Here is a 57,671-nt window from a genome sequence, read left to right as displayed (position 1 = left end):
CAGCCTCATTACCATCCTCCTGATCCTCTATTTCCAGTTCAAGACGGTAACGGCATCGCTGATCCATTTCTCAGGGGTGTTCGTCGCCCTGGCGGGAGGATTCATCTTACTGTGGTTGTACGGCGAACCCTGGTTTATGAACTTCTCTGTGGCCGGCACAAATATCCGGGATATGTTCCAGATGCATCCTATCAACCTGAGTATTGCCGTATGGGTCGGATTTATCGCGCTTTTCGGTATTGCCACTGATGATGGCGTACTGATGGGGACATATATTCACGATACTTTTCTGGAAAGGGATCCGCAGACCAAAGAAGAGATCAGGGAAGCAGTTGTCTATGCCGGACTGAAAAGAGTCCGCCCGGCAGTGATGACCACTGCCTCCACCCTGATAGCTTTCCTGCCGGTACTTACCTCTACGGGCAAGGGTGCCGATATCATGGTGCCGATGGCCATTCCTACATTCGGCGGTATGCTGATCCAGTCGATGACCATGTTCGTGGTGCCTATCCTGCAATGCTGGTGGCGGGAAAGCGCTATCAAAAAACAACATAAGAATAGTATAAAACAAAGAGATTATGAAACGATATAAAAACCTATATTGCATTCTCCTGTTGATTGCAGACCTTACGGCCATTTCTGCGGCTGCACAGACAACCAGTCCGTTTACTGCCGCTCCTGATACCGGGCTCATAGCCGATTCTCTTATCGTCGCCCCTATCCCCCGGCAGGCATCCGATTCTCTCGCCCATTACCTGGAAACGGCTGCACGTAATAATCCGGGTGTGAAAGCCTATTTTCTGGCATATAAGGCATCGCTGGAGAAGATGCCGCAGGCAGGCGCTTATCCCGATCCTGAACTGGAAATCGGTTTCTTCCTGCAACCCATGGAAATACTGGACGGACGGCAGATCGCCGATTTCACATTGATGCAGATGTTCCCCTGGTTCGGAACACGCAAGGCGGCACGCACCGAAGCCGAACACATGGCCAACATGGCTTTTGAGCAATTCCGGGAAACCCGCGACAATCTTTATCTGCAGGTATATACCCAGTGGTTCCTCCTTTGCAGTTTGCAACAGCAGTTGAACAACAGCCGCGAAAACAGGGATTATCTGAAGCAATTGGAGACACTGGCCTTGCGCAAGTTTTCCGCTTCTTCGGCAGGAAACGCAGGTTCCGGGGGACGTACGCAAACAGCACCGGTTACGAGTCCCGCATCGACTGGTACAAGTAGTATGGGGACATCAGGAAATATGGGCAGTATGGGTTCGCCTATGGGGGGAAGCGCTACCCAGTCTTCAACCTCGGGCAGTTCCATGTCTTCCATGGGATCCGGGGCAGGTATGCAAAGTATGAGCGCTTCCACCGGTATGTCGGATGTGTTGCGTATTCAATTGGAAATTGCTGAACTGGAGAACAGTATCGAAAGCATTTTGTCTCAAATCGACGCTGAAACAGCTGCCTTCAACGCGTTATTGAACAGGCCGTCCGGCAATAAAGTACATCTTCCCGACTCGATCACTCCGATACCTTTTTCATTAGACGTAGCGCTAACGGCAGAGCAGATCAGTCTGAACAATCCGATGCTGGCTATGATCGATGAAGAAGGGGCAGCCTACAGAGCCAAAGCAGAGATGGATAAAAAGATGAGTTATCCGATGTTAGGTATAGGCCTCCAGTATTCAGTAATCGGTAAACGTATGGATATGGGGCACGCTGGCCTGCCCGTGACAGAGATGAACGGGATGGATATGATTATGCCGATGGTCTCCATCAGCCTGCCTCTTTATCGTAGTAAATACAAGGCACAACAAAGGGAGAGCAGTATCCGGTGGCAGGCAAGCCGTCAGCAATATGCCGACACCCAGAATGCCCTGCAGACTGAACTCTACCGCACCAGGCACTCACTGGATGACGCCTCAAGAAAGATCACCCTGTATGAAAAGCAATCTCAACTCGCCCAAACAACATATCACTTGCTGGTACAGGAGTTTGTCTCGGGAAAAAGCGACCTGACCGATGTCATACAAGTACAACGTCAGTTGCTCGATTACCGTTTAAAAAAAGCCGAAGCTGTCGCCGAATACAATACGATGGTGGCTTCGATACAAAAACTCGTCTCATTTAATGCTTCGCACGATAATGTGCTGCGCATGATAAAATGATAGATGCTTCGCGCGATAAGTTTTCAATTTTCAACTTTCAATTTTCAATTAAAAAAACATGGACTCCAAAATAAAAAAAGCAGTGAACAATAAATATGTCACGTACGGATTAATTCTGCTGGCAGGATTATTCCTGGGTTGGTTGATCTTTTCCGGCGGTCCGTCGTCAGGTGAGCAAACGACAGCGGCGGAACACGACCACGATCATGACCATGGTGAAGAGGTATGGACTTGTTCCATGCACCCGCAGATACGGATGGATAAGCCGGGAAAATGCCCTCTTTGTGCAATGGATCTGATTCCATTGAAAACAACCGGTTCGGGTGATGCCGCCATCGATCCCGACGCTATTCAATTAAGCGCAGAAGCGGTTGCGCTGGCTAATATCCAAACGACGGTCGTCAGCCGGCAGAATCCGGTAAAGAATGTCCGTCTTTACGGGACTATCCAGGTGGATGAACGGCTTTCGCAATCACAAACATCACACGTAAGCGGTCGCATCGAGAAACTCATGGTCAGCTTTACCGGAGAAAGCGTACGGCAGGGACAGACCATTGCAACTATCTACTCTCCCGAGCTGCTAAGCGCGCAACAGGAATTATTGGAAGCGGTAAAGATGAAAGATATCCAGCCGGCATTGCTACAGGCGGTAAGAGAGAAACTATCGCTCTGGAAATTATCGGACGAACAGATAGCCGCAATTGAACAATCGGGGGAAGTATCACCGTTGACAGACATAACGGCAAATACCGGTGGTATTGTCGTTTCCAAGAATGTTAACCAGGGAGATTATATCAGTACCGGAACCGTTCTGTTCGATATTGCCGATCTCTCCCGGGTATGGGCGGTATTCGACGCCTATGAGTCGGATCTCCCCTTTCTGAAGGTAGGTGATAAGTTGGATTACACTCTTCAATCACTTCCCGGAAAAACATTCTCAGGGAGGATATCTTTTATCAATCCGATTCTCGATCCGACGACGCGTACTGCCAAAGTCAGGGTTGAGACAACCAATACGCGTGCAGAACTGATGCCGGGGATGTATGCCAACGCTCTTGTGAATGCTCCACTGAAGCAGTACAACAACCAAATTGTCATCCCAAAATCAGCCGTTCTATGGACAGGCAAACGTTCCATTGTCTATGTGAAACAACCTGATACCGAAACACCGGCATACCTGCTTCGGGAAGTAGAACTCGGCCCTTCGCTCGGAGATGCCTATCTGGTTCTTTCGGGGATAGAGGATGGTGATGAGATCGTGACGAACGGTGCCTTTACCATTGATGCGAGCGCTCAACTTGCCGGAAAGCGTAGTATGATGAATGATGAAGCCGGCCGCGCCGTTACCGGACACGAAAGTCACTCCATGCCGGGAAGCGGCAGTCATACGCACGATCATGCTTCCGCCGGACATGAGCATGCAATGATGACGGTACAGGGACTGTGTGAAATGTGTAAAGAGCGTATCGAAAAAGCCGCCATGAGTGTGAAAGGTGTATCTTCCGCCTCATGGGATGGAACTGCAAAGCAATTGCACCTGAATTATGATCCCGCACAGACCGATCTCGACAAGATCTCTCAGGCTGTCGCCAAAGCGGGTCACGATACAGACAAGCACAAGGCAGATCAGAAGGTCTATGATGCGCTGCCCGGATGCTGCAAGTACAGGGAGTAAACGGGCAGTAACGAACAAAAACATCCTTTTTCCGTTAAACAAAAGGAAATTCAGATTTAAATAAACAATTAGAAAGAAGTTATTATGAAGAAGTATGCATTATCAGTAATGATTGCCGCGGCCCTATTGTTCGCCGCATGTAATTCGAGTGGTTCCAAAAGTGGTGCCGAAACATCACAAACAGAAATGGAAGCATCTGCCGGAACAGAACAACACGATGAGCATGCCGTACTTGGTGTGCAGGGACTTTGTGATATGTGTAAAAAGAATATCGAAACTGCGGCAAAAAGCGTCGAAGGTGTATCGACGGCCGAATGGGATGCGGAGAAAAAAGAACTCCATTTTCATTTCAATCCGCAACAGACTGATATCGATGCTATCAGTAAAGCAATTGCCGGAGTGGGATATGATACCGACAGGGACAAAGCCGACCAGGCTACCTATGATGCATTACCCGCCTGCTGCAAATACAGAGGTTAATTTTTCGGATTCCATTCATAATATCGGAGGCTGTCTCAGAATAATTCCTGAGACGGCCTTTTTTATGTCTCAATCTTTGAGGTGAGATTGTTCATCTTTTCCCATAGTCCCAAAACTCTATCGTACTTCTGCCGCGTATCCAATTATTGATTATTGAAAAAGGGTTCCTGGTATCTCTGTAACGAGCTGTTTATATGGTTTCCGCCAACTGCACTCGCTTGACTCGTGAGTTCGCCGCTTTTCTCTTTCTCCATGTTTTGCTTTGCATCAGCGATTTCATTTGTATGATTGCTGTTTTATTCGGAAAAATTCAAGTGAACTTGATTTTTTTCCCGGCTTTCACTATATTTAGAGAATATAGGAGGCGCCTCGGAAAAGCTCAAACAAGTTTGGCTTTTCTCTCGGCTTTCACTATATTTGCAGGAATTTGAAATCATGAATAACAATTCGATTATATCATTTCGTGAAATCACATTATCGTTCCACAAGGATAAAATCGCAATTGCACATAAGTCCATTTAAGTTCCAAGCATATAAAAACTAAAAGCAAATGAAACGATTTTTTCTATTACCGGTACTTCTTACTCTCGGTCTGGTTTTATACGGAAAACCGGTACTGCCTGAAATCCTGAGCGACGGGATGGTGCTGCAACAAAATAGCAGGGTGAATATATGGGGAAAAGCTGAACGGGGCAAAACAGTGGAAGTCAAGCCTTGTTGGAGCAAAACCGCAGTACGTGTCACAGCCGACAATACAGGTAACTGGATCGCCGTGATCGAGACACCCGAAGCAAGTTTCACCCCTCGTACTATCACGATTTCCGATGGTGAAGAGGTGGTGCTTAAGGATATCCTGATCGGTGAAGTATGGCTGGCATCGGGGCAAAGCAATATGGAGATGCCCCTTCAAGGGTTCAATAACAATCCTATTCTGGATGCCAATGAAACCATTGCCCTCTCCGGTCAATACCCGGCCATCCGGTTTGTCACAATCCCCAAGACACCGTCATTTGAACCTCTCGAAAGCGTGAAGGGACGCTGGCAGGTATGTAATCCGGCTAACTCACCGGGTTTCAGTGCTACGGCATTTTTCTTTGCCGAGACACTTCACAAATCGATGAATGTACCCGTAGGGATTATCGTTTCTTCATGGGGTGGTACAAGAGTAGAGGGGTGGACTAACAGGGAAATCCTCAAAACCTATCCCGATGTGGATTTGAACGAAGAAGCAGTCAACAAACTACATCCAATGGCCCGTCCGCTATTGATGTACAACGGCATGATACACCCGATTACTAATTACGTGATAAAAGGTTTTATCTGGTATCAGGGCGAATCGAATGTCGGCGCCCATCAGGTTTATCCCGAGCGTCTTCACAATATGGTGACTCTCTGGCGCACGCAATGGAATAATCCCGAACTTCCTTTCTACTATGTGGAAATCGCCCCCTTTGAATATGGGAATGCCAATGATACCGGTGCTGCCTATCTCCGTGAAGCACAGTTTAAGGCACAGAAACTAATCCCTCACAGCGGAATGATCTCCACCAACGATCTGGTGGAACCTTATGAACTGCGTAATATCCACCCACGCAATAAGACTGATGTAGGAAAGCGGCTCGCATTTATGGCGCTCAACAAAACCTATGGATATGAGCGGGTAGCTGCCCACGGACCCGAGTACAATTCAATGGAAATCCATGACGGAAAAGTAATTGTCTCTTTCGATCATGCAAATGAAGGCTTCAACCGGACAGACGGTATAGAAGGGTTCGAAATTGCTGCGGCAGACGGTCAATTCCTTCCCGCACAAGCAATAGTACGCGATGGCAAAGTGGAAGTATACCGCGAAGGGGTTGACCAACCCGTAGCTGTCCGTTATTGCTTCAAAAACTTCCAGACAGGGAACCTTGCCGGAACGCGCGAATTACCGGTAGTTCCGTTCAGGACAGATTCATTTGAGAAATAACAGGTCAATCAGGATATCCGACCGATTGCGTCAATAAAACCTGTTGATTGGAATTCAACTTGAGCAGTTCGCTTAATTTGTCCTTATCAAACGAGCCGCGGACAACGGCCCCTAACCCCTCGGATGCGCAATACAAATAAACGTTTTGCGCTACAAATCCACAGTTGGTATAGGCATATTCCCTGCTTGATGCTTTTTCCATATCGGAAACAAAGATCAGATTGAGTGCTGCCCGGGCGACAAAATCCTGAGTGCCTGCCTGGGCACGCTGATCGCCTTTTTTCACCTCTTTCAGGAGATGGTTACGGGCATCATAAAAATAGACTCCATTCTTTGTTGTTACGTACAACTCCAGTTCCTGACGGTTATTTGCTGTCGGTGCCGTTCGTTTGTCGTCACGGTTGAATCCGTTGGCGGCCCATAACAGATCAGACAGTTGCTGAGAGGTCAACTCCTTATCCTGATAAGACCGGGTAGATTTTCTCTCGTTCAACGCCTGCATCAGGGGTTTTCCTCCTGTCTTGTTGGGTGCAGGCAAATTGATATCCTGGGCTGATATCGAACAGCACATGATAAAAATTAATGATAAAATACTAAATCGGGTCATAATGTACATCTTTTTTAATTCAAAATCTTGTTATTCGACTTATATAATACAATATTGTGACTATGACATCCTGTGACTAACCATCGTACGGTTCCTTTGTTATAAAAATGTGGGCACCAGTCGTGTCACCCAAAACTCACACCATAAAGTGTTGTCACTTCTCCATATTGGTAATTATACACATAAAGCGCCTGCTCCGAGAATGCCGATATTATGCAGATCGGAAGTCAGGATCTGAATTTTATCTACCGATTTTGGATAAGGAAAATCTTTGAGATTCTCATACATTGAGTCTTTAAAGAGGTCAAATGATTTAGATATGGAACCTCCGAAAATAATGGCCTGTGGGTCAAGGATCAAGAGTATCACCTTCACCAGCATAGAGATATGTTTTCCGTATTGGCTATATATTGCGATTGAGTCTCTGTCGCCTTCGCGTGCTTTTAATGCAATTTCGTATCCTGAACGGCCTGCCGTCCGGGTAAAAAAACGACTTCCGCAATATTCTTCAAGGATCGAATCAAGGTAGGGTATTTCTCCAAACTCTCCGGAACCGCAGTTGGAGTCAAATAACAGATGATTATCCTGAATGATGCCACCTCCTACACCTGTCCCTAACGTAATACCCACAAAATTTTGAAAATCCTTGCCTTTACCATAGATTTTCTCTCCATAAGCAAAACAGTTGGCATCATTGTCAATATGAACAGGTAATTCAAATTCTGCCTCAAGCAGTGATTTCAGATGTACTTCATCCCAATTTTTTATATTCTGTACATTGTAAACGATTCCCTTCTCTCTGTCCACCACGCTCGGAACACCTATTCCAATCGCCCTGGTATCGGTAGTCTTTAGCTGCCGGATGAGTTCTTTCAGTATATTCAACGTTTTATCGCCCCCCTCCTGGGCGCAAGTGTCCACGGTAATCTGTTCAATTATAATATCACCTTCAATCCGGCCTCCTACAATGGAAGTACCTCCAATATCAATACCAAGAATGCTTTCCATATATTTGCTTTATTTTAATTTTATATACAAATATAGCGAAAGCCGAGAGAAAAATCAAGTACACTTGAACTATTCCGTATATTTAATCGTCCATTAATAATGAGACAGGATCGGAAAGGTAGTCCATCACCCTCTTGACAAAGCGTGTGGTTTCCCCACCGTCTACAATGCGGTGGTCGACCGTAAGCGATACCGGCATGATATTGCCTATGACAATTTCATCATCTTTCACGATAGGCGTCTTCAGGATACGCCCGATACCCAGTATACCGGCTTGCGGGTAATTGATCACCGGGGTAGCAAAGATACCACCTATGGACCCAAAACTGGTAATAGTGAAAGAGCCCTCTTTCATATCCTCCAGTGCCAGTTTTCTCTCCCGCGCCTTTTGAGCCAGTTCTCCTATCTTTTTCGCTATCTCGAAAATAGATAAACGATCAGCATCCCGGATTACAGGTGCCACCAATCCGTCGGGCGCATCCACTGCAATCGCAATATGGTAACGGTTGCGGAAGATCATCCGGTTATTTTCGGTATCAATCTGGGAATTGAGTTGGGGATGCTGCTTCAATGCCTGCGCTACAGCTTTCACGACAAAGGAAAGATAGGTTAGTTTTACATCTTTGCCGGCAAATTTTGGTTTGTATTTCGTGACTACCTCCTTCAATACGGATATCTCCACTTCTTCAAAAACCGACATATGTGCCGCGTTATGTTTGGAGTGAAGCATATTCTTTGCAATGGTTTTCCTGATTTGAGTAAGCGGTTTGTAAGTTACATCCTCTATTCCGGTTGTAAAAGCATCTGTTCTGCCACTTGTCTCTGCTGATGGTGATTTGAAATTCAGGATATCCTCTTTCTTTACTCTTCCGGAGGGGCCGCTGCCCGGCACTTCATTGATATTAATACCCATCTCTTTCGCCATGGCGCGTGCAACCGGCGTCGCAAGCACTTTTCGCACCCCTGCGTCCGATCTTCCCGTTTCGGAAGATCCTTCATCGCTTGCAGCCAACAAAGATCCTTCACCCGCCAATTCCATAGTGCCTACCACCGCTGCGCCATCTTCCGATTCCGAAATGGCCTGGACTGGCACTCCTGCTTCCACGACTGCCTGTTTTTCTGTAACAGCACTTTCCTGAACCTTCTCATTACTTTCCGCACTTTCTCCTGTACCCTCTATTTCAATCTCTACTAACGGGGAACCGACCTGGATTACATCTCCCACATTACCATAACGTGCGGCAATAGTTCCACTTCTCGGCGAAGGGATATCAGCTACCACCTTGTCTGTCTCCATCTGCACGAGAGAATCGCCTACTTTCACACTATCACCTTCAGATACAAACCATTCCAGGATGGTTCCTTCTTCCAGTCCTTCGCCTAAATCGGGGAAATTAAATATAAACCTCATACGATTAAAAATTTAAAATTCAAGATTCAAGATTCAAGATTTGACTTCGTCGATATTCAATTCTAAATTTCTTGACTTCTCAACTTCTTGATTTCTTTTAGAATTTAACGCTTTTCTCGATTTCATAAAAAATACGGTCAGGTGAAATAATATAATATTTTTCTCCCTGGGCCAGAGGCACAATTGTATCGAATCCCATTACTCTTCTGGGTGGTGCTTCCAAATAGAGGAAAGCTTCTTCGTTGGCTATGGCGATTAATTCCGATCCCACACTGAAAGATTCGTGCGCTTCCGCCACCACGATCATTCTTCCGGTTTTTCTTACGGAATTGCCGACGGTTTCCCGGTCGATAGGATAAATGGAACGCAAATCGATCAGTTCGACCGAAATGCCGGCTTCGCGTGCCATCGTAATTGCTTTCTGACACTCACGGATCATGGCGCCAAAAGCCACCACTGTAATATCCGTTCCTTCCTGCACTACTCTGGCCTTGCCGAGAGGAAGGACAAATTTCTCTTCCGACACCTCTTGCTTGATGGCACGGTAAACCCGTTTCGGTTCCATAAAGATAACGGGGTCATTGCTCTCAATAGCCGAGATCATCAATCCTTTCGCATCATGCGGAGTGGATGGGATCACCACTTTGAGTCCCGGTATATGCGCAAAGAGGGCCTCGGGGCTGTCGGAGTGATGTTCCAGTGCATTCACACCGCCCCCGTAGGGAAAACGGATCACCAAAGGAACTGCATATTTTCCGCGGGAACGGTTCTGCATACGGGATACGTTAGACAGTATCTGGTTAAACGCAGGAAAGGTAAAACCTTCGAATTGCAGTTCCACAACCGGTCTGAGTCCCGACACAGCCATACCTAATGCTGTACCTACGATACCCGACTCCGCCAGCGGGGAATCGAACACCCGATCGACGCCGTATTTCTGCTGCAACCCTTCGGTCACACGAAAGACGCCACCTTCCACTCCTACGTCTTCACCGTAGATGACAATACTCTTATCTTCATTCAGTTTTATATCGAGCGCATTGTTTATCGCTTTCACCATTGTCATTACGCTCATCTTCTGTTCTCCTTCCAGCTTAAGAATTGTTCGTACTCCATCTTTTGTCTCTTTAATTCGTCCGGCATATCGGTGTACATATGTCCGAATATATCCTCCCATGGATAGGATTTATTATTCTCCGCTTCCACAAACTGGGCATCGATCTCCGACTTATATTCTTCAATGAGCTTTTCTTCATCGATATTCCATATCCCTTTACTTTGCATATAACGCTGCAGACGGATCAATGGATCGGTCAGTCCCCACCTCGTTTCCTCATCCTTCCCCCGGTATTTCGAGGGATCATCGGAGGTGGTATGTGCACCGCGACGGTAAGTGAATGCTTCGATCAGCACGGCGCCCTTCCCCGCACGGGCATATTCGGAAGCTGTTTTATAGGCGAGGTACATGGCAAAAAAATCGTTGCCGTCCACCTTGATACCCGGAATACCAAAAGCGACCGACTTCACGGCCAGGTTGATCGAATTGGTCTGTAACTTCACCGGCACGGAGATAGCATACTGATTGTTCTGTATGGTGAAAACCACCGGAACCTGCCATACCCCGGCAAAATTCAAACCTTCACTGAAATCACCTTCCGAAGTGCCTCCATCACCGATAAAAGTATACACCACCTCATCCTTTTTCTGGTATTTCACGGAATAGCCAATACCGGTAGCATGGTGAAACTGTGTCCCGATAGAGATGGCTATAGGCAACACATGGCGGACATTTTTGAAACTGCCGCCATGTTCATTCCCGAGGTAAAACAGGAACATCTCTTTCATGGTCACCCCTTTTGCCAACAGGGTGCCCATTTCACGAAAGGCGGGTACCAGCCAGTCCTCCTCACGGATATTCATTCCGGCAGCAATATGGATGGCCTCCTGCCCTATATTGGGGGTATAGGTATACATCCGTCCCTGACGTTGATAGGAAACAGCCATCTCGTCGGCTATCCGCTCATATAACATCTGTTTATACGCCTCTATGACCGTCTCGTCATCCAACACAGGCATCAACTTTTCATTCACCACATTGCCCTCATTGTCGATGACTTGCAACATTTTATCTTCTATTGGATTGAAGTCACGAAAAATCGCAGGTAAATCATTTTGGATCATTTATCTGTCTATTTTGAACGTTTTTGTTAAGCTAAATGAGTATAGATCGAACTTGTTCGGGCTATATCATAGCGAGAATTATTTCGATAAGCGAATACCTAGTCAAAACAAGTTTTGCCTTTGTTGAGCTCAGAAATAATGCAATAAAATTGAAAACGACTAATTTTAATGAACATATTTAAATAACACTTCGCTGTGAATTTTAAATAACCCTCTGCTGTGAATATAACAGTCCGATCAATAAATAGTTCTTAAAAGAGGCTCAAACGGGTCTAAAAAATACTTACAAACGAATAAAAAGACATGTAGGTGAGTCAAAGCCTGTAGCTCATCCGGTAAACCATAAATCGTAGAAATAAAAACGACTAAACAATAACGGGGCAAATACGTTCTTTCCATAATAAATAAGTATTATGGAAGAGAGATTACAACAGCAAATCAATTTTATCCTTGAAACGGACAAACTCAAAAACGTAATTCGCAGAAATTTTTTATCCGACGATTCACGCCGGGAAAATACGGCAGAACATTCATGGCACAGCATATTGCTCGCACAGATCTTTTTTGAGTATGCGGAAAACAAGTCGGAACTCGATTTACTGCATATTATAAAAATGATTACCGTCCACGATCTGGTAGAGATCTATGCCGGGGATACATTCATTTTCGACGAGACAGGATATGAAGACAAATTTGAACGGGAAAACGCAGCTGCCAAAAAACTTTTTTCCCTTCTCCCCGGGAACCAGGCGGAAGAGTATTATGCCCTCTGGTTGGAATTTGAACGCGAAGAGACTCCCGATGCCATTTATGCGTGCAGTATCGACAAAATCATGCCGGTTATGTTAAATACATACAGTAAAGGTACCAGTTGGCGGGAAGCCAACATAACATCGGAGCAGGTTTTCAGAACGTTGAAAGTTCTCGAAAAAGGGCCTACTACTGTCTGGAACCTCCTTCATCAACTCGTTAAGATCTCGGAAAAGAAACAAAACCTGATGTAGTCACAATCCACTAATATTATTAATTTTGCACCCTCATTCCGGATTCTTATAAAACAGGTAGAAGATCAGGTGAAAAGAATTGGAATGCAACGGAAGAAATAACATCTCAATGGATTCATACACTAAAACGGAAGAAGAACCACAGCAAAAAAACAGAGTGCAGTCAAAAGTGATCGATCAAAAAACGATTTATACAATCTTATTCACGATCAGCTTTGCCCACTTACTCAATGATATGATGCAGTCGGTCATTCCTGCCGTATATCCCATTATTAAAGAGAAATTTAATTTTTCATTCACACAGATAGGCATAATAACCCTTACATTTCAATTTGCTTCCTCAGTATTACAACCCTTTATCGGTTTTTATACGGACAAGCATCCAAAGCCATTCTCCCTTTCCATCGGAATGAGTTTTACATTGACAGGACTTATCGTCTTGTCGGTCGCCTCGGATTTTTACGCCTTTCTTCTGGCAGTTACTCTTGTAGGTATAGGTTCTTCGGTATTTCATCCGGAATCTTCGAAAGTGGCACAATTAGCGTCAGGCGGAAGGAAAGGGCTCGCTCAGTCTATTTTTCAGGTAGGAGGAAATTTCGGAAGTGCTATGGGGCCGCTTTTAGCGGCATTGATTGTCATACCTTTCGGACAACCTGCTATTATATGGTTTACCCTGGCGGCTCTACTGGCTATCCTTATTCTCTTCAGGGTTGGGAGATGGTATCAGGCGCACTTGCATATAAAACTGACAGCTCATGGCAGGATACAGGCAGAAAAAGCCAATACATTACCGCGAAAAAAGGTAATTGGCTCATTAATCATACTACTTTTCCTCATTTTTTCCAAGTACTTTTATATGGCAAGTATGACGAGTTATTTCACATTTTTCCTGATTGAAAAATTTAATGTTTCCGTTCAGCACTCGCAGTTATACTTATTTACCTTCCTTGCTGCAGTGGCTGCCGGAACAATTGCGGGGGGACCTTTAGGAGACCGATTCGGCAGAAAGTATATCATCTGGTTTTCCATACTCGGAGCCGCTCCTTTTGCCCTTTTCATGCCTCATGTCGGTCTTTGGGCTACCATCGTCCTGGCCGTGTTTGTAGGCTTAATCCTTTCCTCTGCATTTTCTGCCATACTGGTATATGCGACCGATCTTGTTCCGGGAAAAGTGGGTATGATTGCCGGCCTGTTTTTTGGCTTTGCCTTCGGCATAGCAGGTATCGCCTCCGCCTTCTTTGGTTGGCTTGCAGATAAAACAAGCATTGAATTTGTATTCAATATTTGTGCTTATTTACCCTTAATCGGAATAATAACGGCTTTTCTTCCAAATATTGAAACCAGAAGAAAGAAAGAGATATAAATTCTGAGATATCTTATTTTCGTAATTCACATTGCAAATTCAGCAGCGTTGATATTCTTTATCGTTCACTTATTGACCTCACGATATGATTAGACACCAGACTGTCATACAGGGCATTATAATATGAGTTACTTATGGGCAACGATAAATTTTCTCCAATAATGACTTTTTTATATTCTATGGCTCTTATTCGTGATATGGCCACTATATAGGAACGATGTATCCGTTTAAAAAAGTCGTCAGGCAGTGTTTTTTCCAAATACTTCAAGCTATCCATAATCACAATAGATTTGGAGTTTTCAAGGTAAATTTTCACATAATCACCGATAGATTCAATGTAAAGAATTTCAGTATAGTTTATTTTAAGTAATTTACCTTTCGATTTTATGAAGATATAATCTTTTGACGATTCCGTTAATGGCATTTGTTCTTCAGTGCCTGTATCTATATCTTTCGAATTTTGATCCTTTAAATAGTCCAGTATTTTTTGTGTAGATTTTAGAAATCTGGCAAAAGATACCGGTTTTAGTAAATAATCGATAGCATTGATGTCAAACCCATCAATCGCATATTTGGCATGAGCCGAGATTATAACCACCAGAGTATTTTTATTCCGGTCTAAACAAAGGGATTCAAGCAACTGAAGCCCGTTAATGTCAGGCATTTCCACATCACAAAAAATCACATCCACTTTTTTACCCCTTAGTCCTTCCAAAGCTTTTATCGGATCATAATATATTTCTGTTACTTCAAAATTCGGAGTCTTATCTATATAGTATTTTAAAATATCAGAAGCCGGGGGTTCATCATCGATGATAACACAATTTATTTTCCTCATCATTATTTCTGTTTATAAGATGTATTAAAGATAATTAAATCGAGATAAAAAGAATCATTTGTTTCTTTTATGGACAGTTTATGCTTTTCGGGATAGATGAGGTTTAATTTTCTTTTTGTGTTTTTTATTCCAATATTCCTTCCTATATATTGAAAATCATTTTTTTTGTATTTCCTGTTTTTTGTGGTGAAGTGTATACTGTCATCCAATGCTTCAATATGAATGGATATGGTAGAAGGATAATGATTACTTATCCCATATTGAAAACTATTTTCGATAAAAGAAATAAATGTAAGAGGGGCAATCTTATGATCCCCAACATTGCCTTTGATTTCAAATTCAATATTTAAAGTATCCGTAAATCTCAAAATCTGCAAGTCGATATAATTATTTATATAATCAATCTCTTCCTGTAAGGGTACAAAGTTTGTTTCTATTTTATCGAAAATATAACGGATAACCTGGGAATACAATAATATTGCGTCAGAGGCTTTCTCACTCCCTTTAAGAATGAACGAATAGATTGTATTGAGTGTATTGAGAATGAAATGAGGATTTATCTGGGCTTTCAGATAAGCAAGTTCAATGATGGATTTTTCAGCCAGCAGAGTCAAGCAGCAAGTGCAATTTACATTAATTGTTTGTAAAACTCAACTTTTGGTGTGCTGAAGCTTAATTTTTCTCTTGGTCGATTGTTCAATTTATGCTGTATTTGCTTTAATCTCCCCGGGGGATAGTCCTTGAATGATGCCCCCTTGGGGATGTATTGCCGGATGAGTTTATTAGCATTTTCAATCGCTCCTTTTTGCCACGATGAATAGGGGTCTGTAAAATATACGGGGACTCCCAGTCTTTTAGTTATCATTTCATGGGCGGCGAACTCCGTGCCGTTATCCGTGGTGATGGTCTTTATTATATCCTTGTAGGGTAGCAGCATGTTAGCAAGCACTTTTGCCACCTCCTTGGAGTCCTTGCCCCGGGGCAGTCCCCTGGTCATTACAAGGTTCGTTTTCCTTTCCGTTACCGTCAAGATCACCTCCGATTGATTGGCTCCTATTATCGTGTCCATTTCAAAGTCACCGAACCGGCTCCCGTCGGCCTCCACGGGCCTTTCCCGGATGCTTCTCCGGTTGGGGATGCCCTTGACTGACCCCACCGGCCTCTTGCGGTGCTTGAGCTTGTGGCGGCAATGCGTGTAAAGGTCACCCCCGGCTATTTTGTCCTCCCGGATCCACTTGTAAATGGTCTCGTGGGAAACCCGGATTTGCTTGTATTTCTCCAAATATCCGCTGATCTGCTTGGGAGACCATTCATCACGGACAAGCCGGAACACCTTCTGTTTAATCCACTCCGGGGTGTCCCTGTTCCCGGGCAAACGCTCCTTTCTCTCTTGTGCCATCTCGTGAGCCAAGCGCCAGGAGTAACCTCCATGTTTCTTCTTGTTACGACCCAGTTCCCTGGACACCGTTGAAGGACTGACCCCTATGGACTCTGCGATGGTTCGCTGGCTGTCACCATTTTTTATACCTAAATAAATCGCGTACCTTTGTTCTGAAGTTAACTGTTTGTATTTTTTTCTCATAAGCAACATAATAGTTAATTTTAGGGAGACTTCGGTCTCCTTTTTCTTTTATGTTGCCGCTTGACTCTCCTCGGGGGCTTCGCGCCCCCGGCCGTTAGGCAAACCCCCGCGGTGTTTTTCATGATTGTTTTGAAGAAATCATTTCAAAAAACAACACCCGGGTGTTGCACTTCTAAGTTGAACTTAGGGCCTCTATTTCTTTATTTTTTTTATTTAATGACATCCATTCGTATATTAGCCTGTAGCATAGGCTAAGTGCCCAGAACAAGAGAAACTGCGTCAAAGGCAATATAATCCGTCTGATAGGGATCATCCTTCTCCTTTCCGGCATAAAGTGATGTGCTTCTAAAGGAGGGGGACCTTTTGGAGGAATATTGTGCCCATGAAAAGAATCCAATTGAAAAAACAGGGAAAAAATATAATGATGAAAATAGATGTACAACAAAAGAATGACTCCCACAATAAGAATGTAAAGCAAGTATTTTTTATTGGGAATTAATTTAATGAATAAATAATCGGCATTCAGGTAAAAAAAGCCAACTAAAGACAAATAAGTAATTATAAACGGGAGGTTTCTTGCCAAAGAAAATGTATTGTCCGGGTGTAGGGACATTAAAGTTATTGTAGCCAGAACAATCGCCCACAAAAGAACGTGCAATAATATCCTTATTAATTTCCTATACATTATCAACAGTCCGTTTAAAAGTCAAATACACTATAGCAAATAATACTAATCGAATTTTCTTAGCCTGAACCATTGGTCGATGACGGAACAATTGAATGTCAGCATGAAATAAGATTCTTTTATATAATTCGAGGGTGCCGATAAAGCATTGCCGTATTCCAGTGTAACATTTAATAAGTTCCAACTGACCGGAAAACTGTATCCTGCTGAAACAGAATAGTTATAAGCATTTGCTCCTCCTACCTGTATATAAGATTTAGAAAAAGATGCTCCGACTTGTATTTGTCCCCGATTCCTGATTCCCTGATTCCCGATCCTGTAATATCTGTTCCCATTCGGCGTATACCCTATTCCGGTATTGATCCTGTATGAATCAACAATTTTGGCGCTACTCACGCCGGATTCAATTCCTTTCCACTTTTGATATCGGAAGTCCATACCCCAGATAACTTTTTTACCGTCATGGGAGAATCCTGCTCCAAAAGTTTCAGGAATAAATTGTTCCCTGGACCTGTCATCTTGTTCCTGGATCAGATTGTATGCGTTATCATATATAATGGTTTTGTTATTCATCGTTATATTTTGTTTATAACCATAGGTCGCCCCCAATGTCAGTCCCTGTTTATGATACTGCATCCCGAATGTATTATAAAATTGGAAGACCCGGGACTCCTTTTCAAAAAGATACTCTGATTGATTTTCTGTTTGTTTCAATGTACCACTGATATATTTTGTATTAATACCTACGGAAAAGTGGTCTGTCACTTTAAACCCATTCGACAGATATAATTCGTATAATCCTCCGCTTCCCTCAAGATATACGGCTTTAGTATCAGTCGACCCTTCAACAGGTTCCTCGCTATATATCCGATAACCTGTATCACTGAAAGGCTTTGTTCCTAAAGAGATTCCCCATCCGGGCATAAGCCTGAACCCTAAGGAAATTTTTCTCAGATTTCCGTTGATGGTATTATCTGTTTTTCCTCTCTCTGTAAAAAAGGAATATTTTCCTGCTGCCGATATGTCAAGTATAAATTTTAAACTATCCAGGCCACTGATGCCTGCAGGATTAATCACATTCAGATAATCAAACTCTCTGACTCCTATTCCGATATCAGACATTCCGGCAGTCCTTCCGTAGTCTTTATTTTCTATTTCACCCAACCCCAGCATAGAGTAAGGAGAGTGAGTGGACTGGCCCTGTATACTCAAAATAAAACATATCGGACATAGAATTGCCAGAAGAGACCGTTTCTCAATCATTATCATAAACTATAACGTATATAATTAATTTAACCCTGTTTTCCTCAGTCGAAAATGATGAATCGCCCAATACCAGGCTTTTTAAAGTATTGTTCTTCTCTGTATCGTCCAGAAATAATTGTAAGGATGATTTATACATTCCTACCAAGCCTAATTCATATTGCAGATAACTGGTCACATCGAATGCATAGTAGGTGTTCCTGCCATAGATCTTATCCTCGACCAGGGTTCCGGACTGTACCGTTACTGTACTCGGATCCACATATATATCTATCGCCTTACCGTTTTCATCCAGATAATTCAATACAAGATTGGCAGGCAGGGGAGTAAAATCGTTATATGTCCCTGATACGGGGTAAACATAGAGGATGGCCGAAGAGATAATGACCTGGTCTCCCAGTTTTAGTATTTCATTCAGATCCGGGAAACTCAGTTTTGTATATAACCCCGTCAATCCCTGTAAATGGACTTTATTATCCGTCTCCGCAGACGGTATCGGATTGTCATAGCCCAGCGAATGCAATAAGGTGTTGTTTCTGTCTGCCTCTATCTGGGAAAAGGCCGTACTTGTATTTACGGTCATGTCTATTTTGTTTTCTTCGGTAGAGACAGCCCCTATAGTTGTATAGTGAATCCTGATAGCCGGATATTCCTCATCGAGCACAAAACTGTTGACGGCGGCATTATCGTCGGTTCCCGGAGAAATTTTGATCCCTTTGAAATACGTCCGGAAATTTGCATACGCATCCAACAGATCAGATCGGGCGTGCATAAGGTCAACCAATTCTAATCCGAATTCATCGGGCAACCTCACTTCTAAAGTGCTGTCATTGTCCCAATGTTCTTCCGGCCTGTGGAATTGACAGGTTACCCACGGCTCTGTTTCGGCAGGAACAGATGAGGTAGTGTACAATTGGCTTTTATCATCTAATTCAATGATTTGTCTTAGCCTGTATATGTTCAATGTCTGGATCCGGGTTGTATCCCCATAACTAAAGTCGTCATATTTCAGGATCAGTGAAATGGAATCAAATTGAACCGTGACAGTGGCATCGGAACCAAATTCCGAACTGCTGTAGCTGGGCGGGTTAAAGTCGAAATAAGAATGGGCCGTTATAATTCCAAAATCCGATGAATTGTATCTGCCTTCGAAGATCCGGGACAATCCTGTTGTGACGGATGAATCACCCAGATGGGTTTCCAACGCCACCGTACAGTCTTCTATCAGCATACTTCTTCCGTTTACCGAGACTAAATTATCTCCCACGGAAAAATCATCACTGATACATGATCCGAAAAAGAGAGAACATAATACAAAACACGGTAAGAATTTCATATTTATATGATGATGTATGATTGTTGCATAAATAGCTTTAATTGACCCAACAAAGGAAGAGGAAGAAAATATAATGAAAAAATATTATCGACAAACTGAATTATTTCATCCTTGAATTGTTCATTATATTCCATAAATAGCAATTTGTCAGGAAAAATCGCCAGATAATCATTGACCGGTGATTTTTAGCCATTCACCGTAATTCAAACGGCATTCATCGATATTTTTTTTCCGGGAAAGAGAGCTTGTTTACTTTTGCAGGTACCTGATTAAAATAGTAACGTATTAAAAAATCCATATTGTTATGAATGATCGAACTAAATTATTAATGGGACTCTCCCTTAGCTTATTCAGTTTATTTTGTTTTTTCTCCTGTTCTGATGACAGCGACAGCGACCTGGTGGGTAACTGGATCAAACGTTCGGACTTCGGGGGGCCGATCCGGGGATTTGCTTCCAGTTTTGTAATAGGCCGAAAAGCATATGTAGTGGGAGGTTATACCTCCAAGAAGCGAAGATTAAATGATATCTGGGAGTATAATATTGATCAGGGTTATTGGACGCAAAAAGCCGATTTTCCGGGCACGGCCAGAAATGCCGCGTTTGCTTTCGCCTCTGAAGACAAAGGTTATTATGGAACCGGAACGGATGCGACAAATAATTATGGCGATTTCTGGGAGTTTGATCCGGACAATAATCAATGGACGCAAAAAGCCGATTTTCCCGGTGGTGCCCGTTATGGCGTTACCGCATTTTATCTGAACGGGATCGGCTATGCAGGTACCGGTTTGGGTACCAATTATTATATGGATTTTTATAAATATGATCCCGCCACCGATACATGGGAAACCGGGGTAAGTATTCAAGGGTCAAAACGCGCGAATGCCACCAACTTCATTATAGACAATAAAGCGTATGTTGTGGGAGGTGGGAATAGCAGTGGTTATGTTACCGATTTCTGGATGTTCGATCCCGATACCCAGACATGGGAAGAAAAAGCGCAGATAGGGGATAAAACCGATGATGATTTTGATGACGATTATACGACCATTACCCGTCTGAATACGGTTTCTTTTGTCATTAACGGACTGGGGTATTTAGCCACAGGTGAAACAGGTAGCCTTAACAGCTATACATGGGAATACAACCCGGTTACCGACAGATGGACGGAAAGAACATCCTTTGAAGGAACAGCGCGAACCGGAGCTGTTGGTTTTTCGATTGACAACAGGGGGTTTGTTTTAACCGGCGTGGGCTCTACATCATCCACCGATCTTTATTTTGATGATATGTGGGAATTTAAACCGAGGGACGAGTATAATGAATATGACTAAAAGAATTTTAGCCCTCCTGTTATTATTCGTAACCAGCATTATTTTGTTGATATATTTTTTATTCACTCTTTCAGGTGAAAATAAAAATGCGGATATCTATAGTGTAAGGACATTTAAATCAGGTGATGGTTGGGGATATCAGATAAACAAAAAAGAGAAAGTGATCATATTACAACCCTACATGCCATGCATCAAATGGAATCAACCCTTCCCTGATGAAAAATCAGCGCAGGAAATCGGGGAACTCGTTTTATCAAAAATAAGGAATAATGAAGACCCTTCGATTACGAGGGAAGAACTTAATGAAAAATTACAACGGTTGCTATGAACTCCCATAAGCTGCAATTTCTTTTCGCTAATAAAATAGTGTAACAATGAAAAATAAGAACAGATGTAATTTATCAGGAATCTCTAAGGCAATCTAATTTACTCATGTTTCGCACTTCCCTCAAACCATTGACAAAGAAATAGAAGGGAAATACATTATTATCTATATATCTGGACTGTAACACTTTATATTTTACAATTTCTCAATCGTCCTTAACCATCACCGAACAACACAGTGCAATGATCATGGATTCTGCTTTTGGATTGGCCAACATTTTTTCAAGTAAATCATCGGCATCCATCTCCAATACCTCGCATACTGAGCAGACTAACTCGATGAACAGCCCCCATAGCCGTCTGTCGAGTGTTTCCCTGAGCACATCGGCGTTCATTGACCGATAGAGTGCCCCTTTCGACTCGTAGTTATCGTACCGGAAACGCAGTGTCAATAACAGGTAGGCTATCATGCTGATGGTCGTTTCTGCTACCTGGGCGTCAAAGTTACTGGATTGACATCTTCCCAGGTTCAACAATTGCTTCGATTCTCGATTGAACACCTCCACAACCCATCTTACCTGGTAATGCCCGATCAATCTCTTGAACGTCAGTTTTGTGTCCGTGGTCAACAAAACCTTCCATTTGTCACTTTTGCCCCGACGACTAAAGAAAAGACAGATCTCAACACCTTGGTACAGCACTTTGGCCTGTTTGTACTGGTAACCCAGGGAACGGCAGCGCCTGGCTTTGCCCAGCATGTTATTGATCTGGGCGTGGGTCAGGCTCTTACCCTGGTACTCAAACTTAGTCTTTGCAAACTTGTACATCCCGATCAGGTGAACTTCCTTGTCCTTCACACCCCGGATAGCCTGTATCAACGCATCGCAAGTAAACCAGCTGTCTACCAGGACGTAATCAACACGAAGCCCGCGATAGATGGCCGTGAAAAACATCCGCAGGACCATCTGGATCTTGTTCGTGTCCACTTCTTCCACACGTTTAGCGGTATACGAGTCCTTGATACGCTTGCAACTGTATTGCTTGCGGATCTGCTTTTTGCTCATCCCAAAGGGGCGTTCCTGATTCTTCCCTTTCTCCCGGTGAAGACTGAAATCCAGTGGTATGGAGGACTTACCGTCCCAGTACATCATCACCAACAGCTTGAATCCAAGCACGTAGCTGTTTGTTACATGATCCCATACCTTCCCGATCTTCTCTATACGCTTCCCGGTTTTAGACAGGGTGGTGTCATCGAAGATCAGGTAACGGGATGAGGTATCATCTACATCACTATCTTTGGACGTCACCGTCAGAAAACGATGCACAAGATGCCACATAAGCATCCGCCAGCATATAAAGGGACTGTTCTTCAGGCGATAGAACACATCCTTGCCCATGGTGGAACCTTCACCTGTGGGGCTGTTCAGATAGGAGTTGACCGTCTTGTCTGAACTGACCACCATGGAGACCAGCAGGGCCAGGACCATTTTAAAATCATATCCCCGGGTCTTGAACCATTTGAACTCAGAAAGACCTTCGCTTAGCTTCAACGCCTTGAAGCGGCTAAAAATATCTTCCGCGGAAACCCTGCCGGGGGTAAAGTCCGCTTTCAACTCTTGAATCTTTTTAATATCTTTGTCCTGCAGCATATTTTAATGGTTTGGTTTCCATCGCTAAGATAATCATTTTCAATGATATATTAGCTAAAATATGCTGCTTTTTTTATCTCTTATCCTCTGATTATCAACTTCATTTTTAACTGCGAAACATCAGTAATTTATAATAAGCCAATTTAATGGATAATTATTATTTAAGAAATCCCGAAGCAGCAGGTATTCTCCCCAGACCCGCTGATTAATGGAGGCCAGTCCAGATTAAGTTGTTTAGATTTATCTTTTTCGTTTGACAGGCAATTGCCGATCTCGTGAATTAGTGGTCTGCTCAGAATTTCGGATGGAGGATGTGATCCTCCATCCGGGACCTTATCCGATACCACAATGTTATGGATGAATCGATACGCCCTGCATCCTATACGGTATCCATACAACCATTGATTTATCACCCCTATGGTTCCATGCATAATAAGGAATCGCTTTCACAGGACGGGACATACCCGACACCTTGTTTTCATTCAACGTGATGATTGTAGCGTCTCCTTCCAACACAGTGACCCCTCCTAAGATATCCGACTGGAAATGAGCTTTAAAGTTCGCATTTTTATCCAACAAAATATGATCTACAGGGCCATTGTCAGGCTCTTCAAGACAATAGACCAGTGGTCCGTATTCCAAGGCAATGCGTCCGTTATCGGCTTCAACATTTTCATTTGCTACAACTTTTTTGACTTCCATCAGGAATTCCAATTCAACGATATCCCCCTTCTTCCACTCGCGGTCAATTTTTGCATATCCTTTTTCAACAGCGACATCTGCCTGTACTCCGTTAATCGTGATAACCGGTTTAGCCGGAGTATTGTTGGTATAAGTGTATAAATCGCCGGGAACAGGGGATCCCTGCGTCCAACCGGGAATACGAAAGTTCACTGTGAACCGGGTTTTGCGTGAAGGAGAAATAATAGTACGGACAGTCCCATTCCAGGGATAATCCGTTTGCTGTTCAATCCGGATATCCGTTTTCTTTAGTTCGATATTTACAGTGTTATCCATATAAAGATTCACATAAATTTGGTCCCCGCAGGTAGCATAAAGATAGCCGGGAACGGAAGAGACGAAACGGACAATATTTGTGGGGCAACAGGAACAGGTAAACCATTCCGAACGCCCTGGCTTACCTTGATTAAAATCAAGTTTACCGTCAGCATACAACACATTGGGATAGAAAAATTTTGTGCCGTCGAGGGAGACACCCGAAATTAATCCGTTATACATAATCCGTTCCATCACATCAATATATTTAGCGTCGCCATGGAGCAGGAACATGCGATGGTTCCAATAAACTCCGGCAATGGAGGCACAGGTTTCTGCATAAGAAATATTCGGAAGTTCATAATTCTTCCCATATGCCTCCCCATGATAAAGCGCCCCCATACCTCCGGTCAGGTACATCTTTTTGTTCACTACATTTTCCCAGAGTTTATCGATTGCCCGGACATACTCCTGGTCTCCCGTCAAAGCAGCAATATCCGTCATGGCGGTATACATATAATTAGCCCGTACAGCGTGCCCGACTGCCTCTTCCTGCTCCGTGACCGGTTTATGATCCTGGCTGTAGGGCGCTCCGGCACCTAATCCCTTTCCCCTGCGGTCGAGGAACAATTTAGCCATCTCAAGATATTTTGGATTACGGGTTACGCGATAGAGTTTTACCAACCCTATCTCTATCTCCTGGTGTCCCGGCACAGCTTCTCTTTTCCCGGGACCAAACAGATCATAGATATGATCGGCATTTTTCGTGGCAATATCCAGGAAGTTAGTTTGACCGGTTGCCTGATAATGGGCGACGGCCGCTTCATACATATGTCCGGCATTATACAATTCATGGCTGTCTTTCAAATTGTCGTACCGGTCTTTCTCATACAGGCAATAAGCATCCGAATAATCTTTTGCCCTGAGGTTCCATGCGGTGTACAGGTATCCGTCAGGAAGCTGTGCCCCGGCTATGTAAGAAATCAACGTATCCATATATAAGCGTAGATGCCGGTCTTTGGTCAACTGGTATGTGTAAGATGCTCCTTCCAGTATCTTATAGATATCGCTGTCGTCAAAGCCAAAACCGCCACGCCATTTACCTTCTTTTAGCCCGGCGGCAAAAATAAAATTATCGACCCTGTATTAGCCCGTAATAACCGAGCACATTAATTGTATTTAATCTTTTTTATTACTTTTATATCGGACAAGCTGATCCGATGGTGATATATTATACCGAAGGATTTATAGAAGGGGTGTTACTGTAAGTAATTGCCCCTTTTACCATTGCCTGAAGAGCTATTTCATTTCTTCGTGGCATTGAGCCACTTGAAATGAGGACAAGCTGAACCTCAGGATCCTTATTGCCCGATGGTATGTCATCATTTTCTTTTCGCTGGTTTTCAGCGTACTTTTCCCTGTATTCTACAGGTGAACAGTATTCCAGTCTATGAAGTATCCAATCCGTGTTGTAATCATTAATAAATTGATTAATACTGTTATAAGCTTCCTCAAAAGAAGAAAATGTTTCTGTTTGCAACACCTGTTCTTCCAGGGTGCGGTGAAACCGCTCTATTATCCCGTTGCATTGCGGTGACCGTACAAACGCTTTGGACATCTCCAATCCCAGGAATTTCATTTCATTCATAAAATCAGCAGAGTCATACTGCGAGCCATGGTCGCTTCTTAATTGCAACTTCATTCCTTTACACACATCCTTACCTACCGAACCGAAAGTCTTCCGTACAGCGGCCCTAACAGGCTCCATGGCGGCAAAACGGTTGCCTTTCCTTGCAATATGCCATGAGATAATCTCATCGTTAAAGTGATCGATCACACCAAAGAACCAATGCCAACCTGACCCATCAATCCAGAACTTCTTCCCATCAGTGGCCCACATGACATTGGGTGCATCCGTGATTATAGTACCATCATGTTCGCGCTTATTCGTCTCCCCGGGCCTTCTGTAGGGGCTCAGCAGGTTGTTTTCCCGCATGATGCGGTTCACACGTGCCTTGCCGGCTACCAGAGCGTTTATCTTCCTTTTACCCATGCGGTTTTTCACTTTCAGATAACCTTCAGCGTTGAATGTACTCTTCTTAATTTCTTCCTTAATCTCCTGTAAAACCTCTTCATCGCTATGCTTGGGTTTTCTGCCCCGTTTCCCTGTTTTGGGAGTAGGGTTTTCATACCAGGTGCTGCTGCTGTAGCCGACTACCTTGAATATCAAACGCTTCGGATATGGTTTCCCGGTTAATGGATAATGTTCCTCTATCAGCATGGAGATTATTTCCTTTTTAGTTTTGCTGCCAATTCGTTCTTTTTTTTTGTGAGTTCGAGCTCCATCTGCAGTTGCCCGATCTTACGCTCGGCAGCACCCAGCCTCGAATCGTCGGGTTTACGCTTGAACCCGTCGGTACCACTCTCGATAAATTGATCCCGCCAAAGGTTGATATCAGCCAGAGTAACTCCGTATTCACGGCTAAGCAGCTCCGGATCCTCTCCACGCAACAAGGATAAAACTATTTCAGCCTTGATTTTCGATGTAAAATTCTTCCTCTTTTCCATAGCAGTTGTAAAAATAACTTTTATTTTTTACTGCTCGGTTTTTTTGAGGGCTAATATAAGTTGCTGCATATACATCATTAAAACACATGCACGAACCACATGCTATTTCGGCTTGGCTTCGACAAGGTGAGTTACAGGCAAAACAAATTAAAGCCCCGGCTTTTAATGTAAAGAAGCTAAAAAATAATATACCTGCCATACGCAAGTTAATGGTAGAACAGCCTGTGGACTTCTTTAAGCAATTGCAAAAACTTTGTCTACAGGCGGGAGTGGTTTTATTATTTACACCTAAACTTCCTAAAGTACCTTTGAGCGGTTCTACACGATGGATTAATGACAATCCGTTAATTCAACTGACGGCGCGTTATAAACAGAACGACAGGTTCTGGTTTACCTTTTTTCATGAGTTAGGCCATATTGTTTTACATGGCAAAAAATACATTTCACTCGAGAATGTTGACTTTGCCGCTGCCGACCCGGAGAAAGAACAGAAAGCACATGATTTCGCAGTGAAACATACAGGGTCAACGCATAAAAAAATCAGAAAAGACAGTGTTATCAACAATTTATCCGTCTGGTTGTTAATAACTTGTGTTGTTTTGAGGCAATGTAAATGCGTATCTTTGCCTCAAAAAAGACATGACAAGTCCAGCCACTTCTTTGCACCGGTATTTTGAGTGCATTCCCGACCACCGAATCAACAGGAACAAGAAACACCTGCTATCCGACATCATAATCCTGTCGATACTCGCCGTTATTTGTGGGGCGGAATCGTGGGATTCAATTGAACTTTTCGGCAAGACAAAACTTTCATTCCTGAAAACGTTCCTCAAACTGCCCAACGGTATCCCCTCACACGATACGATTAACAGGGTGTTTTCCAGTTTACGTCCACGTCTTTTTGAAGAAGCTTTCATCAAATGGGTTGATTCTTTAAAGGATGAGCATATCACAAAAGAGGTTATCAGCTTGGACGGCAAGTGTATAAAAGGGTCCAAAGACAGCTTTCATGAAAAGAACCCCATCTACATGGTCAGCGCCTGGGCATCAGAAAACCAATTGGTCCTGGGCCAACTCAAGGTGGATGAGAAAAGCAATGAGATCACGGCCATCCCGTTATTGCTGGACCTGCTTGACATAGAAGGAAGCATTATTACCATAGATGCCATTGGTACCCAAACGAAGATTGCTGAAAAAATCATAGAAAATAAAGCGGATTATATCCTTTCGGTCAAGGGTAACCAGAAAGAGCTTTTGTCCCAGGTGGAGGACAGTTTCAACCGGCATAATCCGGACTCGGTCGATCAGGTGACGGAAAAAGGGCACGGACGGATTGAAACACGTACCTGTGAAATTATCTCGAACCTGGGTTTCATCGACAACAGGGAACACTGGAAAGGACTCAAGACGATTGTCAGGATTACTGCCCACAGGGACACGGGTAAAAAACAGGAGACCGAAACCCGTTTCTACATTAGCAGTGTCATTGACCAAGCAGCAAACTTCAACACTTTTATACGTCAGCACTGGGGCATTGAAAACAAACTCCACTGGACATTGGACATGGTTTTTGACGAAGACCGGCAAAGGAAAAGGGCGAAGAACTCCGCCCAAAACTTTTCCTTCATCAGAAAAATAGCACTCAACCTTCTAAAACAAGACACATCGAAGGGTTCTTTGGTTTCAAAACGTCTCAAGGCCGGGTGGGATGACAACTTTTTGCTACAGTTGTTGAAAATTTAAATGCGTTGACCCTGGTGAAACATACCTTCTCCAAAGAACAGGAAGAAAAATTGTTACGTGCACACCCTACTTCAATTACAGCCGACCAAATTGCAGCTTATGCACAAGAATTTAATACGCACCCAGCTATGATCATTGGACGGTTGCAACATCAGGGTCTTATTCATTACAGTGTAGGGCGTGAATTTATTCTACCTGTTAATTTATCTTCAGAGAACTATGATTGAAAGTTTTCAAAATAAGTACCAGCCCCAAATCGTTGTTCTTCATGCTGAAAATCCAACTACCGACAAAAAGCAAAAATGCCAAGAAAAGTATAAGAGAGATTGGATATAGGCAAAAATTCATGTATTTTTGTACCGCCTAAGCCGAAACAGGTGCGAGTCTGGTAATAGTGCAAACAATGAGTCACTTTCAAATGGTATTCAGGCTCGTTTCTCACCATACTGATTATCTGAATTGAATTGGTATATTGCTTACAATAAAGGCAAAATAAAAACAGTATAAGGATATTATGTTTGAAAATTTAAGTGAAAGACTGGAGAGGTCATTCAAGATACTGAAAGGTCAGGGTAAGATCACCGAGATCAACGTGGCCGAAACATTAAAAGAGGTGCGTCGTGCGCTGTTGGATGCCGACGTGAACTATAAAACCGCCAAGGAATTCACCGAAACGGTAAAGGAGAAAGCACTGGGACAAGACGTGCTCAACGCAGTGAAACCCGAGCAGATGATGGTGAAGATCGTCCACGATGAACTTGCCACGCTGATGGGTGGAAGTGCTGCCGAATTCAATATCAAGGGAAATCCCGCCATTATCCTTATGTCCGGTCTGCAGGGATCGGGTAAAACCACCTTCTCAGGCAAACTGGCCAACATGCTTAAAAGCAAGCGGGGAAAAAATCCTTTGTTGGTCGCCGGCGACGTCTACCGTCCCGCCGCTATTGAACAGTTAAAAGTATTGGGCGAACAGATTGGAGTATCGGTTTATGCCGAAGAAGACAACAAGAATCCTGTCAAAATTGCCCAAAACGCTATTCAATATGCCCGCCAGCACGGAAAAGACCTGATCATCATCGACACCGCGGGACGTCTTGCCATCGACGAGAAGATGATGAACGAGATTGAGTCGATCAAGAAAGCGGTCAATCCGCAGGAAATCCTCTTCGTGGTGGATTCTATGACCGGACAGGACGCAGTGAATACCGCCAAAGAGTTCAACCAACGGCTCGATTTCAACGGCGTGGTGCTGACCAAACTCGACGGGGATACCCGGGGCGGTGCTGCATTATCTATCCGCTCGGTAGTAGATAAACCGATTAAATTCGTCGGAACCGGCGAAAAACTGGATGCTATCGACGTATTCCATCCCGAACGTATGGCAGACCGTATCCTCGGCATGGGTGATATTGTCTCGCTCGTAGAGAAGGCACAGGAGCAATACGACGAAGAAGAAGCGCGCCGCCTGCAAAAGAAAATCGCCAAGAACCAGTTTGATTTCAACGATTTCATTGCCCAGATCCAGCAGATCAAGAAGATGGGTAACCTGAAAGATCTGGCATCAATGATCCCGGGAGTAGGCAAACAAATCAAGGACCTGGATATCGACGACGATGCATTCAAGGGTATCGAAGCGATCATCCGTTCCATGACTCCCCAGGAGCGTACCAATCCGGAGATACTGAACGGAAGCCGCCGTGCCCGTATTGCCAAGGGTAGTGGGACCAACGTACAGGAAGTAAACAAACTTCTCAAACAGTTCGATGAGACCCGTAAGATGATGCGTATGATGACCACCGGTGGAGGCCGTCAGGCAATGCGCAATATGGGAAGAAGATAATTCGATGTGATGATCCCGACAAATCGGGACGACTTGTTCAGATTTATCGGGAAGTAATGATGATTTAACGATTTAATAATTAATAATCGTCAAATCAATGAATCAACAAATCAGCAAATCAACCAAGGATATGCAATTAATTGACGGAAAAGCGGTAGCCGCACAGATAAAGAAAGAGATCGCCGAAGAGGTGGCGAATATAAAAGCTGCCGGAGGCAAAACACCTCATCTGGCAGCGGTATTGGTCGGCCACGACGGAGGAAGTGAGACCTACGTAGCCAACAAGGTAAAAGCCTGTGAAGAGGTTGGATTCAACTCCACGCTGATCCGTTATGAAGATGATGTCACCGAAGAAGAATTACTTGCCTGTGTAGAGCGGCTGAATAACGATCCCGATATAGATGGATTTATCGTACAATTACCTCTCCCAAAACATATCTCTGAAACAAAAGTCACAGAAGCAATCGATTATCGCAAAGACGTAGATGGGTTCCACCCCGTAAACGTGGGCCGTATGTCACTCGGTATGCCCTGTTTTTTCTCCGCAACCCCTTCCGGTATCGTAGAATTACTAAAGAGATATAAAATAGAGACCAAAGGGAAACATTGCGTGGTATTGGGGCGTAGTAATATTGTCGGTAAGCCGGTATCCATGCTGATGGTGCAGAAAGCTTATCCCGGCGACTGCACCGTCACTGTCTGCCATAGCCGTACTCCCAATATCAAAGAGATCACATTGCAGGCAGATATCATTATCGCGGCATTGGGTGTGCCCGAGTTCCTGAAAGGCGACATGGTAAAAGAAGGTGCCGTGGTGATCGATGTGGGTACTACCCGTGTGCCTAGTGACAGAACCAAATCGGGTTTCAAACTCACCGGTGATGTGCTGTTCGATGAGGTAGCACCCAAGTGCTCCTATATCACTCCCGTTCCCGGCGGCGTGGGCCCTATGACTATCGTGTCACTGTTAAAAAACACCCTTCTGGCGGGAAAGAAAGGGATTTACGGGTAATTATCATTTTTACAAACACTATCGATTCTCGGTTAACAGGTATCATCTATCTATTTACCCCGTTTTACCTGTATCAACAGCAGTCCGGCTAAAGTCCAGAAGAGTTCTCGGATACGCTTGCATAAGCTGGTAAAAATACCCAATGCTACCGGTATTGCGAGAATACGGTATACTAAAGCAAATCCACCTTCTCTCGCCCCCATTTGCATCGGCATAAAGAAAAATAAGTTGGAGAACAACGACTGAATGGATTCGATCAATATACTCTGACTGAAAGAAACCGGCCATCTGATAGCCTGCATAATCAGTATTATCTCCACACAAATAAAAAAACGGGAGAAAATTTCCAATGCAAGAGACAGGACAAAATCTCCCTTACGATTCTTATAGAGATCGGCGATCAAACCATCCATTTGACTGAGTTTCTCCTGATTCTCTCTATAGAAAGCCCTTATCCTTCTCCCTACAAAAGGGAGTTTACCTCCTATCAGCACTGCTCTTTCCACCCCTCCCCGTGTATATATCCTGAATGCCCAGAAAAGGAATAGTAATGATGCTACACTGACCAGGAATATCAACCATTCCAACAAACCGGAAAGCACAGGTACCAGAAAAAGCAGCAACGGAATAGAAATCATCCAAAAGATGAAGTGTGAAACAAGATGCATCATTGTGGAGAGCAGTACCGTAGAGGTAGCTTTCTGTATTCCCAATGTACTCTTCAGTTCAATGATCTTGTATGGTTCTCCCCCCATCAATCCAAAAGGAGTGATATAGTTAACGGCAAAACCACTGACAACCAGCTTAAAGAGTCGAAGGAATCCTATCTCCCGGGCTTCTTTACTTCCATCATTGATAATGACATAAAAGGAGTAGGTATTTACAAGATATACAATAATCCACATTCCGATAATTGGCACGAACCACCAACCGGTCTGCTTTATATTAATCAAGATATTGTCAAACCCAGTCTTATAAACCATTATCCCGAGCGCCAATCCACCGAGAAAGAAAAATAGATTTTGGGCTATCTTCGTTTTTTTTACCATAAAGAAATTAGGCGACTTTCCCTCCAGATCAATTGAATCTATCTCTACTTTCTAAAAGGCGGTTTTACGACATTTGCTCTCAGGTTCCGGTTGCGTACTTTTATGTAGACCTCGGTACCCGGTTTTGCAAACTCGGGTTTCACATATCCCATACCGACACCGATCTTCAACACAGGCGACATCGTTCCGGAAGTGACATTGCCGATCACCTCATCCTCTGCGTTTACGATCTCGTACCCGTGGCGGGGAATTCCTTTATCTACCAGTTCAAAGCAGCAGAGTTTACGGGATACACCCTTTGCTTTCTCTTTTTCCAGCACCTCACGGCCTACAAAGGGCTTATTATCTGCAAACTTGGTGATCCATCCCAATCCGGCTTGCAATGGCGTAGTCGTATCATCCAGATCATTCCCGTAAAGACAATATCCCATCTCTAACCGTAACGTATCACGTGCACCCAGTCCGACAGGTTTGATACCATATTCGGCACCCGCTTCAAAAATGGCATCCCAGATTTTCTTGCCATATTCGGGATAAAAATAAAGTTCAAATCCTCCGGCACCGGTGTATCCGGTATTGGAGATAATCACATTCTCCACCCCGGCGAATGGCCCGGTTTCAAAAGCATAGAAAGGAATGGCCGACAGATTATGATCCGTCAGCTTCTGCAGCGTCTCTATAGCCTTGGGACCCTGGATTGCCAATTGAGCCATATGATCCGAAGCGTTCTCCAATTCCGCGCCCATGGTGTTCCATTGTTGGCACCAGGCCCAATCCTTTTCGATATTGGCGGCATTTACCACTAAAAGGTATTTCTCCGGTTCGTAATGGTAGACGATAAAGTCGTCCACTATCCCACCCTCTTCATTCACGAAACAGGTGTATTGCGCTTTTCCTTGTTTTAGCACGGAAACATCGTTACTGGTTACACGCTGTAAAAATTCTAAAGCCTTTGGGCCTTTCGCCCAAAACTCACCCATATGCGATACATCGAATACCCCCACAGAATTCACTACTGTCAAGTGTTCATCTATAATTCCGGAATATTCTATGGGCATATTATATCCTGCAAACTCATGCATCTTGGCTCCCAGCCCGATATGCAAATCTGTAAATGGGGTTGTCTTCATATTATATTTTTTCCTCTTTGGCTACTATTTCGGCTATCTTCACAATCACTTCCGATGCTTTTTTCATGGAAGGAATAGGTAAAAACTCATATTTGCCGTGGAAATTCATCCCTCCGGCAAAGATATTGGGACAAGGAAGCCCCATAAATGATAAACGAGCACCGTCGGTCCCTCCACGAATAGGTTTCACATTAGGTTTCACACCCACTTCTTCCATGGCCTGGTAGGCATAATCCACTATGTATTTCACCGGTTCCACTTTCTCTCGCATATTATAATACTGGTCTTTCATCTGCAGTGTAAGCCGGTCGCCATATTTTTTGTTCAACGTTTCCACAGCGCTCTCCATTAACCGCTTACGCTCTTCAAATTTCTCCCGGTCATGATCGCGGATAATAAACGACAGACTGGTCTCCTCTACTGTGCCTCCCAGAGAAATCAGATGGAAAAATCCTTCATAATCCACTGTATGTTCGGGGCGCTCGCTCTCCGGAAGAAGCGCTATCAATTCGTTGGCCAGATGTAATGCATTGACCATCTTCCCTTTTGCATAGCCGGGATGTACATTTCTTCCTTGTATATCAATCTTGGCCGAAGCGGCATTAAAGTTCTCATACTCCAACTCTCCCACTTCACTTCCATCTATAGTATATGCCCAATCGGCACCGAATTTGGCGACATCGAATTTATCAGCCCCCCGGCCAATCTCCTCATCCGGTGTAAAACCGATGCGGATCTTACCATGTTCAATTTCAGGATGATCAATCAGATACTGCATGGCATTCATAATTGCCGCGATACCCGCTTTATCATCCGCTCCCAACAGTGTCGTCCCATCGGTCACGATAATATCTTCACCCACATGATCGAGCAGTTCAGGAAAATCGGCAGGCGACAACACTACCTCCTTCGGCTCATTCAATATGATTTCCTTTCCGTCATAATTCTTTATAATTCTCGGATTCACATTCTTGCCGCTCATGTCGGGACTGGTATCGAAATGGGCGATAAAACCGATCACCGGCAGTTTCTTCTGTGTATTGGCCGGCAGAGTGGCCATAAGATAGCAATTATTATCGAGACTCACGTCTGTCAATCCCATCTCAAGCGCTTCCTGCTCCACCTCTTTGGCAAGATTGAATTGTTTTTGTGTACTCGGAGTTTGTGTATTATTCTCATCCGATTGTGTATCGATGCGAGCATACTTTATAAACCTATCTACAATATCCATGATTATTTATGTTTGGTAATATTCTTGCATAGTTAAATCCACACTCACCCTACAAAGATAGTGAAAATCGAGAGCAATCGTGAGAGTTTACTCTCTAAAGATTGCCGAGATGCATCTTATCTTCTTCAAAGATAATGAAAGCCGAAAGAAAAGCCAAGTTTGCTTAGGCTTTTCCGAGGCGCATCTTATATTATACAAATATAAAAAAAGGGACTGAATAGTAAAAATCAATTTCACCATTTTGTAACTCAAAAAAAAGCTTTATCTTTGCAGTCGGGTAAGTCCTATACGGCCAGCTCCCATTGAATCCCCCAGGTCTTGATCGAAGCAAGGGTATTTGGTTGTAGCGGCGCGATATAGTAAGCTTACCCTTTTTTTATGGTCTATCGCGATCAGACACCAGATAAGGTGACAAACTTTAACAGAGTTTGATCGATATAGAACAAAACAGTATAATCCCTAAAGACCGTATCTATTAGCGGTTTTTCCTATCATCCCCATCTTGATAAAAAGTTAAACTAGAATAAATAAGTTTAATTCAAGAACAACTTTCCAATGGAAAACATACCTTTGCAGCCAATTAGTTGTTTATGCAACTAAAAAACAGGAATCCTATGATAAAAGTAACAGAACGTGAAATATTTGAAATTTTATCCGGAAAGATTTCCGGAGCCATCAATCGTACCGTACTGAAGGCTTTTGCACAGGAGGGGCTTGATATCACCACTGAGCAATGGACGGTACTATCCTGCTTATGGGATAAAGACAAGATCATCCAACAGGATATCTGTGATCTCACCCAGAAAGACAAACCGAGCGTAACACGGTTGATAGACAATCTGGAAAAAAAGAAACTGGTCAGACGGGAATCGGATCCAGCTGACCGACGCAACAATCTCATCCACCTCACCCCCCGTGGGACTGCTCTAAAGCAAAAGACAACCGATGTGGTGCACAGCATTGTCAATCATGTATTGGAAGGCATATCGGATAAAGAATTAATTGGAGCTAAAAATGTTTTGCTTCAAATTATGCATAATTTAAGGGAATACTAAACTGGTTTTAGGTTATTGATGAAATAAATAAGTTCACATTCACACAAATAGTTGTTTAACTAACCATTTAAATATGAAGAAAATATTATTGATTACTTTTTGTATCTGCACCGCTTCTTACATGCAAGCGCAAAAACAGCTTGATTTGGAGGAATGCAGGCAACTGGCGCTGGAAAACAATAAGAGTCTAAAAATAGCTGAGGAGAATGTCCGTGCGGCCCAATCCTTATCAAAAGCAGCCTTTGCGCAGTTCCTACCGGACATTTCGGCCTATGGGTCATACCGGTATAACCAAAAGAACATATCTCTTTTAGGTGAAGATATTCATTTACCTATCGGCGTGCTTGATCCAAGTGGGAATTTCGGACCGGGTATCGGACCAAGCTCCCGCCCTACCCCTAATGCTGACGGAACATTTACCTTTGATGACTCGGCTATCAACAATAAATTCATCATAGTCGACGGAAAGCCTGTCCCACTGGATGCACAGGGTAATCCGTTCGATCCGGGAAAAAATCCGGAAAACTTACAATGGAAAAACCATGCCCTATTGCCAAAGGATGCGATGGAGTTCGATATGCACAACATCTTCGTAGGAGGGATCAGTTTCGCACAACCGATTTTCATGGGAGGAAAGATTGTCCAACTCAATAAGATTGCAAAATCGAACCAGGCAATTGCTGAAGTACGCGTTCAGGAGAAAGCGGAAGAACTTTTAGTCAATGTCGATGAAGCCTATTGGCGCGTGGTATCACTGGAAAGTAAAGTGCAGTTGGCTAAAGAATACCGCAACCTTGTTTCAGAACTTGATAAAAATATGCAGGCATTGCAGGAAGAGGGATTGGCAACCAAAGCGGATGCACTGAAGATAAAGGTCAAGTTGAACGAAGCAGATGTTTCGCTGACGAAAGCAGAGAACGGATTGAATCTGTCTCGGATGGCATTAAATCAATTATGCGGCTTACCGTTGGAAGAACAGATTGAATTGAAAGATGCCAATTTGAAGGAATCCCTCGATCTGCAGCCAGCCATTTCCATTGAACAGGCATGGGCTAATCGCCCTGAAATCAAAATGCTAACACAGGCGGGCAATATAGCTGAAGCCAACAGCAAGGTCATGGCTTCACGCTTCATGCCTACTGTCGCACTCACCGGAGGTTATATCACTACCAACCCTAGCGCATTCAATGGGGTTGAGAAAAAATTTAACGGCATGTTTACCGTCGGGGTGACCGCAGTTGTACCGCTGTTCCATTTTGGAGAAAAGGCTCACACACTCAATGCAGCACGGACTCAGGCCGTGATAGCCAAACTCGAACTGGAAGAAGCAAAAGAGAAGATCGAATTGCAAATACATCAAAACAGTTATCGGATTACAGAGAGTCTAAAAAAACAGGAAATGACCCGGAAGAATGTGGAGAATGCCAAAGAGAACCTCTCTTATGCACAGGAAGGTTTTGATGCAGGGGTGATTACCTCTACCGATCTGTTGATGGCGCAGACAGCCTGGTTATCGGCTGAATCGGAATACCTCGATGCTACTGTCGATGTAAAATTAAATAACCTGTACTTGAGGAAATCGACAGGCAATCTCCACTAAGAAGTGGAAAAGTGGGAAGGCAAGAAAGTGGGTAAGTTGATGTTTTGCCGATTCAACAATTCAACGATTTAACGATTAATATATTAACTAAAATGGAAAAAGAAAAAACAGAAAACATACGCAATCTGAGAATTGCACTGGTAGGACTCGTCGCCGTAGTAATCATTCTTTTTATTATCGGATGGATCATTTATAAACCGGAGCCGGTCGTTATCCAGGGATCTGCCGAGGCAACCGAGGTACGTGTCTCGGGAAAAGTAGCCGGACGTATTCAACAGTTCCTCATAGAAGAAGGACAACGGGTTGAACGTGGAGACACACTGGTATTCATCGATAGTCCCGAAATCTATGCGAAGCTGGTACAAGCTACAGCTGCACAAAACGCTGCAAAGGCACAAGACCGTAAAGCGCAAAAAGGTGCCCGAAGCGAAGTGATCCAGGGCACGTATGAGATGTGGCAAAAGGCAGAGGTAGGCGTAGATATCTCCAAGAAGTCGTACGATCGTGTACAACGTCTTTTTGAAAAAGGAGTCGTCACGGCGCAAAAACGGGATGAAGCCGAAGCCCAATATCAGGCAGCAGTTGCACAAGCCGCGGCAGCCAAATCCCAATACGAGATGGCTAAAAACGGTGCCGAAGCGGAAGATAAGGCCGCTGCACTGGCAATGGTGGACCGTGCACAAGGAGCGGTACAAGAAGTAGAAGCCTACATGAAAGAGATCACCCTTGTCGCTCCTATTTCGGGAGAAGTGACAGAAATATTTCCTAAACAAGGAGAATTGGTCGGTACGGGCGCGCCAATTATGAGTATAGTAGACCTGAATGACATCTGGTTCAGTTTCAATGTACGTGAAGATTTATTGAACGACATGAAGAAAAGTACAGTAATCACCGTAAAGATCCCGGCATTGAATAACCAGGAAACCAAACTGGAAATTACCTATATAAAAGCGATGGCGTCGTTTGCCACCTGGAAGGCTACAAAAACAACAGGTGATTTCGATCTGAAAACATTTGAAGTCCGTGCCAAACCGGTAGAGCCTATCAAAGACCTTCGCCCGGGAATGACAGCGTTGGTGGTAAGAAATTAATTACCAATGACCAATGACTAATTATCAATTAGAAGTTGAGAAGTTGAGATTTCACTTTTAATTTTTCACTTTTAATTCTTAATTCTTAATTCTTAACTATTATATATGATATATGTCCAACTCAATAATACAACAGACAAGGAATGTGGCTCGTAGGGAATGGAAACGGATGCTGTCGCAACCCGTTTATCTTCTCTCTTCGATATTCGCGATGCTTTTCTGTTACCTCTTCTTCCTGACATTGATGTCGGAAGGGTTACCCCAACAGCTTCCCATAGGGATTGTCGACGGCGACAATTCATCGATGTCACGCACTTTGGAACGGAATATAAATGCATCTCCACAAGTGGAAATCGTGGGTAAATATACCTCATTTACCGAAGCCCGCAAAGATATGCAAGAAGGACGTATTTATGCCATCATCGACATTGCCCCGGGGTTTCAGTCCGACCTGCTTGCCAACCGGCAACCGGCTATCTCCTATTATGTAAATGATGTCTATCTGGTAGCCGGATCACTTGCCTATAAAGATCTGACCTACATCAGCGAACTTATGTCGGGCTTCATCCTGCAGCAATCATTACAGGCAAGGGGAATCACAGGCGAAGAGAATCTGATGCCTATCTTACAACCTATCGCTATCGATACGCATCAGATAGGTAATCCCTACACCAACTACAGTGTCTATCTGTCGAATGTATTACTGCCCGGCGTATTACAGTTGCTGATCATCATGTTTACCATTTATGCCATAGGTATAGAGATGAAACAAAACAGCACACGCGAATGGCTCTCCAAGGGTAATGGATCGATATTGGCAGCGCTTGCCGGAAAGATACTCCCCCATACCGTTCTCTTCACCTTATTGGGATTGACAGGATTATTCCTGCTCTATGGAGTGATGGGATTTCCCATGAACGGCAGCATTGTATGGATGTCACTCTCCATGTTCCTGTTCATCATGGCACATCAGGCCATTGGCATATTCATTATCGGCCTGTTCCAGCGATTGCGTGATTCCATCAGTGTAGGGGTATTTTACGGGCTATTGAGCTTCTCATTTGCCGGCTTCACATTCCCGATAGAGGCAATGCCCCGTGGCGCACAAATTTTCTCATGGTTTTTTCCCATCCGTTACTATTTCAAGATATATGTAAATGAAGCGCTGAATGGTGCAGATATACGTTATTCACTGATATATTTTGCAGGATTGCTTGCATTTCTGTTATTACCCTTTCTGGTATATACCCGGTTAAGAAGCACTATCGTACAACATGACAGAGAAGAAATAAAAAACAGCAGATTCAATGAACAACTCCAATAAATCCAATTTCTTTTTCCGGCTTTTACATGAATTAAGACGGGTTATCTATATAATGCTGGATGAATACCGGATAATCCTGAAAGATTCGGGACTGGCTGTCGTTTTTCTTGGAGCGACACTTATCTATCCAATCCTTTATTCATCTATATATCATAACGAAACAATCCACGATATGCCTATTGCCGTGATTGATGAATCACAAAGCACCAGGTCACGTGAGTTGATAAGACGGCTCGATGCTACTCCGGACCTAAGCGTGGCATATCAGCTAAATAATATCGAAGAGGCAAGAGAATCGTTCTATAAGCAAAAAACACATGGGGTAGTATATATCCCGAAAGATTACAGTCAAAAGATCAATCGCAATGAACAAGCTACCGTATCGATCTATTGCGACATGAGCAGTTTTATGTACTACCGCACCATGATGCTGGGAGCAAACCTGGGCATACTCGAAGTAGGAAAGGATATCAAAATAGAGCGGATGAATGCAGACGGCATCACCGGCAGGTCAGCAGAAATCTCGGCTGCTCCTTTTCGTTATGAAAAGAACATCCTGTTCAACGAGCCTATGGGATTTGCCAGTTTCCTTCTGCCGGTGGTACTTGTCGTAATTATTCATCAAACACTCTTTTTCGGGATCACCATGCTGACCGGATCATTGCGTGAAGAGAAACTGGTAACGATAGATCCCCAATTACGTCAAAAGGGCAAGCTCTTCCCCACCATCTTTGGTAAAACATTGTGTTATTTCAGTATGTATATAGTGATCTGTTCCTATATATTACTGGCTGTACCCCGAATTTTCCAATTGCCCCATATAGGCAACCCGTTGGATATTATCCGGTTTTTCACACCATTCCTTTTGGCTGTCATCTTCTTCTCGATGTTGATTTCAGTATTTATCCGCAACAGGGAAACAACCATGATTATTTTCCCCTTCTTCTCGGTTATACTATTATTCCTAAGCGGATTTTCATGGCCACAATCCAATATGCCATGGCTTTGGAAAACATTTGGGATGATCTTCCCCAGCACATTCGGTATCCAGGGATACTTAAAGATCAATTCAATGGGAGCCGGACTACAACAGGTGCAATTCGAGTATGTTGCTTTGTGGATCCAGACTGCAGTATACTTACTGGCAACAGTCTTTGCTTATCGTATACAAATGCGAACAACCGGTTCCAGTTCTTATCTAAGCAATTTTGGGCAAAAATTTCGCATCAAAGGAGTATTTACCGGCACCGATCAGAATTGACGCAGCAAACACAATCAGCAGATCAAGGGCATGTCCGAATCGCATAAAATCATCACCCGCAGCCAGATGAGTGGCCAAAGCAACTATCATCGTCCCGGTAAGCATAATAGCAGCCGGACGGAAGAATAGTCCAAGGGCAAAAAGAAGTCCACCGACCGATTCAGCCACGGCTGCTAAAAATCCCCAAAAAGTCGGGGCAAAATTAATGCCGAATATTCCCATACTACTACCTATAGCTGTCCACATCTCCGTTCCACCGGTAATTTTCGGAAAACCATGCAGAAAAATCGATATACCTATACCGACCCTTAATATTAACCATCCAAACTGTAATAAATTTTCTTTCTTCATATTTTTTAAATTAAAACCAAGACATAAGGATTTGGGATAGGCACCTACTCTCCTACTCTCCCACTTCCCCTCATTTTCTAGCCTTCTAAACCATATAGTGATATAAATTGTTTATCTTTGCTTTATAAATAATATCAATATGTCTACTTTTGCCCCCTTTGCCAAACCAATGTACGTAATGCTTAAACCAGTAGGTTCTAAGTGTAATCTCGACTGTGATTACTGTTACTATTTGGAAAAGGCAGTCCTCTACGGCAGGAAGAACCAGGTAATGAGCGAAGAACTTCTCGAACGGTTTATTCAACAATATATCGAGTCTCAGACCATGCCCCAGGTAATGTTCACATGGCATGGTGGTGAAACTCTGATGCGCCCCATCTCATTTTATAAAAAAGCAGTAGAATTACAAAAAAGATATGCGGCCGGACGGCAGATTGACAATTCCATTCAAACCAACGGTACATTACTTAACGACGAATGGTGCACCTTCTTTAAAGAGAATAATTTTCTGGTGGGAATATCTATTGACGGACCACAGGATTTCCATGATGAATACCGCCGTGATAAAATGGGGAGGCCTTCATTCCACCGCGTCATGAAGGGGATACAACTCCTTCAGAAACATGGCGTGGAGTTTAACTGCATGGCAGTAGTCAATGATTATAATGTAGATTATCCTTTGGAGTTTTACCGATTTTTCAAAGAAATAGGATGTCAATTTGTACAGTTTACACCTATCGTAGAGCGTTTACGGAAGAATAATCGTGAAATGAAACTGGCCACAGCACAAGAAAAAGAGGAAGAGGTAGAACTGGCTCCTTTCACTGTGGATGCAGGGAAGTGGGGTGATTTCCTGTGTACCATTTTCGATGAATGGGTAAAACAGGATGTTGGAAAAATTTTTATCCAGATATTTGACTCTACACTGGCCAATTGGGTAGGCGAACAACCGGGAGTATGTACTATGGCCAAGACCTGTGGACATGCAGGCGTAATGGAGTTCAACGGAGATGTCTATTCATGTGACCACTTCGTCTTTCCCCAATACAAGTTAGGCAATATTTACAGCAGGACACTCACATCAATGATGTATTCCGATGAACAAATGAAATTCGGCAATGATAAATTTGACACACTCCCCCGCCAGTGCAGGGAATGTGATATGCTTTTTGCCTGCTATGGCGAATGTCCCAAGAACAGGTTTATAAAGGACAAGTATGGTAACGAAGGATTAAACTATCTATGTAAAGGATACTACAAATTTTTCTCACATGTGGCTCCTTATATGGATTTTATGAAACGTGAACTTCTGGCAAAACGTCCGCCCGCCAATGTAATGGAATGGGCACGTAATAAAGGTGGAAAAATGGGTAAGTGAAAAGGTGGAATGTAAAAAACCGGATTATTTAAAATAATCCGGTTTTTTAAGATGTCATTTTCAGTCATCAATTCTCTCCCTTGCGGGCCGAGTAACTGATTTTTAATGCATAAGCCTGTCTTAACGCCTGCTTTACATCTGTAATATACTGCATCCGCGTATCTTCGTCTGCTTTGATGGAAACGGTCATCAACGGTTGATCCGCTTCATTCATACTGGCCTTTTCCTGTGCGATATAATCCTGGATTTCCGATACTTGAGCGAACCGGTCGTTCAACTGCATCTGTGTACCGGTACCCAGTCTTGTATCCATAGGGGGACCAATATTGATATAAGTCACCAATGATTTTTTCTCCAGTTTCTGAACTTCCGAAGCTGTAGGTATTTTCACCCTTACCATCAATGTTTCCGAACGCATAGTGGTAGTAACCATAAAGAAAAACAAGATGGCGAAAACAATGTCAGGCATGGATGCCGTATTCATTTCAGGCATCTCTCTTTTACCGCTTTTATTAAATTTCCCCATTTTTATTGCCCTCCTCCATAATTTTTAGGTTCTGCCTCAGAAATACGTTGAGGATAAAGATCTTGAATCTGTTTCTGCTGCTCTTCCGTCAACTCTCCATAAGAGGTATTGAAATACTTCCTTGCTCCTTCTTCCCTCAATTCATTATACGCCCTCACCACTTCATTCTGTACAGCAATATATGCTTTATAACTAGTGGTGGCATCATTCTGGATAGAAACCACGTGGGCTGCAGTAACAGGGACAACACCTATCGGTGCCCCGAAATCCTGCTCTTCCAGTTCGGGTAAATCAGGACTGTTAGACGTGTTCAACACGAACTCTTTCACCCTATCTTTCAGCGCTACCTTTCCTCCTACTTCACCCCGCAGTTCAGCTTCATTGGCATACCACTCGGTACCGTGCTGGTTTGCCGCCATGGTTTCGTTCTGGGCATTCACCAGAACAACAAACAAATTCCTGCGTTGCACATCCACCGAGGATTGATCCTCAGACTGTGGCGGCGGTGGCAGTCGGCGTGCCAAACCCGAATCGACATCCATGTTCGAAACAAGCAAGAAAAAGGTCAGCAAAAGGAATGAAACGTCAGCCATTGAACTTGCATTAAGTCCCGGAACTTTTCTACTTGACTTTGCCATATAAAAACCTTTCTTTAAATTGACCTTTGATGGGGTCGATTATTTTTTTCTTCCTCCAACCAACGGTAAGATAATCATTGTCACTAGCGTAATAGCGAACATGACATATGCACTGTATAGCCACATATCGGTCATCTTCAAAGTTGGGGGGACATTATCTTTCCCTTCGTATCCTGGAATATTCAAAATTGTTCCATCACCTATCACATAGGTAATCACCAGCAATGCTGCCAATGCTACAAGGACTAATAATCCGCCTAACGCTTTTTTAGGTCTCTCTTTGAGCCCTTTTGCAAAACCGGCAATGGCAAATCCAATCAACACCACTACGGTAATAGCCAAAAGAATATAAGCCCAGTACAATACAAGATCTGTAAACTTAGGCTGGCTCATATCGGCAACAAGCTGCTCATGCGCCGGTACCTGACCTCCCAGATAGTACAACCCCATCACTACAAGAGTAATCAAAACTCCTATATAGAGGGTAAATCTGGAAGTCCTGTGTATTTTAGTTACAGCCATAATTATTACAAGTTTTTGTATTTAACGTTATATTTGATCACCTGATCCAGGAAAGAGATAGAAGCATCTTCCATTTTGTTGAGGATACCTTCCATTTTGGAAAGGATGTAGTTATAAATGATCTGGAGAATAATAGCCACGATCAAACCACCCACGGTTGTGATCAAAGCCACCTTCATACCACCGGCCACAATCGTCGGGCTCATGTCCCCTGCTCTCTGGATATCATCGAATGCCATAACCATACCTACTACCGTTCCCAAGAATCCAAGTGACGGGGCAATAGCGATAAAGAGAGTGATCCATGAAAGGTTTCTTTCGAGAAGACCGGATTGTACACCTCCATAAGAAACAATGGAACGTTCCACTGCATCAGGCCCCTGGTCAAGACGAAGCAACCCCTGATATACGATAGAAGCAACAGGACCTCTGGTATTGCGTGCAATGTCTTTTGCAGCTTCCACGTCACCCCTGTCGAGCGCATCGCCTACTTTATCCAGGAAAGGATCAGGATTTACATCTGCGAGACTCAGGTAGATAATTCTTTCGAGACAGAAAGCCAATCCCAGAATCAAACAGATAGCAATCAAACTCATAAATTCAGCTCCACCCTCAATAAATTTCACTTTCAGCGCCTGGTGAAAACCACCTCCTGATTCCTGAACGGCAGCCTGTGTTGTTTCCACAGAGGTAGTGGCAACTTGTTCTGCATCTTGCGCCAAAAGAACCGACGACAATCCTACGGACATCATTCCGAAGATCGCTAAAATTGCAAATAACTTTTTCATTGTGTGTTCAATTTTTTGATTAATGATCTTTACTTGTTTGTTTTTAATATTTAAATTTCAGTTTTTCAGTCTATATCTTGATATTTATAGTGACTTTTTTCTTTTATTTGGGAGCGGAGAGAGCGGGATTCGAACCCGCGATACACTTTTGGCGTATACACGCTTTCCAGGCGTGCCTCTTCAACCACTCGAGCATCTCTCCCTAAAGAGAATGGAGATCTCTTTTGAAAGAGATTTTTCTGAAAACGGGTGCAAATTACAAAAAATATTTCATTCCCGCTCCATTCAGGAAACAAAATTACAGAATTTATCAAATATATACTACTTCTATCACAATAATTTTAATAAAAACCCTTTTTCACGCCTCGGGTTCACAAATGAGAAGCCGTTTAATCACCCAATTTAAACAAATCATTCGCATTCCGGCCGGTAATCCGTGCGATTGATTCCCGACTCTCATTCCATATCGCGGCCAACTGTGTTATAACATATAACAGATAAGCTGATTCATTCCTTTTACCCCTGTAAGGAACCGGTGCCAGATAAGGGGAATCGGTTTCAAGTACTACACGGTCAGCAGGGCAATGCTTCAGCGTCTCAGACAAACCGGAGTTCTTGAAAGTCACCACTCCGTTAATTCCAATCAGAAAATTGTCCAATTCCAATATTGCTTCCAATTCTGCTTTTGTACCTCCAAAACTATGAAATACACCTCTTAATGATGATGCACCTACCCTTCGAATACTTTCTATCACTTCCCCGGTAGCATTCCTGAAATGGATCGACACAGGTAAATCTCTCTCAATACTCCACTTCAACTGTTCTTCAAAAGCATTTATCTGGGCTTCCTTCAATGAAGTATCCCAATAGAGATCGATTCCTATCTCCCCCACAGCTATATAACCACCGGAATTCAATTCCCCATAAATAATATCTAACTGCTTTCCCCAATCTCCGGTTACACTGGTGGGATGAAGTCCCATCATAGGATAAAAAAAACCGGGGTAATCCAATACACTCTGCTTCAAACGAGACACGGAGGTTTCATCAATATTGGGAAGCAGGACTTTCTTTACTCCCACTTCTTTTGCACGAATTACTACTTCATGAAGATCATCCTTAAACTCCTCTACAAACAGGTGAGCGTGTGTATCAATGAAATTCATTCCACAATTTCCCCTTTTCGATAATAATAAACGATACCATATTCACGATTACGCGCAAGCCGCTTTTCGGGGGACAACCCGCTATTGTGCTTCTCCACCTCTTCCCATATCTCCAAAATGATCTTATCCACTTTTTCCCGGTAAGCTGCAACTTCCTCCAGAACACGGGATGTAGCTTTCTGATGTAATTTCTGGGTCTGATATCCCTCTTTAAAGAGAGTGAACATCACCTTCACTTTGGCAATAGAGGGATTATAAACAGGAACTCCGCCTTGTGAAATACGTTGACTCTCACCATCTATTATTTTCTGCCCCCACTCCAGTAGTTGCTCGTTAGAAGTCAGTTCGGGAACAACCATATTGGATTTTCCCAACCCATAAAGGGCCAGGTGCTCTTGTTTAATCTCGGAGCGCATCGCACACATATATAACACTTGTATAAAATGGGAAATATACATGCGTGCATTCTTCGTTTTCCCGGTAAAGGATCTCCCGGCTTTGACCTGTGTATCGTACAATTGTTGATAACGGGCGGACAAATGTTCGAAATGGGCCAATACACTTTTCGCCTCATCAAGAGTTCCCGTGGAGAACGAGAGTTCCTGAAAATCGGTATCGGCTGCTTTTTCAACTGCCGATCTCAAGGCCCGAATACGGGCGCTGTCTGTATTTGGTAATCTTCGATAGGGCATATAATTTACGGCTATCCTTATATAAGCTAGCCTCTTCTTTTTCCTTTTTTATTATTATTTCTCTCTGTACATCAAATTTTCCGATAAAGAAATCAAGTCTCTTTTTTGATCGTCGGGAATATTGATCAATGACAGACAATCAAGCGACGCAAGGTAATACTTTTCAATAAGATTTTCAACGACAAATTTCAAATTTAATTCATCATAGATATTTTTAACAAACTTGATTTTTTCATCGGGATCATATTCAGTTGCCGTCAACCACCTGTTCAATTCCGCTCTCTGCCTGTCACTTGCATTCTTTAAACACCTGATTAACAAAAAGGTTTTCTTATTACATAAGATATCCCCGCCTATCTTTTTACCGAATGTCTCGGGATTACCATATACATCCAGAAGATCATCTTTAAGCTGAAACGCCAGCCCTATATTGATCCCAAACTCATAAAGCAAATCAGTATCCTCAACAGGAGCTCCCGCTACAATCGCACCGATCTTCAAAGCACAACCGATGAGTACTGCCGTTTTCAGGCGTATCATCTCGATGTATTCTTCTTCTCTTACGTCGAGCCTTTGTTCAAAATCCATATCGTATTGCTGTCCTTCGCATATTTCCATGGCTGTGGTAGAAAACAACTCTAAAATATCAGGAAGTACGTCAACAGGTACTTTAGCGATATACCTATAGGCTTCAATAACTAAAGCATCACCCGAAAGAATAGCACTATTTTCACTCCATTTTTTATGTACAGTCGGATATCCGCGCCTCAAATCGGCATTATCCATCAAATCGTCATGGACAAGGGAGAAATTATGGAATATTTCTACCGCCAAGGCAGCATCCAGAACCTCTTCCGGATTTTTACCGAAAAGATCTGCCGCCATCAGTGTCAGTAATGGCCTAAGCCGCTTCCCTCCCAAGGACAATATATATTCAGCAGGAGCAAATAGCGTCCTTGGCTGATAATCTTTCAATACTCTCCTGATGGAATCATCTATGAGTTTTTCAAAAACAGATATTTTATGTTTCATCTCGATAGATATAAGTAAAGAAAGCTGCTTTTGGGATTCAAAAGCAGCTTTCTTTACAATTTTATAATCATTTTAGTTCTGTAAACGGAACACTACCGGCAGTGTAAATCGAACACGTACTGCGGATCCACGTTGTTTTCCGGGTTTCCAGCGAGGCATTTGCTGGATCACACGGATAGCTTCCCTGTCAAGTGACGGGTCTTGCCCGCGTACTACCTGCACGTCGGTGATGCTACCGTCTCTCTCAACTACAAAGTTACAGATTACACGTCCCTGAATACCGTTTTCCTGTGCAATGACCGGATACCTGATATTGTCACTCAGGAACTTCATCATGGCAGCCTGTCCTCCGGGGAATTCCGGTTGTTCTTCCACCACTACGAAGATCTCTTCTGTCACCTCTTCCTGTTTCGGTTTGGGTGGTGGAGGTGGAATATAAACCTCTGTCTGTCTCTGAGTCTGGTCGTCTTCCGTCTTTATCTCCATTCGAGTATCCACCTTCTCCTCTACCACCACGATTTCTTCGGGTGCCGCTGGTTCTGGCGGAGGAGGGGGAGGGGGAGGGGCCGGATCACGACGAGTAATCTCGATTTCCTCTTCGGCCAAAACATCCTGAACAATGACATTTTCGTCAAGCTTCCGGGTTTCGGTCGACCATTCAAAAGCGAAGAAAAGGACAGAAACACCCAACACCAATCCCATCAGGATATATGTGCCTCGATGTCTTTCCAGATTCGCTTTCGGCGTTTTTTTTACTTCATCTTTGTTCATTGTGTCTCTTTTTTTATCTACTGCTTGTTCCTTTCACTCTGTTTAAATGCAAAAATAGCTATTTTTTTCTTCCGTACTGCAATTTATAAAGAAAATTGCGAAAAAAAGCACTTTTTAATTTCTTTAATTGCGTTTATCCACTTTTTCACATTTCTGTGATGTTCCTTTCACCATGCCGGTTTCTACTCTTTAACATTATGACGATTTACACCGGCCGGGGTTTAATGAAAGATATTTATTTTACCTTATATATATCTTTAAGGTTTCTGCCATATCCATCGTAATCCAATCCATAACCAACAATAAAATCATTGGGGATCTCAAGCGCCACATAATCTATATGGAGTTTCTGCCGCAATGCAGCAGGTTTAAACAACAGGGTGGCAACCTTTACCTCCAGGGGATTATATTTCTCCAATTCCTTTTTAAGCGCCACCATAGTATTCCCGCTATCTACAATATCTTCCACAATCACCACATTGCGTCCTTCGATGCTTTCATTCAAGCCCAGCACCTCCTGCACTTTGTTTGTAGTAGAAGTTCCTTGATAGGAAGCGAGACGTACGAATGTAATTTCACTGGGGATGGAAACCTTCTTCATCAACTCCCCGGCAAACATAAAAGCACCGTTGAGCACAGCCAGAAAGATAGGATCCTTCCCTTTCAGGTCTGAATCTATCTGTTCGGCAATCCGCTTTATTCCCTGTTCAATGATCCCTTGCTCAATAAACAATTCAAATTGTTTATCCTTGATGGTTATGACTTCTTTCACTATTCCGGATTTTTTTAAAGCGTCAAAATTACTACTTTTTATGATTTTACAAAAATGAAAATAGCTTTTTCAGCATTATAATGGATAATTCTCAGATAACCACGCCGGGAAATCAACATCGTTCAGAAAAAGCATTTTTTCTTCACCGTTAAACACAGGGCAAACACGCATTTTTATTTTTTTTCGAATTGCTGAGATACAATCATATCCTATATCTGAGAGGAAGCGGGGAAACACTTTCAACATTTTGCAGAAAATGGAGCCGGCATTCAATTGAGAGAAAATAAAGGAAACCGCTTCTGATTTGGTTAAGAATTCCGTCTCATTTTTAAAGATGACAATGGAATTATAAGTCATCTTTTTATTAAAATGCAAGAATAAATCGCTGGCGAAATCCGATTGCAAAGACGCAAACCTGAAAACCCGGCCGGCATCCCTATCTATGATCCATTTCACCCAACGATGACAGACATCGCATTCTCCGTCGTAAAAAATAATAGGTCTCATTTTTCTATACAAATTTGATGTCAAAGATGAACATAAAAACTGCTTACCAGGCCGGTAAAATCTTTAGTGTATTGGTGGCGGCTATTTTCAATGATGAGCGAACTTGTTTCTATATGACCGGTTGGGCACATCGTCAACTCAACCAATAGCCGTTTCGGTTCACTATCCGGCAAAGGGTATACAATGGTTTTCCGTTTCATGTAAAACAGATATTTCTCACACAAGGCGTCTAACTCCTCCCTCTTGTCGTAAGGGAGGATAAGGGAGAGCGTCCCATGGTTTGTAAGGCAGCCCCGGGCGGAAACCAATAAATCATCCAACGTCAGCGAAACGGAATGCCTTGCCCTTGACCGTCTTTTGTCCGGAGGCAAAAGAGAATCGGTAAAATAAGGAGGATTGGAAACAATCAGGTCAAAACGTTTCGAACTCCCCTGGACAAACTGCTGAAAAGCCAACAATTCTATGCCAATTCTGTCAGAAAAAGGAGAATTTCCTATATTCTCTTTCGCCTGCTCCACTGCACGTTCATCTATATCGATAGCAACCACCCTTGCCTGCGGGTTACGTTGCACTACCATTAAAGCAATGAGTCCGGTACCTGTTCCTACATCCAGTACTTCTGTCGCGTTTTCCACGCTGGCCCATGCTCCCAACAGCACACCATCAGTACCCACTTTCATTGCACATTTATCGTGAAAGACAGTGAATTGTTTGAACCGAAAATAAGGATTACTCATATTAATTGAAAATTGAAAATGATAATTGAAAGTTTCCAATTAGTAATTTCTAATTGGCAATTGTAATAATTTTGGCACGGATTTTGATCAATACTATTCAGTACAAAACCAAAAACAAAAGTAAACATTTTCTGTCTTTAAGACAGATACAAAATACAATGATGAATCCATTCAAAAAATATATGGCCCCTGAAGAGTACCCCGAAACAAATGTAATATCTTTTATTGCCAGCGATTTCGTTGACGGGAATCAGGAGATAGACGAATCTCAATTGGGGGAAACCCTTCCCCTGCTCCCGTTACGCAATACGATTGTTTTTCCAGGCAGTACACTGCCAATATCGGTAGGACGAAAAAAATCTCTGGATCTGATCAAATCGTTTGGAAAGAAACAAAAATACATCGGACTGGTATGTCAGAAAGATTCCACCGTAGATGACCCGGCAGAGAATGACCTCTATCCGGTCGGCGTAATTGCAGAAGTAATACGTGTTATTGAATTGGGGGACAACAATCTAAGCATCATCGTACAGGCAAGAAAACGGTTTGAGTGGCAACAGGTCGTCCAAACCGAACCGTATTTGATGGCAACTTTCAAAATAAGGGAGTATTTGAAAGCATCGAAAGAGGATAAAGAATTCAAAGCAATCCTGGATTCCATCCGGGATTCCCTGCTTCACATGCTCCATATGCTGGGTGAACCGCCCAAGGAGTTGGTACAAACCCTCAGCAGTGAATCTTTTTCCGACATGCTGATCAGTTATAGTGGCACCAATTTACCTATTGATGCACATGAAAAGCAGGAACTCCTCAGCATTAACGATGAGAAAGAACAAGCTTATCGACTGCTAATGATACTAAATCGTGAGTCTCAGATACTGGAACTAAAAATGAACATCCAGATGAAGACCCGGGAAGATCTGAATCAACAGCAGAAAGAATATTTTCTCCAGCAGCAGATCAAAACCATCCAGGAAGAACTGGGCGGAAATACGCAGCAAATCGAGATCGATGAATTCAGGAAACGGGCTAAAGAGAAAAAATGGAGCGATGAAGTAGCAAAAACATTCGAAAAAGAGATACAGAAACTGGAACGCCTGAATCCCCAGTCGCCCGATTACTCGGTACAGTTCGGGTACCTGCAGACCATTCTCGAACTGCCGTGGGGCATTTACACCAAGGACAATTTCAACCTGAAGAATGCTCAAAAGGTGCTCGACAAAGACCACTTCGGCATGGAGAAAGTAAAGGAGCGTATCATTGAACACCTTGCCGTATTAAAACTGAAGGGCGACCTGAAATCCCCTATTCTCTGCTTATACGGCCCTCCGGGTGTAGGTAAAACCTCATTGGGAAAATCCATAGCCGAAGCGCTTAACCGTAAATATGTACGTGTTTCGCTTGGCGGCCTGCATGATGAAGCGGAAATACGCGGGCACCGCCGTACCTATATCGGCGCTATCCCGGGCAGGATTATACAAAACATACAAAAAGCCGGCTCATCCAACCCCGTTTTCGTGTTAGATGAAATAGACAAGATCGGAAATGATTTCAGGGGTGATCCTTCTTCGGCTCTGCTCGAGGTATTGGATCCGGAACAGAATTCTACTTTTCATGACAACTTCCTTGCCATCGATTACGATCTGTCGAAAGTACTTTTCATTGCCACGGCAAACAACCTCAATTCCATTCCGCAGCCGTTGCTCGACCGGATGGAGTTGATCAATGTGGGAGGCTATATCACCGAGGAGAAAATCGAGATTGCCCATCGCCATCTTATTCCCAAAGAGCTTCAGAACCACGGTATAGCAAAAGGAGCATTCACTATTTCCAAACCGGCCTTACAGAAGATCATAGAAAACTATACCAGGGAATCAGGGGTACGTGAACTGAACAAAAAAATCGCCAAGATCATGCGAAAAGTAGCCCGCAAGATCGCATCGGAAGAGCCTTATCCTAAAACGCTCAAAGTATCCGATCTGAAAGAATACTTAGGTATTGAGGAGTACAGCAGGGACAGTTACCAGGGCAACCAGTACGCCGGGGTGGTGACCGGTCTGGCATGGACTGCCGTAGGTGGTGAGATTCTTTTCGTGGAAAGTTCACTCAGCCGGGGAAAAGGCGCCAAACTCACACTTACCGGAAATTTGGGTGATGTGATGAAAGAATCGGCAATGCTTGCCATGGAATATATCCATTCTCATGCGCAGGAACTGGACATCGATCCGGAAATTTTTGAAAACTGGAATACCCATATCCATGTACCGGAAGGCGCTATGCCTAAAGACGGCCCCTCAGCGGGTATTACAATGATTACTTCCCTGGCGTCGGCCTATACACAACGGAAAGTACGCCCCAACCTGGCGATGACCGGTGAGATCACCCTGCGCGGAAAGGTACTCCCTGTAGGCGGTATCCGCGAGAAGATACTGGCGGCAAAACGGGCAGGGATCAAAGAAATTATCCTTTGCAGGGATAATAAGAAAGATATTGATGAGATCAATCCTAAATATGTGGAAGGACTCACGTTTCACTATGTAAGTGACGTGAAAGAGGTGTTAGACCTGGCGCTTATGGATGAGAAGGTGGATCAGCCGAAAAACTTTTCAACAATAAAGGAGAAATCTCAAAAGTAAATAACGATTTTCAATTTTTTGATGACATCAGCGTATTCGATCGGCACGGAAGCCTCTTCGGATACGCTGTTTTTTTCATCTTTACATCGTGGTGAGTTTGATGGAAAAATAGACCAGGTAAAACAGGATAAAAGCAGCTCCCTGCCATCGGGTGATACGAGTGCCTTGCTTCATGAAAATCCATAATAACAGGCTGATCCCAATCACAAAGAGGCTGTCGACATAATTGATATCGGGCGCACTAATCGGCTGGATTAACCCCGCCACACCCAGGATCAACAAAATATTGAAGATATTTGATCCCACCACGTTACCTATCGCTATATCAGCCCGCTTCTTGATGGCTGCTACCACCGAAGTAGCCAACTCCGGCATACTGGTTCCTGCCGCCACAATAGTGAGCCCTATCATTGCTTCCGACATCCCCAGCCGCCCGGCGATAATGACCGCATTTTCCACTAAAAGGTCGGAACCATATACCAAACCGGCTAAACCCACCCCGATAAACAGCACATCCAGCATCCAGTGCTTACTCAAACGTATCTCGTCTTCTTCACCACGATCCTTTGCTTCATGGGTTTTCTTTTTTGAAGAGATCAGGAGATATCCCGTATAAGAGACAAAAAGAAGAATAAAAACCAATGCCTCAATCCCGGAAATCCTGGAGTCGAGAAATAACAGGAAAAATAACACTGATACCATCACCATTACAGGTACATCCAGCTTTAACAGTTGCCTTTTTACTGCCAAGGGGTAGATAAGAGCCGATAATCCCAGAATAATCCCTATATTAAAAAAATTAGAACCCAGCACATTGCCGATAGAGAGTGCGCTTTGCCCGTTCATAGCAGCCTTCACACTCACTACCAGTTCCGGTGCACTGGTACCTATCGAAACAATGGTCAGCCCGATCACCAACGGACTGATACCGATACGTTTTGCCAACGATGATGCTCCGGAAACCAAACCTTCCGCGCCAAAATACAAAATCACCAGCGAAACCAATAACCAAACAATCTCCATAATCTAATCTATCTTTTTCTCAAATATGGTACAAATATAGCCTGTTCTCCCAAAATATCCTGTCTACCCATAAAAAAACCCCTTTGTATAAAAGGGGTCTTTACTCTTTATTCTTTACTCTTCCAATTATTCAGAATAAAATCTAAAATCCTTGAGTAACTCCTGAAGCCGTTTTCTGGCGAAAAATATTCTACTCTTTACAGTACCGATCGGCAACCCAAGATGTTTCGCGATCTCTTCATACTTGTATCCCGAAACGTGCATTGAGAAAGGCACCTTATATTCATCGGTAAAACTATTGATCGCCTTGTTGATCTCTTTGATCGTATAAGCTCCGTCAGGCGTGTCAAAACCGGAATCCTGCGGTAAATTCAGATGATACAGATTCTCTGTCTTGTCAATGATAGTCTGGCTCCTGACGATCTTACGATAATTATTCACGAAAATATTATGCATGATGGTGAAAACCCATCCTTTAAAATTGACATTCTCATAATATTTTTCCTTGTTATCCAGTACACGAAGAGTTGTTTCCTGCAACAGATCTTTAGCTTCTTCCCTGTCGGCTGTCAATGTCAATGCGAAGTTGAACATGTTGTCCTGCAGCCCCAATAGCTGTTTTTCGAAAGAAATCTTTGTTTTCATAAGCGATGTGCTTTAGTTGTGTTAAATGATCGTTGTCCTTGCAAATATAAAGAGATATATTTAAAAACTACTCCCTTTATGCACCCAAAAACGATTAATTAGTGTTAACAAATAAAGAATCGCTAAAAATATACTGATAAACAGACAAATAAACATCAAAAAAAACATACCTAAAACCCTCGATAACTGATAAAAAAAATTTATGTCTTAAATCATTGAATAAATGATTACAATAGATTTAAAGCCATGGATTTTTTTAGACCGATTCTAAATAATTTTTTCAGATGACAAGCAAATATTCCATATGTTAATCCCCCGGTTTAACACAACTGGTTAATTATCGGGAAAGAAAGAAAAATTCCAATTCCCCGACCCTGCCAATCGGGCTTTATGGCATACAATTTGTATTGAAAAATGAAGAATGAAAAGTGAATAATGAAGAATGGAGAGTGAGGAGCTAATTTTTCATTCTTAATTCTTAATTTTTTAATTTATATATATATGGTACAAAAAGGACAGATAGGGGTAACAACTGACAATATTTTCCCCATTATCAAGAAGTTTCTCTACAGCGATCATGAGATTTTTATCCGTGAGATCGTATCGAACGCAGTGGATGCCACACAGAAAATGAAAACCTTAGCCGATGTGGGTGATTTTAAAGGTGAGCTGGGAGATCTATCGGTACATATCTCCATTGACAAGAAAAATAAAACGCTTACCGTATCCGACCGTGGTATCGGGATGACCGCCGAAGAGGTGGATAAGTACATCAATCAGATAGCACTCTCCTCCGCCAATGATTTTCTGGATAAATACAAAGAGAATGCAAACGCCATTATCGGCCATTTCGGTTTAGGATTCTACTCTTCCTTTATGGTATCCAAAAAAGTGGAGATTATCACCAAATCTTATAAAGAGGATGCACAAGCCGTGAAATGGTCTTGCGACGGCACGCCGGAATTCACGATGGAAGAGACTACCAAAGAGGATCGCGGTACCGACATCATTCTCCATATAGATGAAGACAACAAGGAATTTTTAGAAAAGGATAAGATTGAATCATTACTCAAAAAATATTGCAGATTCCTTGCTGTGCCGATCGTTTTCGGAAAGAAACAGGAATGGAAAGAGGGTAAATATGTAGATACGGAAGAAGATAATGTTGTCAATGACACCAATCCGCTATGGCGACAGAAGCCGGCAGGATTAAAAGAGGAAGATTACCTGAAATTCTACCGCGAGCTATATCCATTCTCCATAAGCGACGAGCCCATGTTCTGGATCCATTTGAACGTGGATTATCCTTTCCATCTCACCGGTATCCTCTATTTCCCGAAAATAAAGAATAACCTCGATCTGCAACGCAATAAGATACAGCTTTACAGCAATCAGGTTTTTGTGACCGACTCAGTGGAAGGCATAGTGCCTGAATTTCTTACATTGCTGCACGGTGTAATCGATTCGCCCGATATCCCGCTGAACGTCTCCCGCTCCTATCTGCAAAGCGACCAAAACGTGAAGAAAATATCGAACCACATCACCAAAAAAGTGGCCGATAAGCTGGAAGAACTGTTCAAAAAAGAGCGTACCCGGTATGAAGAGAAGTGGGACAGTCTGAAACTGTTTATTGAATACGGAATGCTTTCCGACGAAAAATTCTGTGACAGAGCTCTCAAATTTGCCTTGTTGAAAAATATGGAGGGCAAATATTTCACTTCAGAAGAATACAAAACGCTAATCGAATCGGCCCAAACCGACAAGAATGGAAACCTTGTCTACCTCTATGCAAACGACAGACAGGAGCAATACAGCCACATCGAGGCAGCGAAAGAGAAGGGTTATGATGTACTTCTGATGGACGGACAACTCGACACTCACTGGATGGGACTTCTGGAACAAAAATCCGACAAGACCCGGTTTGTGAGAGTGGACAGCGACACTATTGAACATATCATCGAGAAAGAAGAGACTGCAAAAGTGGAATTGACCGACCAACAGAAAGAAAATGTGTCGGAGGCAGTGAAATCACAACTCCCGGTTATGGAAAAAACGGAATTCAGCGTCGATTTCAAAGCGCTTGGAGAAACTACCCGACCGATTCAAATCACCCAAAACGAATTCTCCAGAAGAATGAAAGAGATGGCTGCCATGCAGCAACAAATGGCTTTCTATGGTGAAATGCCCGACACATACCAGATTGTACTGAATGTGCAGCATCCGTTCGTCAAAGAACTTATCAATGAGAGTGAGCATAAGGATAAAGAAGCGCTTATCGCAAAAGTGGCATCCGACAAGCGTTTAAAGCAGTTAATCGACCTGGCCCTGCTCTCCAACGGGATGCTCAAAGGGGAAGCATTGAATAACTTCGTGAAAAGAAGTTTCGAAATGATTTAAATCAGTTATCTCCATTTCACCTCGTCTCCCCAGTCTCCCAGTCATAGTCAGAGATCAATCGAGTAAAAAACCGGTAAACAACTACTGTTTACCGGTTTTTACTTTATCTTTGCAGCAAAAAGTTGTGCAATGAACAAAGCCTACGAGGTGACCTTTTCCCCTTTTCGTTCCTTCACCCGTGAGGAGTGGAGTAAGTTAGAGGAACACCCTATGTTTCCTGTTTCCGATATTGATCTCACTAAACTGCAGGCGCTCAATGAGCCACTTACCCTCAAAGAAGTCGAAGATATCTATATTCCTTTGATCCGGCTACT

53 protein-coding genes and 1 tRNA gene (2 of these 54 cut by a window edge) are annotated in these 57,671 nt (G+C 43.2%); 22 read left to right on the top strand and 32 right to left on the bottom strand.

The features are described 5' to 3' along the window. From PSM36_RS05175 to PSM36_RS05150, 5 genes are all read left to right on the top strand, one after another. Positions 1-592: the 3' portion of an efflux RND transporter permease subunit gene (locus tag PSM36_RS05175; RefSeq protein WP_076929431.1), read on the top strand. It extends 3,257 nt beyond the left edge of the window; the window shows 592 of its 3,849 coding nt (coding positions 3,258-3,849); its start codon lies beyond the left edge, outside the window; its stop codon occupies positions 590-592. Further along, complete coding sequence (locus tag PSM36_RS05170; RefSeq protein WP_232001520.1) at positions 579-2,168, top strand: TolC family protein; 1,590 nt, start codon at positions 579-581, stop codon at positions 2,166-2,168. Before PSM36_RS05175 ends, PSM36_RS05170 begins: the two co-directional genes overlap by 14 nt. A gap of 58 nt (positions 2,169-2,226) precedes the next feature. After that, positions 2,227-3,843, top strand: coding sequence for an efflux RND transporter periplasmic adaptor subunit (locus tag PSM36_RS05165; protein WP_076929429.1), 1,617 nt, complete (start codon positions 2,227-2,229; stop codon positions 3,841-3,843). 84 nt (positions 3,844-3,927) lie between these two features. Next, complete coding sequence (locus PSM36_RS05160; protein WP_076929426.1) at positions 3,928-4,323, top strand: heavy-metal-associated domain-containing protein; 396 nt, start codon at positions 3,928-3,930, stop codon at positions 4,321-4,323. Positions 4,324-4,873: 550 nt separating this feature from the next. Further along, complete coding sequence (locus PSM36_RS05150) at positions 4,874-6,292, top strand: sialate O-acetylesterase (RefSeq protein ID WP_076929421.1); 1,419 nt, start codon at positions 4,874-4,876, stop codon at positions 6,290-6,292. 4 nt (positions 6,293-6,296) lie between these two features. On the opposite strand, the gene PSM36_RS05145 is transcribed toward PSM36_RS05150, so the two are convergent. The 5 genes from PSM36_RS05145 to pdhA form a co-directional block, all read right to left on the bottom strand. Continuing rightward, positions 6,297-6,899 carry a SagB/ThcOx family dehydrogenase gene (locus PSM36_RS05145; RefSeq protein ID WP_076932061.1) on the bottom strand — a complete coding sequence of 201 codons (603 nt, stop codon included), beginning with the start codon at positions 6,897-6,899 and terminating at the stop codon, positions 6,297-6,299. A gap of 174 nt (positions 6,900-7,073) precedes the next feature. Beyond that, positions 7,074-7,907: an ROK family protein gene (locus PSM36_RS05140; protein WP_083710934.1), complete on the bottom strand. Its 834-nt coding sequence runs from the start codon at positions 7,905-7,907 to the stop codon at positions 7,074-7,076. Positions 7,908-7,989: 82 nt separating this feature from the next. Beyond that, positions 7,990-9,318, bottom strand: a complete 1,329-nt coding sequence (locus PSM36_RS05135) for a dihydrolipoamide acetyltransferase family protein (RefSeq protein WP_076929419.1) — start codon at positions 9,316-9,318, stop codon at positions 7,990-7,992. A gap of 97 nt (positions 9,319-9,415) precedes the next feature. After that, entirely contained in the window at positions 9,416-10,393 is a 978-nt protein-coding gene (locus PSM36_RS05130; protein ID WP_076929417.1) for an alpha-ketoacid dehydrogenase subunit beta, read from the bottom strand. Beyond that, a complete protein-coding gene (pdhA, locus tag PSM36_RS05125) occupies positions 10,390-11,499 on the bottom strand; it encodes a pyruvate dehydrogenase (acetyl-transferring) E1 component subunit alpha (protein WP_076929414.1) in 1,110 nt (369 codons plus the stop codon). Before pdhA ends, PSM36_RS05130 begins: the two co-directional genes overlap by 4 nt. Positions 11,500-11,912: 413 nt before the next feature. Between pdhA and PSM36_RS05120 the strand changes: the two genes are divergently transcribed. Together PSM36_RS05120 and PSM36_RS05115 are read left to right on the top strand one after the other, a co-directional pair. Continuing rightward, on the top strand, positions 11,913-12,503 hold the full coding sequence (locus PSM36_RS05120) for an HD domain-containing protein (RefSeq protein WP_076929412.1): 591 nt from the start codon (positions 11,913-11,915) through the stop codon (positions 12,501-12,503). Between the two features lie 109 nt (positions 12,504-12,612). Then, positions 12,613-13,866, top strand: coding sequence for an MFS transporter (locus PSM36_RS05115; protein ID WP_076929410.1), 1,254 nt, complete (start codon positions 12,613-12,615; stop codon positions 13,864-13,866). A 58-nt stretch (positions 13,867-13,924) separates the two neighbouring features. Here the strand turns inward: PSM36_RS05115 and PSM36_RS05110 are convergent, their stop codons facing one another. The 5 genes from PSM36_RS05110 to PSM36_RS05085 form a co-directional block, all read right to left on the bottom strand. After that, on the bottom strand, positions 13,925-14,707 hold the full coding sequence (locus tag PSM36_RS05110) for a LytR/AlgR family response regulator transcription factor (protein WP_019541061.1): 783 nt from the start codon (positions 14,705-14,707) through the stop codon (positions 13,925-13,927). After that, positions 14,707-15,318: a sensor histidine kinase gene (locus tag PSM36_RS05105; protein ID WP_076929406.1), complete on the bottom strand. Its 612-nt coding sequence runs from the start codon at positions 15,316-15,318 to the stop codon at positions 14,707-14,709. Before PSM36_RS05105 ends, PSM36_RS05110 begins: the two co-directional genes overlap by 1 nt. Before the next feature lie 14 nt (positions 15,319-15,332). Next, positions 15,333-16,286 carry an IS30 family transposase gene (locus PSM36_RS05100; RefSeq protein ID WP_076931996.1) on the bottom strand — a complete coding sequence of 318 codons (954 nt, stop codon included), beginning with the start codon at positions 16,284-16,286 and terminating at the stop codon, positions 15,333-15,335. A 730-nt stretch (positions 16,287-17,016) separates the two neighbouring features. Continuing rightward, positions 17,017-18,234 (bottom strand): hypothetical protein, encoded by a 1,218-nt coding sequence (locus PSM36_RS05090; protein WP_154670963.1) that lies wholly within the window; start codon positions 18,232-18,234, stop codon positions 17,017-17,019. Further along, a complete protein-coding gene (locus PSM36_RS05085; protein ID WP_076929399.1) occupies positions 18,227-19,570 on the bottom strand; it encodes a DUF4270 family protein in 1,344 nt (447 codons plus the stop codon). Before PSM36_RS05085 ends, PSM36_RS05090 begins: the two co-directional genes overlap by 8 nt. Positions 19,571-19,874: 304 nt before the next feature. On the opposite strand from PSM36_RS05085, the gene PSM36_RS05080 reads away from it, so the two are divergent. Together PSM36_RS05080 and PSM36_RS05075 are read left to right on the top strand one after the other, a co-directional pair. Further along, complete coding sequence (locus PSM36_RS05080) at positions 19,875-20,903, top strand: Kelch repeat-containing protein (RefSeq protein ID WP_232001519.1); 1,029 nt, start codon at positions 19,875-19,877, stop codon at positions 20,901-20,903. Further along, positions 20,896-21,231, top strand: a complete 336-nt coding sequence (locus tag PSM36_RS05075) for a DUF4907 domain-containing protein (RefSeq protein WP_161947548.1) — start codon at positions 20,896-20,898, stop codon at positions 21,229-21,231. The genes PSM36_RS05080 and PSM36_RS05075 overlap by 8 nt, the downstream gene beginning before the upstream one ends. 202 nt (positions 21,232-21,433) lie before the next feature. Here PSM36_RS05075 and PSM36_RS05070 read toward each other — a convergent pair whose 3' ends face one another. The 4 genes from PSM36_RS05070 to PSM36_RS05055 all read right to left on the bottom strand — a co-directional run bounded on the left by PSM36_RS05070 (position 21,434) and on the right by PSM36_RS05055 (position 26,440). Further along, positions 21,434-22,876 carry an IS4 family transposase gene (locus tag PSM36_RS05070; protein ID WP_076929394.1) on the bottom strand — a complete coding sequence of 481 codons (1,443 nt, stop codon included), beginning with the start codon at positions 22,874-22,876 and terminating at the stop codon, positions 21,434-21,436. A 351-nt stretch (positions 22,877-23,227) separates the two neighbouring features. Beyond that, a complete protein-coding gene (locus tag PSM36_RS05065) occupies positions 23,228-24,925 on the bottom strand; it encodes a glycoside hydrolase family 127 protein (RefSeq protein WP_232001553.1) in 1,698 nt (565 codons plus the stop codon). A 178-nt stretch (positions 24,926-25,103) separates the two neighbouring features. Next, positions 25,104-26,153 (bottom strand): integrase core domain-containing protein, encoded by a 1,050-nt coding sequence (locus PSM36_RS05060; protein ID WP_076928998.1) that lies wholly within the window; start codon positions 26,151-26,153, stop codon positions 25,104-25,106. A 5-nt stretch (positions 26,154-26,158) separates the two neighbouring features. Then, positions 26,159-26,440 carry a hypothetical protein gene (locus PSM36_RS05055; protein ID WP_076929390.1) on the bottom strand — a complete coding sequence of 94 codons (282 nt, stop codon included), beginning with the start codon at positions 26,438-26,440 and terminating at the stop codon, positions 26,159-26,161. Positions 26,441-26,526: 86 nt separating this feature from the next. Between PSM36_RS05055 and PSM36_RS05050 the strand changes: the two genes are divergently transcribed. The 4 genes from PSM36_RS05050 to folD all read left to right on the top strand — a co-directional run bounded on the left by PSM36_RS05050 (position 26,527) and on the right by folD (position 31,035). Continuing rightward, on the top strand, positions 26,527-27,117 hold the full coding sequence (locus PSM36_RS05050; RefSeq protein WP_076929387.1) for an ImmA/IrrE family metallo-endopeptidase: 591 nt from the start codon (positions 26,527-26,529) through the stop codon (positions 27,115-27,117). Beyond that, positions 27,080-28,183 carry an ISAs1 family transposase gene (locus PSM36_RS05045; RefSeq protein ID WP_071136433.1) on the top strand — a complete coding sequence of 368 codons (1,104 nt, stop codon included), beginning with the start codon at positions 27,080-27,082 and terminating at the stop codon, positions 28,181-28,183. Before PSM36_RS05050 ends, PSM36_RS05045 begins: the two co-directional genes overlap by 38 nt. 514 nt (positions 28,184-28,697) lie before the next feature. Further along, positions 28,698-30,023 (top strand): signal recognition particle protein, encoded by a 1,326-nt coding sequence (gene ffh / locus PSM36_RS05035; RefSeq protein WP_076929384.1) that lies wholly within the window; start codon positions 28,698-28,700, stop codon positions 30,021-30,023. 130 nt (positions 30,024-30,153) lie between these two features. Then, positions 30,154-31,035 carry a bifunctional methylenetetrahydrofolate dehydrogenase/methenyltetrahydrofolate cyclohydrolase FolD gene (gene folD, locus PSM36_RS05030; protein ID WP_076932057.1) on the top strand — a complete coding sequence of 294 codons (882 nt, stop codon included), beginning with the start codon at positions 30,154-30,156 and terminating at the stop codon, positions 31,033-31,035. A 50-nt stretch (positions 31,036-31,085) separates the two neighbouring features. Here folD and PSM36_RS05025 read toward each other — a convergent pair whose 3' ends face one another. From PSM36_RS05025 to pepT, 3 genes are read right to left on the bottom strand one after another with little or no spacing between them, the layout of a single operon-like run. After that, positions 31,086-32,084 carry a lysylphosphatidylglycerol synthase domain-containing protein gene (locus PSM36_RS05025; protein ID WP_076929382.1) on the bottom strand — a complete coding sequence of 333 codons (999 nt, stop codon included), beginning with the start codon at positions 32,082-32,084 and terminating at the stop codon, positions 31,086-31,088. 44 nt (positions 32,085-32,128) lie between these two features. Then, positions 32,129-33,214 (bottom strand): glycine cleavage system aminomethyltransferase GcvT, encoded by a 1,086-nt coding sequence (gene gcvT / locus PSM36_RS05020; RefSeq protein ID WP_076929380.1) that lies wholly within the window; start codon positions 33,212-33,214, stop codon positions 32,129-32,131. 1 nt (position 33,215) lies between these two features. Beyond that, on the bottom strand, positions 33,216-34,445 hold the full coding sequence (pepT, locus tag PSM36_RS05015) for a peptidase T (protein WP_076929378.1): 1,230 nt from the start codon (positions 34,443-34,445) through the stop codon (positions 33,216-33,218). A gap of 614 nt (positions 34,446-35,059) precedes the next feature. Here pepT and PSM36_RS05010 point away from each other — a divergent pair. The 5 genes from PSM36_RS05010 (at position 35,060) to PSM36_RS04990 (ending at position 40,776) form a co-directional block, all read left to right on the top strand. Next, on the top strand, positions 35,060-35,500 hold the full coding sequence (locus PSM36_RS05010; protein WP_076929376.1) for a MarR family winged helix-turn-helix transcriptional regulator: 441 nt from the start codon (positions 35,060-35,062) through the stop codon (positions 35,498-35,500). Between the two features lie 73 nt (positions 35,501-35,573). Further along, positions 35,574-37,100 carry a TolC family protein gene (locus tag PSM36_RS05005; protein ID WP_076929374.1) on the top strand — a complete coding sequence of 509 codons (1,527 nt, stop codon included), beginning with the start codon at positions 35,574-35,576 and terminating at the stop codon, positions 37,098-37,100. A gap of 92 nt (positions 37,101-37,192) precedes the next feature. Continuing rightward, positions 37,193-38,191, top strand: coding sequence for an HlyD family secretion protein (locus PSM36_RS05000; protein ID WP_076929372.1), 999 nt, complete (start codon positions 37,193-37,195; stop codon positions 38,189-38,191). 112 nt (positions 38,192-38,303) lie between these two features. Continuing rightward, the gene (locus PSM36_RS04995) at positions 38,304-39,515 is read left to right on the top strand and encodes an ABC transporter permease (protein WP_076929370.1); all 1,212 of its coding nucleotides are present in this window, start codon (positions 38,304-38,306) and stop codon (positions 39,513-39,515) included. After that, complete coding sequence (locus tag PSM36_RS04990) at positions 39,499-40,776, top strand: ABC transporter permease (RefSeq protein WP_076929368.1); 1,278 nt, start codon at positions 39,499-39,501, stop codon at positions 40,774-40,776. The genes PSM36_RS04995 and PSM36_RS04990 overlap by 17 nt, the downstream gene beginning before the upstream one ends. Here the strand turns inward: PSM36_RS04990 and PSM36_RS04985 are convergent. Further along, positions 40,714-41,127 (bottom strand): DoxX family protein, encoded by a 414-nt coding sequence (locus PSM36_RS04985; RefSeq protein ID WP_076929366.1) that lies wholly within the window; start codon positions 41,125-41,127, stop codon positions 40,714-40,716. The two genes, PSM36_RS04990 and PSM36_RS04985, sit on opposite strands and share 63 nt — an antisense overlap. A 139-nt stretch (positions 41,128-41,266) precedes the next feature. On the opposite strand from PSM36_RS04985, the gene PSM36_RS04980 reads away from it, so the two are divergent. Next, complete coding sequence (locus PSM36_RS04980; RefSeq protein ID WP_173823122.1) at positions 41,267-42,505, top strand: anaerobic sulfatase-maturation protein; 1,239 nt, start codon at positions 41,267-41,269, stop codon at positions 42,503-42,505. A 67-nt stretch (positions 42,506-42,572) separates the two neighbouring features. Here the strand turns inward: PSM36_RS04980 and PSM36_RS04975 are convergent, their stop codons facing one another. The 12 genes from PSM36_RS04975 to PSM36_RS04920 all read right to left on the bottom strand — a co-directional run bounded on the left by PSM36_RS04975 (position 42,573) and on the right by PSM36_RS04920 (position 50,656). Further along, positions 42,573-43,031 carry an ExbD/TolR family protein gene (locus PSM36_RS04975; protein ID WP_076929363.1) on the bottom strand — a complete coding sequence of 153 codons (459 nt, stop codon included), beginning with the start codon at positions 43,029-43,031 and terminating at the stop codon, positions 42,573-42,575. A gap of 2 nt (positions 43,032-43,033) precedes the next feature. Then, entirely contained in the window at positions 43,034-43,669 is a 636-nt protein-coding gene (locus PSM36_RS04970) for a biopolymer transporter ExbD (RefSeq protein ID WP_076929361.1), read from the bottom strand. 39 nt (positions 43,670-43,708) lie between these two features. Next, complete coding sequence (locus tag PSM36_RS04965) at positions 43,709-44,191, bottom strand: hypothetical protein (RefSeq protein ID WP_076929359.1); 483 nt, start codon at positions 44,189-44,191, stop codon at positions 43,709-43,711. Positions 44,192-44,196: 5 nt separating this feature from the next. After that, positions 44,197-44,979 (bottom strand): MotA/TolQ/ExbB proton channel family protein, encoded by a 783-nt coding sequence (locus tag PSM36_RS04960; RefSeq protein WP_076929357.1) that lies wholly within the window; start codon positions 44,977-44,979, stop codon positions 44,197-44,199. 114 nt (positions 44,980-45,093) lie between these two features. Beyond that, positions 45,094-45,181 (bottom strand) — tRNA-Ser (locus tag PSM36_RS04955). 187 nt (positions 45,182-45,368) lie between these two features. Continuing rightward, complete coding sequence (locus PSM36_RS04950) at positions 45,369-46,145, bottom strand: TatD family hydrolase (protein WP_076929355.1); 777 nt, start codon at positions 46,143-46,145, stop codon at positions 45,369-45,371. Continuing rightward, positions 46,142-46,837: a hypothetical protein gene (locus tag PSM36_RS04945; protein ID WP_076929353.1), complete on the bottom strand. Its 696-nt coding sequence runs from the start codon at positions 46,835-46,837 to the stop codon at positions 46,142-46,144. The genes PSM36_RS04950 and PSM36_RS04945 overlap by 4 nt, the downstream gene beginning before the upstream one ends. A gap of 54 nt (positions 46,838-46,891) precedes the next feature. Beyond that, complete coding sequence (locus tag PSM36_RS04940; protein ID WP_076929351.1) at positions 46,892-47,869, bottom strand: polyprenyl synthetase family protein; 978 nt, start codon at positions 47,867-47,869, stop codon at positions 46,892-46,894. 72 nt (positions 47,870-47,941) lie between these two features. Then, the gene (locus PSM36_RS04935) at positions 47,942-48,640 is read right to left on the bottom strand and encodes an energy transducer TonB (RefSeq protein WP_076929349.1); all 699 of its coding nucleotides are present in this window, start codon (positions 48,638-48,640) and stop codon (positions 47,942-47,944) included. A 235-nt stretch (positions 48,641-48,875) separates the two neighbouring features. After that, entirely contained in the window at positions 48,876-49,412 is a 537-nt protein-coding gene (gene hpt, locus PSM36_RS04930; RefSeq protein ID WP_076929347.1) for a hypoxanthine phosphoribosyltransferase, read from the bottom strand. 75 nt (positions 49,413-49,487) lie between these two features. Further along, positions 49,488-49,919 (bottom strand): thiol-disulfide oxidoreductase DCC family protein, encoded by a 432-nt coding sequence (locus PSM36_RS04925; protein ID WP_076929345.1) that lies wholly within the window; start codon positions 49,917-49,919, stop codon positions 49,488-49,490. Between the two features lie 20 nt (positions 49,920-49,939). After that, positions 49,940-50,656, bottom strand: coding sequence for a tRNA1(Val) (adenine(37)-N6)-methyltransferase (locus PSM36_RS04920; protein WP_076932056.1), 717 nt, complete (start codon positions 50,654-50,656; stop codon positions 49,940-49,942). Positions 50,657-50,838: 182 nt separating this feature from the next. Here PSM36_RS04920 and lon point away from each other — a divergent pair, with 182 nt between their 5' ends. Further along, positions 50,839-53,292, top strand: coding sequence for an endopeptidase La (gene lon, locus PSM36_RS04915; protein ID WP_394333050.1), 2,454 nt, complete (start codon positions 50,839-50,841; stop codon positions 53,290-53,292). An 81-nt stretch (positions 53,293-53,373) separates the two neighbouring features. Here lon and PSM36_RS04910 read toward each other — a convergent pair whose 3' ends face one another. Together PSM36_RS04910 and PSM36_RS04905 are read right to left on the bottom strand one after the other, a co-directional pair. Then, positions 53,374-54,315, bottom strand: a complete 942-nt coding sequence (locus PSM36_RS04910; RefSeq protein ID WP_076929343.1) for a calcium/sodium antiporter — start codon at positions 54,313-54,315, stop codon at positions 53,374-53,376. Positions 54,316-54,441: 126 nt separating this feature from the next. Beyond that, positions 54,442-54,960: an RNA polymerase sigma factor gene (locus PSM36_RS04905; protein ID WP_019537761.1), complete on the bottom strand. Its 519-nt coding sequence runs from the start codon at positions 54,958-54,960 to the stop codon at positions 54,442-54,444. Between the two features lie 501 nt (positions 54,961-55,461). Between PSM36_RS04905 and htpG the strand changes: the two genes are divergently transcribed. Then, positions 55,462-57,357, top strand: a complete 1,896-nt coding sequence (htpG, locus tag PSM36_RS04900; RefSeq protein WP_019537762.1) for a molecular chaperone HtpG — start codon at positions 55,462-55,464, stop codon at positions 57,355-57,357. 129 nt (positions 57,358-57,486) lie between these two features. After that, positions 57,487-57,671 carry the 5' end (the start) of a type I pantothenate kinase gene (coaA, locus tag PSM36_RS04895; protein WP_019537763.1) on the top strand. Its footprint extends 766 nt past the window's final position, so the window shows 185 of its 951 coding nt (coding positions 1-185); it begins with the start codon at positions 57,487-57,489; the stop codon falls past the right edge of the window.

The sequence above is a fragment of the Proteiniphilum saccharofermentans genome, from assembly GCF_900095135.1.
Lineage (GTDB): Bacteria > Bacteroidota > Bacteroidia > Bacteroidales > Dysgonomonadaceae > Proteiniphilum > Proteiniphilum saccharofermentans.
Note: the sequence above shows the minus strand (reverse complement) of the source record. Positions and strands in the feature narration are given on the sequence as shown.

Coding starts and splice junctions, on each gene's coding strand:
- PSM36_RS05170 (WP_232001520.1), top strand. CDS start 579: ATGAAACGATATAAAAACCTATATTGCATTCTCCTGTTGATTGCAGAC.
- PSM36_RS05165 (WP_076929429.1), top strand. CDS start 2,227: ATGGACTCCAAAATAAAAAAAGCAGTGAACAATAAATATGTCACGTAC.
- PSM36_RS05160 (WP_076929426.1), top strand. CDS start 3,928: ATGAAGAAGTATGCATTATCAGTAATGATTGCCGCGGCCCTATTGTTC.
- PSM36_RS05150 (WP_076929421.1), top strand. CDS start 4,874: ATGAAACGATTTTTTCTATTACCGGTACTTCTTACTCTCGGTCTGGTT.
- PSM36_RS05145 (WP_076932061.1), bottom strand. CDS start 6,899: ATGACCCGATTTAGTATTTTATCATTAATTTTTATCATGTGCTGTTCG.
- PSM36_RS05140 (WP_083710934.1), bottom strand. CDS start 7,907: ATGGAAAGCATTCTTGGTATTGATATTGGAGGTACTTCCATTGTAGGA.
- PSM36_RS05135 (WP_076929419.1), bottom strand. CDS start 9,318: ATGAGGTTTATATTTAATTTCCCCGATTTAGGCGAAGGACTGGAAGAA.
- PSM36_RS05130 (WP_076929417.1), bottom strand. CDS start 10,393: ATGAGCGTAATGACAATGGTGAAAGCGATAAACAATGCGCTCGATATA.
- pdhA (WP_076929414.1), bottom strand. CDS start 11,499: ATGATCCAAAATGATTTACCTGCGATTTTTCGTGACTTCAATCCAATA.
- PSM36_RS05120 (WP_076929412.1), top strand. CDS start 11,913: ATGGAAGAGAGATTACAACAGCAAATCAATTTTATCCTTGAAACGGAC.
- PSM36_RS05115 (WP_076929410.1), top strand. CDS start 12,613: ATGGATTCATACACTAAAACGGAAGAAGAACCACAGCAAAAAAACAGA.
- PSM36_RS05110 (WP_019541061.1), bottom strand. CDS start 14,707: ATGATGAGGAAAATAAATTGTGTTATCATCGATGATGAACCCCCGGCT.
- PSM36_RS05100 (WP_076931996.1), bottom strand. CDS start 16,286: ATGAGAAAAAAATACAAACAGTTAACTTCAGAACAAAGGTACGCGATT.
- PSM36_RS05090 (WP_154670963.1), bottom strand. CDS start 18,234: ATGATTGAGAAACGGTCTCTTCTGGCAATTCTATGTCCGATATGTTTT.
- PSM36_RS05085 (WP_076929399.1), bottom strand. CDS start 19,570: ATGAAATTCTTACCGTGTTTTGTATTATGTTCTCTCTTTTTCGGATCA.
- PSM36_RS05080 (WP_232001519.1), top strand. CDS start 19,875: ATGAATGATCGAACTAAATTATTAATGGGACTCTCCCTTAGCTTATTC.
- PSM36_RS05075 (WP_161947548.1), top strand. CDS start 20,896: ATGACTAAAAGAATTTTAGCCCTCCTGTTATTATTCGTAACCAGCATT.
- PSM36_RS05070 (WP_076929394.1), bottom strand. CDS start 22,876: ATGCTGCAGGACAAAGATATTAAAAAGATTCAAGAGTTGAAAGCGGAC.
- PSM36_RS05060 (WP_076928998.1), bottom strand. CDS start 26,153: ATGCTGATAGAGGAACATTATCCATTAACCGGGAAACCATATCCGAAG.
- PSM36_RS05055 (WP_076929390.1), bottom strand. CDS start 26,440: ATGGAAAAGAGGAAGAATTTTACATCGAAAATCAAGGCTGAAATAGTT.
- PSM36_RS05050 (WP_076929387.1), top strand. CDS start 26,527: ATGCACGAACCACATGCTATTTCGGCTTGGCTTCGACAAGGTGAGTTA.
- PSM36_RS05045 (WP_071136433.1), top strand. CDS start 27,080: ATGACAAGTCCAGCCACTTCTTTGCACCGGTATTTTGAGTGCATTCCC.
- ffh (WP_076929384.1), top strand. CDS start 28,698: ATGTTTGAAAATTTAAGTGAAAGACTGGAGAGGTCATTCAAGATACTG.
- folD (WP_076932057.1), top strand. CDS start 30,154: ATGCAATTAATTGACGGAAAAGCGGTAGCCGCACAGATAAAGAAAGAG.
- PSM36_RS05025 (WP_076929382.1), bottom strand. CDS start 32,084: ATGGTAAAAAAAACGAAGATAGCCCAAAATCTATTTTTCTTTCTCGGT.
- gcvT (WP_076929380.1), bottom strand. CDS start 33,214: ATGAAGACAACCCCATTTACAGATTTGCATATCGGGCTGGGAGCCAAG.
- pepT (WP_076929378.1), bottom strand. CDS start 34,445: ATGGATATTGTAGATAGGTTTATAAAGTATGCTCGCATCGATACACAA.
- PSM36_RS05010 (WP_076929376.1), top strand. CDS start 35,060: ATGATAAAAGTAACAGAACGTGAAATATTTGAAATTTTATCCGGAAAG.
- PSM36_RS05005 (WP_076929374.1), top strand. CDS start 35,574: ATGAAGAAAATATTATTGATTACTTTTTGTATCTGCACCGCTTCTTAC.
- PSM36_RS05000 (WP_076929372.1), top strand. CDS start 37,193: ATGGAAAAAGAAAAAACAGAAAACATACGCAATCTGAGAATTGCACTG.
- PSM36_RS04995 (WP_076929370.1), top strand. CDS start 38,304: ATGTCCAACTCAATAATACAACAGACAAGGAATGTGGCTCGTAGGGAA.
- PSM36_RS04990 (WP_076929368.1), top strand. CDS start 39,499: ATGAACAACTCCAATAAATCCAATTTCTTTTTCCGGCTTTTACATGAA.
- PSM36_RS04985 (WP_076929366.1), bottom strand. CDS start 41,127: ATGAAGAAAGAAAATTTATTACAGTTTGGATGGTTAATATTAAGGGTC.
- PSM36_RS04980 (WP_173823122.1), top strand. CDS start 41,267: ATGTCTACTTTTGCCCCCTTTGCCAAACCAATGTACGTAATGCTTAAA.
- PSM36_RS04975 (WP_076929363.1), bottom strand. CDS start 43,031: ATGGGGAAATTTAATAAAAGCGGTAAAAGAGAGATGCCTGAAATGAAT.
- PSM36_RS04970 (WP_076929361.1), bottom strand. CDS start 43,669: ATGGCAAAGTCAAGTAGAAAAGTTCCGGGACTTAATGCAAGTTCAATG.
- PSM36_RS04965 (WP_076929359.1), bottom strand. CDS start 44,191: ATGGCTGTAACTAAAATACACAGGACTTCCAGATTTACCCTCTATATA.
- PSM36_RS04960 (WP_076929357.1), bottom strand. CDS start 44,979: ATGAAAAAGTTATTTGCAATTTTAGCGATCTTCGGAATGATGTCCGTA.
- PSM36_RS04950 (WP_076929355.1), bottom strand. CDS start 46,145: ATGAATTTCATTGATACACACGCTCACCTGTTTGTAGAGGAGTTTAAG.
- PSM36_RS04945 (WP_076929353.1), bottom strand. CDS start 46,837: ATGCCCTATCGAAGATTACCAAATACAGACAGCGCCCGTATTCGGGCC.
- PSM36_RS04940 (WP_076929351.1), bottom strand. CDS start 47,869: ATGAAACATAAAATATCTGTTTTTGAAAAACTCATAGATGATTCCATC.
- PSM36_RS04935 (WP_076929349.1), bottom strand. CDS start 48,640: ATGAACAAAGATGAAGTAAAAAAAACGCCGAAAGCGAATCTGGAAAGA.
- PSM36_RS04925 (WP_076929345.1), bottom strand. CDS start 49,919: ATGAGACCTATTATTTTTTACGACGGAGAATGCGATGTCTGTCATCGT.
- PSM36_RS04920 (WP_076932056.1), bottom strand. CDS start 50,656: ATGAGTAATCCTTATTTTCGGTTCAAACAATTCACTGTCTTTCACGAT.
- lon (WP_394333050.1), top strand. CDS start 50,839: ATGGCCCCTGAAGAGTACCCCGAAACAAATGTAATATCTTTTATTGCC.
- PSM36_RS04910 (WP_076929343.1), bottom strand. CDS start 54,315: ATGGAGATTGTTTGGTTATTGGTTTCGCTGGTGATTTTGTATTTTGGC.
- PSM36_RS04905 (WP_019537761.1), bottom strand. CDS start 54,960: ATGAAAACAAAGATTTCTTTCGAAAAACAGCTATTGGGGCTGCAGGAC.
- htpG (WP_019537762.1), top strand. CDS start 55,462: ATGGTACAAAAAGGACAGATAGGGGTAACAACTGACAATATTTTCCCC.